Raw genomic sequence first — 57671 nt, 5'->3', positions numbered from 1 at the left:
ATGGTCCCTCCGGTGCCGACGCCGGCGACGAAGTGGGTGATCCTCCCCTCCGTCTGCTCCCACAGCTCGGGGCCGGTCGAGTGATAGTGCGACAGGGGATTGTTGGGGTTGGAGTACTGGTCCGGCTTCCAGGCGCCGGGAGTCTCACGGACGAGCCGGTCGGAGACGTTGTAGTAGGAGTCCGGGTGTTCGGGGGCCACCGCCGTGGGGCATACGACCACTTCGGCGCCGTATGCACGCAGCACGTTGATCTTGTCGGTGGAAACCTTGTCGGGGCAGACGAAGATGCACTTGTAGCCTTTCTCCTGGGCCACGATCGCGAGCCCCACACCCGTGTTCCCGCTGGTCGGCTCGACGATCGTGCCTCCCGGCTTCAGCTCGCCGCTCTGCTCGGCCGCCTCGATCATGCGCACGGCGATGCGGTCCTTCACGGAACCGCCGGGGTTGAAGTACTCGACCTTCGCGAGGACGGTCGCCTGGATGCCGGCGGTCACGCGGTTGAGCCTGACCAGCGGGGTGTTGCCGACCAGGTCGATCATCGAGTCGTGGAATCGCACCGTTGTCTCCGGTTGCTGCAAAAGATGTGGTCGTGATGATTCCGCCAGCGTAAGGGCTTCGGCGCCCGGGGCGGTCCGCGAACGCGGGCTACCCCGGACGTTCACGTCGCGTTGCGGTTGGACGACGGTGTGTACGGGGCAAGCAGTGGGTGAAGGGCTACGAGGAGGTGGCGGCGACGCATGTCGAGCTTGTCGAGGGCGAGGGTGGCCCGGCGCATCGCGGCGGGCGCGGCGTACGGCGGCGGTGGTATCGGCCTGGTCGGCGCGGCCGCCGCCGGTCTGCTGCTGGCCGAGGTGCAGCTGGCCAAGCGCCATGTGGGCAACGGGGACAGCCCGTACCCGCCGAGCCCGGAGGGCCTGTACGGGGGGCCCGACCGCTCGCACGCGGCCGGACCAGGGCACACCGCCCCCGACGGACCGCCGCTCCGGCTGACCATGCTCGGCGACTCCACCGCCGTGGGACAGGGCGTGCGCCGTTACCGTCAGACGCCGGGCGCGCTGCTGGCGTCGGGTCTGGCGGCGGTGGCGGAGCACCCGGTGGAGTTGCGTGTCGTGGCGCTCCCGGGAGCGCAGTCCGACGACCTGGACCGCCAGGTGGGCCTCGCTCTGGAGGACCAGGGCCGGATCCCCGACATCTGCGTGATCATGATCGGTGCGAACGACGTGACGCACCGCATGCCGCCGACGCGCTCGGTGCGCCACCTGTCCGCGGCGGTACGGCGCCTGCGCACGGCGGGCGCGGAAGTGGTGGTCGGCACCTGCCCCGACCTGGGCACGATCGAACCGGTTCAGCAGCCGCTGCGATGGCTGGCCCGCCGGGCATCCCGCCAACTGGCCGCGGCCCAGACCATCGGGGTCGTCGAGCAGGGCGGCCGCACGGTGTCACTGGGCGATCTGCTGGGCCCGGAGTTCGCGGCGAACCCGCGTGAACTCTTCGGACCGGACAACTACCACCCCTCCGCGGAGGGGTACGCCACCGCGGCGATGGCGGTGCTGCCGACGGTCTGCGCGACCCTGGGCCTGTGGCCTGCGGAAGAGGAGCGCCCGGACGTGTCCCGTCGCGAGGGCTTCCTCCCGGTGGCCCGCGCCGCGGCCGAGGCCGCGTCGGAGGCGGGCACGGAGGTCACGGCCGCCATGCCGACGGGTCCGCGGGGACCCTGGGCGCTCCTCAAGCGCCGGCGCCGCCGCCGTCTGCCCACCCCGGACGCGGAACCGTCCCCGGCCACGGAATCCACGGCCTGACCGGTGCCGGCCGAACGGCGGCACTGTTCGGGCACACCGTCGGGGCGGCACCGTTCGGGCCGGTGGGTGGACGGGCGGTGCGTACGGCGTTCATCTGCGACTACCTCGACCGACGCGGAGCTGCGGCGCGAGATCAACGACGGGCTCCAGGTCGTGGAGGACACGGGGCGGAACCGTCACGCTCCCGCCTGGCATGCGGCGAGTCAGCATGGCCACCGCAAAGGCACACATGGCGCGGCTACTCACCAGACTCGAAGCCCGCGACCGGGTCCAACTTGTCATCGCCGCCTACGAGATCGGCCTGGTGACGCCACCTCGCTGAATACCAGGGCCCCTGACGGACCCTCAGCAGCTCTCCCCGACCGGCCGGTCGGACGCGGACGACGTCGAACAGCACGCCTGTCCGAAGTGTGACGCGCAGCCCGGCTCACCGTGCCGCTCGCGCGGCGGCACGGTCACCTCCGCCTGCCGCACCCGCCGCTTCACCCAGGTGCCCCGCCTGAAGAAGGCACTGCGCATCCCGAGCCCGGCCGACCGCGGCCCGGGCCGACCGTGGCGGCCGGGCACCCCGCCCCCGGCGCCCATCGACCCGGACCTGCCGAGCGCGGACATCCGTATCGGCTACGCGAGACGCTCGTCCCTCGGGCAGGAACTCGACTCCCAGCTCGACGCACTCGCGGGGCACGGCATCCCGAGGGACAAGATCTTCAGCGAGAAGATCAGCACCCGCATCCGGGTCCGGCCCCGGTACGTAGCGCCTCCCGGGCGCCGACGGGCCTGACCCGAGAAAAAAGCAAGCGCTTAGAAAAGTGCGGTCCGAGTCACACCGCCACGCTCGTGACCTCCACGGTACGTACAGGTAACTTCCCTCACAGCCCTGCCTCCCCTCGTGCACTGGAGCCGTGATGCCCGAAGCCGTCATCGTCTCGACCGCCCGTTCCCCCATCGGCCGCGCCTTCAAGGGCTCCCTGAAGGACCTCCGTCCGGACGACCTCACCGCCACGATCATCCAGGCCGCCCTGGCCAAGGTCCCCGCGCTGGACCCGAAGGACATCGACGACCTGATGCTGGGCTGCGGCCTCCCCGGCGGCGAGCAGGGCCACAACCTCGGCCGCATCGTCGCCGTGCAGATGGGGATGGACCACCTGCCGGGCTGCACGATCACCCGCTACTGCTCCTCCTCCCTGCAGACCTCGCGCATGGCCCTGCACGCCATCAAGGCCGGTGAGGGCGACGTCTTCATCTCCGCGGGCGTCGAGATGGTCAGCCGCAGCGTCAAGGGCACCTCCGACGGCCTCCCGGACACCCACAACCCCCTCTTCGCCGAGGCCGAGGCCCGTACCGCCGCCGTCGCCGAGTCCGAGGGCGCCGACTGGCACGACCCCCGCGAGGACGGCCTCGTCCCCGACCCGTACATCGCGATGGGGCAGACCGCCGAGAACCTGGCCCGCCTCAAGGGCGTCACCCGCGAGGAGATGGACGAGTTCGGGGTCCGCTCGCAGAACCTCGCCGAGCAGGCCATCGCCAGGGGCTTCTGGGAGCGCGAGATCACCCCGGTGACCCTCCCGGACGGAACGGTCGTCAGCAAGGACGACGGACCGCGCGCCGGCGTCACCCTGGAGGCCGTGGCCGGGCTGAAGCCCGTCTTCCGCCCCGACGGCCGCGTCACGGCCGGCAACTGCTGCCCGCTCAACGACGGTGCCGCGGCGCTCGTCATCATGAGCGACACCAAGGCGCGTGAGCTGGGGCTCACGCCGCTGGCCCGGATCGTGTCCACCGGCGTGTCCGGGCTGTCCCCGGAGATCATGGGCTACGGACCGGTCGAAGCGAGCAAGCAGGCCCTCCAGCGGGCCGGCCTCACCATCGGCGACATCGACCTCGTCGAGATCAATGAGGCGTTCGCCGCCCAGGTGATCCCCTCCTACCGCGACCTGGACATCCCGCTCGACAAGCTGAACGTCAACGGCGGCGCCATCGCCGTCGGCCATCCCTTCGGCATGACCGGCGCCCGGATCACCGGCACGCTGATCAACTCCCTCCAGTGGCACGACAAGCAGTTCGGCCTGGAGACGATGTGCGTCGGCGGCGGCCAGGGCATGGCGATGATCATCGAGCGCCTCAGCTGACACGGGCTCGCACGTCCGGGACCTCGCGACGGCTCGCGCGGGTCCCGGCACCGGCCCGGAGCCCGTTCCCTCGGGGCTCCGGGCCGTTTTGTGATCCAATCTCACCCAGGATGTGACCTATCTCCCTCGGAGGGGTATTCACGCAGGTCAGAGCCCCTGCACAGGGAACCCCAGGACCACCCCGCTGTCCGTTTCGTGACGTTACGCACTGACAGCTGGATAGTCCGCCCTTCAAGCTGCTGTAGGAAGTCGGGGGTCTACCTTGAACCGGGAGTACGTCAAGTGAGCGCCATGCCGATTGCTCTGCTGCTCACCACGGCCGCCACAGCGGGCGTGGGCGTCGCCGTCCTGCGCAGCGTGCGGGCGCTGCACCGGCAGGTCGCGGCCCTGCGCACAGAGCTCCTGGAGAGGAGCGCCGGGCACGCCCGCGGGCTGGTACCGGGCGCCCGCTCCACCGCCGACACGGAGGAGATACGCGCGGCCGTGGCCGAGGCGCTCGCCGAGGAGCGGGAGCGCGAGCTGGCCGAGGCGCGGGCCTTCTGGGCCGCCCAGGAGGCACGTGACATCGCCGACGCAGCCCCCACCGTGCTCGGCCTGCCCGACGGGGAGCTGTACCTGCCCCGCCAGTCGGACTTCGCGGGCCTGGAGCACGACAGCCTGGAGCCGGTGGCCGAGCCGTCAGCCGACGAGAGCGAGTTCGCCGGGGGCACCTCCCAGGACGGAGCCCTGGCGGGAGACTCCCCGGAGCTGGCCGCCGCCCGCCGCCGCCACCCCTCGCACCCCGACTTCGTACCGGCCCCCTCGCCCGTCGTGAACGACCACGAACGCACGATCGCCTGCCTGGAGGAGCTGGCCGAGGCCCGCACCGAACTCGCCGACGTCCGCCCCGGTCCGCTCGGCACCCTGGACGTCTACGTCTTCGCGGACGGTACGACGCTGTGCATAACCCCCGGCCACCGCGAGACCACGGAGCGGCTGGCCGCGGCACTGAGCACCGACCGCTGCCCGGTCCTGCTCGGCGGTTCCGCCCTCTCGGGCGCCTACGCGCTGACGTTCGGGTGCGGCGAGGAGACTGTCTACGTCCTCGCGGACCGCGTCATCGCGTCCCTGTAGCCCTGCCGCGGCGGGTGTGGCGGCGCCACGACGGGGCGCCGGCAGACCGCGCCGACAAGACGGCATGAACGAGACGGCGCGAACAGGACGGCGCGAACAAGACGGTCCGGACCGGCCGCGGGAGCCAGTCCCTCACGCGCCGGCGCCCGCGCGTCAGACCCCGGCGCGTTTCTGTGCTTCGCGCACGAGCGCCACAGCCGCCGCGACATCCGCCTCGCTCTCCAGGACGAGCGCCAGATCGTGCCCGGCGACCGTGATCTGGTCGGCGGCCGCGAACATGCCCGCGTCGGGCATCTCCCGGGGCTGCGCCGAGGGATCCTCAAGGAGCTGGGCCCGCCGTGCCAACTCCCTGGCCAGTGCGAGTGCCTCGGCCGCCGCGCCCCGCTGGAGGCGGCTCTGCGGAGCGGCCCGCAACCGGTCGGCGAAGTGATCCACGGCCCGGGTCAAAGGCGTCGTATCAAGCACGCCGCGAGACTACGCGTCGCACCGGGACTGTTGCCAACAGGCGAACGCTCAGGCACCGTGACCTGAAGGACCGGCTTCATCGAGTGCGTCCGGAGGCGCCGATGTCCCAAGTCTTCTCCCAGGAGACCCATCGCAATCTGCTCGCCCGCATCCCTCACTGCACCGGTCGTGAAGTCTCCGACTGGCTGCGCACCGTCGACGAAGGCCCCGCTCTCTGCTTCGAGGAGAAGGTCAGCTGGCTCCGGCACGAGCACAATCTCGCGTACGGCCACGCCAAGGCGATCATTCACGAGTACGACCTGAGGAGGGCCGCGCGCAAACTGCTCTGAGCGCGCATCACCGCACCCCGTACGCCACCGAGCATCCGCACGACGAAGGGCCCGCGAACCCCGGCGGGGTGCGCGGGCCCTTCCCCTGCCGGGGACCGGCGGTCAGTCGTTGCTGCTGAAGATGGCGATCAGCCGCAGCATCTCGACATAGATCCACACGAGCGTCAGAGTCAGGCCGAACGCGGCCAGCCATGCCTCCTCGCGCGGCGCGCCGTAGGCGATGCCGTCCTCGATCTGCTTGAAGTCGAGGGTCAGGAAGAACGCGCCCAGCAGGATCGCGATGACGCCGACGATCACGCCCAGCGGACCCATGCTGCGCAGCCCGCCGTCGGGTGCGACACCAAAGGCGACCAGCAGCAGATTGACCGCCATGACCAGGACGAAGGCGATGGCGATGGCCATGCCGACCCGCGCGTACCGCGCGGTCACCCGGATCCAGCCCGCCTTGTAGACGAGCAGGGTCGCGCCGGAGACCGCCATGGTGCCGAGCACGGCCTGGAAGGGCGCGCCGCTCCACTGCGCGTTGTACATCTCGCTGATCACGCCGAGGAAGACGCCCTCGAAGGCGGCGTACCCGAGGATCAGCGCGGGCGAGGCGGTGCGCTTGAAGGACTGCACCATCGCCAGGACGAACGCGATGAGCGCGGAGCCGATCGCGAGGCCGAAGCTGGTGGACGAGACCGGCAGCAGCGCCCAGGCGAGGATCGCGCCGACGGCGACCGTGCCGAGCGTCGTCGCCGAACGCATGACGACGTCGTCCATCGTCATCCGGCCGGTGGTGGCCGGGGCCTGCGGCGGGGCTCCGTACTGGGTCTGCTGGGCGTAAGGGTTCTGCGCGTAGGGGTTACCGCCCGCGTACGGGTTCTGCGCGTACGGGTTGCCCTGCGTGCCGACGGCGGCTCCCCCGGCCTGCGGCGCGGTGTTGAAGCCCGCGTAGCCGTTGTCGCGGCTGAACCCCCGTCGCGAGAAGACCGGGTTGCTGCTCCTCATTTCACTCCTCCATGGCCACCCTGCGTGGCCTTGGCTCAAGAGTAATGGGTAGGCAAAGGATTGACCCTACTGCTTGGGGAGGATCTTTCCCTCGTGCTTGCGCGCAACACGCTACGCGACCCGCTGATTCCCGGCGAGGGACCAGCCCGTCCATGACCAACCTGGGACGCAGTCGAGACCGGCCACCGATCCGCGGACGCGTCCCCTCACTCCAACGGCCCACCCCGAGGGCTCACCCCGACGGCCCACCCCGAGGGCTCACTCCAACGGCCCACCCCGACGGCTCACTCCAGAGGGAAGCCCGTGTAGCCGTCGGCCAGGTCGGTCTCGGCGGCACGCGAGGTGGTCAGCCGCTCCAGCCGGGCCAGTTGGATGCGGTCGTCGAACGGCGTGGCGTCGGGGGCGCGGTGCAGCAGCATCGTCATCTCGTACGAGAACCGTTCGGCCTGCCAGACCCGGCGCAGACAGGTCCGCGAGTACGCGTCGAGGAGCTCGGCGGAGCCCGTCCGCCGCTGGTGCGTCAACGCCCGGGCGAAGGTGACGACGTCCCCGACGGCGAGATTGAGCCCCTTGGCACCGGTGGGCGGCACGATGTGGGCGGCGTCCCCGGCGAGGAAGAGCCGTCCGTGGCGCATGGGTTCGTGGACGTAACTGCGCATCGGCGTCACGGACTTGGCGGTGACGGGGCCGCGGGCGAGCGTCCAGCCGCCGGCGGTTTCGCAGCGCCGCTCCAGCTCGTCCCAGATCTCCTCGTCGGCCCACTCCCGTGCGTCCGTGCCCTCCGGCACCTGGAGGTAGAGGCGGGAGACGGACGGCGAGCGCATGCTCAGCAGGGCGAAGCCGCGTTCGTGGCGGGCGTAGACGAGTTCGTCCTGCGAGGGCGCGACGTCGGCGAGGATGCCGAGCCAGCCGAAGGGGTACGTACGTTCGAACGTGCGGGAGAGGCGGGCGGGCACGGCCTTGCGGGACACCCCCCAGAAGCCGTCGCACCCGACGACGTAGTCGCACTCCAGGACGCCCTCGCCGCCCTGGTGGCGGAAGCGGATCCGGGGCCGGTCCGTGGTCACACCCTCGACGGCGAGCGCCTCCGCCTCGAAGAGCAGCGGCCCGCCTTCCGTGAGCTGGAGCGCGATGAGGTCCTTGCAGACCTCGGTCTGTGCGTACACCATCACGGCGCCGCCGCCGGTGAGCGCGGGGAAGTCGACGCGGTGGCGGCGACGTGCGAAGCGCAGCTCGATCCCCTCGTGCCGCAGCCCCTCGCGGTCCATGCGCTCACCCGCCCCCGCGGCCCGCAGTACGTCGGCCACCCCCTGCTCCAGGACCCCGGCCCGCTGGCGCCGCTCCACGTAGGCCCGGTCACGGCTCTCCAGCACGACCGAGTCGACGCCGACGTTGCTCAGGAGCCGCGCCAGCAGCAGTCCAGCCGGGCCCGCTCCGATGATGCCGACGGTGGTACGCATCCCGACGCCCCTTCGCGCTTGATCCGATGCCGTTCGTTCACAGGTGAAGGTTCACAGTTCGCCATGCAGACGTTCGTCAGGTGAATTTTCTTTCGCGATATCCCGGCGGGTGAGTCTCCGACCACGGCGGCGCGCTGTCAACGGTGGGAACCGAACGCCTCCCCCACTCCTCCCCCGCGCCGCGCATCCCTTGCGCGCGGGCGAGGATGGAGGGACGGAGTCCTCACACGGCGGCAGGAAGTGCGCCCACCCCATGAACGCTCTGCTGGAGATCGACGGAGCCGCCTGCTCGGGATCGGGCATGATCGTTCGTCAGGCCGTGGCCTACGCGGCCGTGACGGGCACCCCGGTCCGTCTGCGGCGTGTCCGGGCGCACCGGCCGTCCCCAGGGCTGCGGCATCAGCATCTCCGCGCGGTCGAAGCCGTCCGCACCCTGGTCGGCGGAACGGTCGAGGGCGCGGCGCTCGGCTCGCAGGACGTCGTCTTCCACCCGGGGGGCGGGTCACCGCGGGGGCACTACGCGTTCGACGTAGGGACCGCGGGATCGGCCACCGCGCTGTCGCTCGCGCTGCTGCCCGTCCTCGCCACGGCCGCCGAGCCGGTCGGAGTCGACCTCACCGGTGGGCTGTTCCAGGACCGCGCGCCCTCCGCGTTCCATCTGCAGCATGTGCTCGCCCCGCTGCTCGGCCGGATGGGGCTTGCGGTCGAGATCACGCCTGTCCGGCCCGGCTACCTGCCGATGGGCGGCGGGGTGCTGCGGCTCGCGGTGCGCGGCCACGGCCCGCTCCTGCCCCTGGACGCGGAGTCGCCGGGGCCGGTGCGGTCGGTGTGGGGCATCGCCCTCGCCTCCCACCTGCGAGAACGCCAGGTGGCCCGGAGGATGGGGGACGGGGCCCGCGAGGTGCTGGCCCGGGCCGGCCACGACGCCCTCATCGACGAGCGCGACGACACCACCGCTCTCCAGCCGGGCGCCGGACTCGCCCTGTTCGCGGACCTGACGGACGGGTGGCGGCTCGGGGCGGACGGTGCAGGGGCCCCCGGGCGCCGGGCCGAGACGATCGGGGCGGCCACCGCGCGGCGCCTGCTGGAGGACCTGCGCACGGGAGCGGCGCTCGACCGCTTCGCCGCCGACCAGATCGTCGCCTTCACCGCGCTGGCCCGCGGCCGCAGCCGGATCCGACCGGCCGCGGTCGGCGACCATGTGCGCACCGCGGTGTGGCTGACGAACCTGTTCGGTCTGGCCCGCGCCGAGCTGACGGGAGGTCTCCTCGTGGTCGACGGGGGCGGACGGGCGGGGTGACGGGCGGGGTGACCGACGGGGTGACGGGCCGGGTGACGGGCGGAACGCTCCCCGCGACGGCGCCCGCCGGACGTCGCGTCACTCCGCGGTGATGCGCGTACCGAGGTCGCGCCCCTCGCAGATCGCCGCCATGGCGCCCGCCGCCGCGACGTCGAAGACATGCATGAGCAGGCCCTGTTCCCCGGCCAGTACGAACGCGGTGGCGTCCATCACCGTCAGCTTGCGCGCGATCGCCTCGCGGTAGGTGAGGTGTGCGTACCGTCTGGCGCCCGGATGCGTCCTCGGATCCCTGTCGTACACGCCGTCGACCCCGCGCTTGGCGACCAGCAGCGCGTCGGCCGACAGTTCCAGGGCCCGCTGCACCGCCGCGTAGTCGGCGGTGACGTACGGCTGCCCGGTGCCCCCGGCCAGCAGCACGATCCGGCCCGCCCTCAGGTGCCGGTCCGCACGCAGCCGGACGAACGGCTCGGCGATGCCCTGCATCGCGACGGCCGTCATCACCCGCACCTCCGCCGCGCCCCGTGAGGTCAGGGCGCCCCGCAGCATCAGGGCGTTCATCACCGTGCCGAGCATGCCGATCTCGTCCGCCTCGGCCCGCTCGATGCCCCAGCTCTCGGCCTGCCGTCCCCGGACGTAGTTGCCTCCCCCGACCACCACCGCGATCTGCGTGCCGAGGTGGTGCACCGCGGCGATCTCGTCCGCGAGCCACGCCGGACGCGCCGGATCGGTCCCCGCCCCGGACGCGCCGGCGAACGCCTCACCGCTGATCTTGGCCACGACACGCGCATAACGGCCCACAGCCCACAGGTCTCCCTTCCCGCTCGACACCACCATGCTCGGGCGGTTCCCGCGGCGGCGCACCCCACCCGGCGGGCAGGCCCGCCGCCTCACCCGCCCCGCTCCGGCCACCTGCCCGATTCGCCAGGCCGGGTGGAGGCGCGCAGCATGGAGATGACCCGAATGCCGCCGTTTCGCGGAGGTGAACCGCGATGACACTGCCCGTACATCACCGGCCCGGCCAACACCTGGAGTGGTTCCCCGAGCTGAGCTGGGGCGAGCCGATCACCGCCGAGGTGGAGAACCTCTTCGAGCGGATGAACCGCTTCCTGGAAGCCGCCGGTGTCGCGCCCTCCGCCGGGGCCTGGTCGCCGGCGGCCGACCTGCAGGAGCGGGACGACGCCTATCTGATCGAGGCGGAGCTGCCAGGGATCAAGCGCGAGGACATCGACGTCGAGATCAGCGAGCGGGAACTGTGCATCACCGGCGAGTACAAGGAACGCGAGCGTGAAGGCGTCCTCCGCCGCAGCACCCGGCGCACCGGACGCTTCGAGTACCGGGCGCTGCTGCCCGCCGATGTGAAGACGGAAGAGATCACGGCGACGCTGACGGACGGGGTACTGACCGTCACCATCCCCAAGGCCCAGACGGTCACGTCACGGCACATCGAGATCTCCCAGTCCTGAGGGGCGCGGCCTCTTCCCGCCGTGCGGGCGGGGCGGGGCGCCGAACGGAGGACCCCGAGCACCCCGAGCGCCCAGAGGACCGAGAAGACCGAGAACATCCCAGACAGGCACCTCGCCCTTGGAGAAGTCATGCTCCAGACTCGTGAACTCCTCGACAGCCTGGCCACCAAGGCCCCCCTGAACAACGAGATCCTCGCCACCACCATCGACACCCTCGCCACGTGCGAGGAGGCGGTCACCGCCTGCGCGGCGGGCATGGTCACCGGCCAGGACGGCGCGTCGATGGCCCTGGCCGTCGCCCTCGACCTGGACTGCGCCGACTCGGTGCTGGCCACGCGGCGGATCCTGACCCGGGCGACGGGACCCAACGGTGCCCTGCTGGCCGCGCAGTTGGAGGCGTGTCTGATCGCCTGCCAGCGCAGCCACGAGGAGTGCAGCCGCCACTCCGCCCACCATGAGCACTGCCGCCTGTGCGCGGACGCCACCCGGCAGGCCGCCGACGCCTGCCGTCAGGCCCTGGCGGCCCTGCGCGCCTGACCGGACACCACGACGACCCCGACCGGGTGACCGCGCTCTCCTCGACGCGGGGTCACCCGCCGTCGTACGCGGGCGCCGCGGTGATCCGCGCGCGGTGCGCAGGCGGCGGGCGGCGGGCGGTGCCTGCTTCCACGCCGGCGCCACCAGCGCCGTCGCGGACAGCGCCGTCGCGGACAGCGCCGTCGGCTACGCGGAGGCGATCGGAACCGTCCTGAAGTCCGGACGCACCTCACCGTCTGCCGGTGGGAGATGTTCGGCGTCCAGGGCGGCCGGCGGAAGCTCGTCGCCAACGGCCAGCAGACACCGATCCGCGTCAACAGGCCCCAGTAGTGAACGAACAGCCGCCGCTGCGCCGCCGAGTCCCCCTCGGTGGCATCCCGGATGAGCCGGTCGAGCCCGTACCTGGCCGCGGCGGCCGAACCGCCCCGACGGGCGGGCAGCCCCCCGGCGCGCGTGCACATGCTTGACGTCGGCACGCGCGGCCGAGGGGCTCAACCGCGGCTGCGCCGCAGGAGTTCCTGCGGTTCACCCCTGACCGCCCTATGGCGGCCCATACCTCTCGTCGGCGCTGTCCGGGGCGGGAAGCCGCCTTCAGTCATCGACCTCCTGCTCGTCGAACAGTGCGGGGTCGACGATCTCCTCCTCGTCGAACTGCATCGGGTCGACGATCTCCTCCTCGTCGAACTGCATCGGGTCGGCGACCTCCTGCTCGTCGAGCTGTACGTAGTCGGCGCTGGTCTGCAGTTCGCCTGCCTCTGCGAGGACCGGGGTGCTCAGGAGCATCACGCCGGCGGCGGCGATTGCCAGCGCACTGGTGATGCGGGTCGTCTTGGTCACGATGGTGCTCCTCTGTCGAACGGACCGGGGTCCTGTCGGCTTTCCTGATCAGGGCCACAGAAGCCGGAACGGGGGCCGGCTGGGCACCCGGGCACCCCTCGTCCGCCGCCGGGCCCTTCGCTCCCGGGTCTTTCCGCAGGCCGGCGACCTGCGGAACGGGATCTGCTCGCAGGCTATGCGGACATAAGCGACGCTCATACTCCGACACCACATACAATATGACGTTTAGTACAATATCCCCCGTTCATCCCATCCACTCCCTCTCGCCGACCGAGCCGGGACCTGAGCGCGACCGAGCGCGCCGTCCTGTTCTCGCGGGAACACGACGCGAGAACGCGCTGCGTCCGGAGCGAGTGCGGGACGGAAAGCAACGGGATTCCGAGGCAGCCGTCCCGTACGGGACGGACAGTTCCTCGCACCGTCCACGCCGGCTCCAAGTTCTCGGAGCCATGGTGTAGTCGGTGGCTGATCGCCCGGTCGGTGAACAGCGACGCGTGGCAGCGCCTGCAGGCATCCAGCGACGCCTCCTCACCGGTGACGCCGAGGAAGGTCTGCTGCCGGCCCGAAGTCTGCCGGCTCCTTGGTGGAGGGCGTCGATCTGCTCGCGGATGCGGGGAGACAGGTGGCCCGCGCCAAGAAGCGCCCGCTCTGCGCTGAACCCGGGCGGGCCTCCCCGCCACGGCAAGGGCCGCCGTCTGCGCCACCGCGCCCTTTGACGACGTGCCAAGGGGCGCAGCCGGTCCCCGGAGCCCCGGCCGGACGTCCGGACGGCAAGGCCCCTGACGCGCTGCGCGGTGCGGGCGGCGAAGGCGGCACCGGTTCACCCGGCGGCCCCAGGACGGTCATGGCGGTCGTCTGACGGTCGGCCTGGTGAAGTGGCGTTCCAGGGCACGAAGGCGGACCGGGTGTCGGTTCCGGTCGCGGCGGACCGACCTTTGCGGCCACGGAGGATGCTCCGCCGCCCGGACGCCCCGTTCACGCGGGCCCTCATCATGGCGTCACGGTTTGCGACGGACTCTGGTCGGCAGTTGACTGGGAGGACCACTGGTACGCGTTGACGGTTCCGGGGCGGATGTACACGGGTGGCCGACGGGACATGTGGTGGCTTCCGACGGTGTGCCACGTCGGCCGCATGGCCTCATGGGTGGGCGCGCACACGAACGCACCGGGACAACCCTGGCCCCGCGTCCGCCTTCCGTAGGAAGCCGCCGGACATTCCGTGTGATGGTCGTCCCCGGCTGCGGGCCCGCGATGCGGTCCGAGGCAGAGCCGGGCGAGTACGCGGTGAGGACGTGACCAACTGACTGATGAGGACCGACACGACGCGGCGGCGCGCCGCCGATGACGAACCGGCCTCCGGTGCAGGGCGACTGCGCCGATTGCGCGGCTTGGGGCAGCGATGAGCGACCAGCACCCGGGAAACAGGATGGGAGCGGACGACCGATCCCTACTGGCCCGAGTCCCTCGGCACGCTCGAACTCTCCGTCCGCTACCGGGAGCACCCGCTGGTCCTGCGCATCAGCGGACAACAGGTTCACGTCACCGCCGGCTGCGGCATGCATCGGCCGATCAAGGTCTCCTGCAGAGGCCGGACCGCCGTACTGCGCCCCGGATCCACCCTGGAATTCCCCTCCTGCGACAGCACGGTCCACCCCCCGTCGCCACACAACACGCCGACTGCCGCACCTCCGCGTGACTGACCGGCCCGCGCTCCCCGCGACCGGACCAGCCGCACCGCCTCCAGCCGCCGTCGGCGACACACCTCAACTCCCGGGGACGGCAACGGCCGACGAGGCCTGCTTCACCTCTCTCACCTGCACGGCGCGCAGATGCGCAAGCGGCCGCTGACCCCCGGCCTCGCCGATGTCGACGGGGCCGATCGAATCCGCGACGCGAAGACCACGGGTCCCGGCGACCGATTCCCCGGAGTGGGCCGCCGCGCGGGCATCGTCACCACCCCGAGATGACACCCGGGCCCTGTTCCTGGTTCCTTCATATGGTCCGGCCCCGCCAGGCGGACGAGGAGCTCAGCCAGGAGGCGACCCGGCTGATGTCGGAGGAGGTGACGATGCCGACAAGGCGGCTTCCGTCCAGTACGAGGGCTCGGTGGACGGGGCCGGCCTGCAGCTCGGGCACGATCCTGGCCAGCGGGTCATGGGGGTGGGGGGTCGGCAGGTCGTCGATCGGCACCATCACACGGGCGACGGCGGTGGATGCGCGCTCCGTCTCCCGGACCGCGTCGGCGCCCCTCAGGGTGACCAGGCCGACCGCGGTGTCCCCGTCGTCGACGACGGGGAAGGCCGAGTGCCGGTAGCGGTAGCGCGGGTCGGCGAGGAACTCGCTGATCGTGGCGGTGGCCCGGACCGTCACCGGATCAGGCGTCATCGCCTCGCTCACCGGGATCCCGCCCAGCAGTTCATGGAGCCGGGCCTGGCCACCTTCCGTCGTGGCCATCGCGATGACGAACCAGCCGATGACCACAAGCCAGATCCCGCTGAACACGGCCCCCACGAGGACGAGGTACAGGCCGAGACCGACCAGCAGCCATCCCATCACCCGTCCCGCACTCGTGGCCACCATGGTGGCCCGCAGCCGGTTTCCGGTCTTCCACCACACGACCGCGCGCAGCAGCCGCCCGCCGTCGAGCGGCGCGGCGGGCAGAGCGTTGAAGACGGCCAGCAGGATGTTGATCCCCGCCAGCCAGGCCAGCGCCTCCACCACGAGCCCGGCATCGGACAGCCTGTCCAGCAGCACGGCCGCCAGGACGAACAGTCCCCCGAGCAGCAGGCTGACCAGGGGCCCCACGCCGGCGATTCGCAGCTCCGCTCTCGGAGTGGACGCCTCGCTCTTGAGCCGGGCCACCCCGCCGAGCAACCACAGAGTGATGTCGTCGACAGACACACCGTTGCGGCGGGCCACCAGCGCATGGCTGATCTCATGGGCCAGCAACGACAGCAGGAACACCGCCGCGGTCACCGCTGAGGCGAACCAGTACTGCCATGCCGGGCGGTCCGGATGAGCCTCCCGGAAGCCACCGCGCGCCAGCCCTACCAGGATCACGAGAAAGATGACCAGGACGCTCCAGTGCACGCCCACCCGGATACCGGCCACACGGCCCAGTGAGAACGTCGCCCGCACAGCAGCCACCTCACTCGTCCGTCCCCTGGCTCGTCTCTGTACCCGGTGACGCCCGGTGACGTCGGCCATCGACGAGCCCAGGTCACGCCGTCTCATCAGCGCGGAACCCACGCCTGGTACGGACCGGCATATCCGTATCGGCGCCGGCACAGGCATCGGCACCGGCAGGCACCCCCGGGCAGACGGGGCAGTGGATGTCCTTGCCGTCTCCCGGGCCGAATCATCCCTCTCCCAGGTGGCCTTCCCGGCGCGGACGAAACCTCGACGGACGAGCGAAGCATCGCCCTTTGGCGCTCGGTGCCCCACCCGAAAGCGAGACGATCCGACACCCGGCGTGCCGGACTGCCACCCGCTCGGCCGGCCGCGCCCGGCCTGCGCCACCGCCGGCTCACCGCCGGTCGCGTTCCGGGAGACCACCTGCCTCGCGGGCCTCACCCGCCGGCGGTCGTGTCACTCCCGCATGAGGGCGGTGACGGCCTGTTTCAGTTCCTCGGGTGTGGCGGCCCCGACGGTCCGCACGATGCCGTGCTCGTCGACGAGCACGTTGGTCGGAACGCCCCGAATGCCGAGGGCTGCCGCGTAGGCTCCGGTTTCGTCGACCAGGACCGGACCCTGGATGTCCCACATGTCGGCGAAGATGCGGGCCTCGTCGCGCGCGGTGGCGCCTTCCCACACGTTGATCAGAATGACGTCCAGCCCGGACCGGGCGGTACGGCGGCGCAGTTCCTCCAGAACCGGCGCCTCCGCATTGCAGGGGCCTCACCAACTGGCGAAGAAGTTGATGACGTACTTCTTCTCGGCCCACTCACGGGACGTGCGGACGGCTCCGGTGCGCGCGTCGGGCAGCGCGAAGGCGGGAAGCGCGCGGCCTTCGGCCGGGTGAGCGGCAGGGGCCTCAGGTCCCGGCAGCCACGGGCTGTCCACCAGCGTCAAGGTGTCGCTTCCGGCGTTGGAGACCAGCAGTCTTCCGGTGACGGCATCGATCGCGCAGTCGCCCGGGCCGTTGCCCACCAGGATGCGGTGGGTCTCCAGCCCGCTGCCGGCCTCCAGGGCGCTGACCGTGCCGGCGCCGCGGTTGCACACATAGAGCCGGGAGCCGTCGGGTGAGCAGCAGATACCGACCGGGGCCTGTTCCACAGCGAGTTCGTCCAGGAGCTCCCCGGTCTCCAGGGACAGGCGAAGAACCTTGCTGTGCAGCGAACCGGCCACATAGAGGTGGTCGGTCACCGGGTTGACCACGGCCTTGCACGGGCCTTCGCCCACCGCGATCCGATCCAGCGGCCGCAGCGCCGCGGTGTCGAACACGGTCAGTGAACCGGCCAGGAAGTTCGCGCAGTAACCGCGGCCTCGTCGGCTGTCCACCGCGATGCTCCCCGCCCCGACCTCGGCGGGCACCGTACCGACCACGGTCAGCCGGTCGGCGTCGATGGCGGTGATCGTCCCGGCCGCCGTGTTCCCGCAGAACACCCGGCGGAGGACCGGATCATGTCCCAGCCCCGCCGGATAGGCTCCCTCTCCGACGTCGATCCGGGCCAGGCGCTCTCCGCTGCGGGCATCCAGCACGGTCACCGTGTCGGAGCGGGCGTCGGCGGTGAACAGCCGCCGGGCCGGCAGATCGAGGATGACGGGGATCGGCTCACGTCCGACGTCCGCCCGCCACAGCGTGGCACAACTGTCCAGATCCACCGCGACAACCGCGTTGGCGCGGGAGCATGCCACATACGCGCGGCGGGCCTTCGCGTCGACGGCCACCGCTTCCGGTCCCGTGCCGACCGCGACCTCGGCGACCACGCGGTGCGTCCTCTGCACCCGGCACGCCCCTCCCGACGGTTCCGGGGTGCGGCTGTCCATTCCGCCACCTCCTCCCGCGTATGACCGCCTGGCTTCACCCGCGACGGACGAACCCTTTCCACGCTTTCCACGGGGCCTTCGACTGGATGCCCCGGCAGCAGGAAGCCCGTCGGGCGGCGTACCGTTCAGGACGCCGGCAGACGCAGTTTCCCTCCGGCGTAGTCGACGGTGATGTGACCGAACCGGCTCAGCACGTCAGACCCCAGGAGCCCTTTCGCGCCGGTCCGCTTCCCGTTGCGGTCCAGGTCGACGACTGCGGGCGTGGATGCGCCGAGTTCCACGTCTCCCACTCGCCAGTCGGCCAGGCGGGCGAACGGCACCTTCTCGCTGCCCACGACCCCGCTGATGGTCTGCTTCTCGCCGGTGCGTGGAAGGCCGAGCGAGGACGCCACGTCGTCGTCGACCACGCTGGACGATGCGCCGGTGTCCAGAACGAAGACGTACGGACCGTGGCCTTGTATCGACACAGGGACCAGAGCAAGGGTCTGGCCTTCCCGCTGGATCACCTTCATGGGCACATCCCGCACGGCGGAGGAGCCGGGCGTCGGCCGTTGCCGTTCTCCCTCGCCACCCCAGCCCCCGCAACCTGCCGACAGCGCCGACAGACCCACCACCGCCACCACCAGCCTCCACACCGGCGGCATGGGGCGATGGCGTGCCGCGTGAGTCGCGGGGACGCGGACCGCGGGGACGCCTCTCCGTCCGGACGCCGACGATCGGGGAAGGGGCGTGGCCCGGCGGGGATCCTCATCCGAGGAGACCATCGCTTCTCCTTCACCGGTCGCCCCTTGCCCCGCTCGGACGCGATGTCGCGAGCTCGGCACGGCCACTCGACCACCGAGGCGTGTGCACGGCCAGATGTCGGCCTGGACGCCCGGACGGGCCCGTCTCAACCACCATCACCGCACCCGCCGCCCGGCGCAAGTTCACTCCCGAGCTGTCAGCCGACGCCGAGCCGGCGGTTTCACGTCCCGGTGAACAGGCTCAGGACATCGTCGGCTGTCGTCTCCTCGGGGTCGAACATGAGCCCCCGGACACCCTGGGAGAGCAGATCGAATGATCCAAGTGGCCTGCGTCCCGAGAACCGCGGACCCGGCAGACGACGGTGCGACGCCCCACGGAAAGTTGAGTCAACCACCCGAATAGGGGAAGTCGGATGAAAGGGGGGAAAGTCACCAAGTAAGGGGCGGTAGAGATGGCGTATCCACAGCACACCACCACCGGCATGACCACGCACCCCGACCTGACGGAGATGCGGGAACGGCTCGAGCGGACGGCGTCGAGCAGCGGGGCGATCGCCGTCGAGGGGCTGATCCTCCTGACGGGCGTGTACACCGCGATATCACCCTGGGCCGTGCAGTTCTCCAGTCAGACCAATATCACCGTCAGCAATCTGATCGCCGGCGTCACCACCGCCCTGATCGGACTCGGCCTGGCCCTTGCCCCGGAACGCATGTTCCGCCTGGCGTGGGCGATCGTGCCCCTCGGGTTCTGGCTCGTGGTCTCTCCATGGGTGGTCACCCCCACCCACGGCGCACGCCCCGGGATCGTCTGGAGCAATTGCCTGGCCGGCGGAGTCACGGCCCTTCTCGGACTGATCGCCATGGGTCTGACCGTCCGCGTCGCCCGGCAGTCCCCTCGGTGAGGCGCACACTCGGCGCGGTGGGTCGCCTGAAGTCCCGGGCGCTTGAGCGGCCGAGGAATCCCCGTGACCATCAGCCTCCCGACTGAGCCCACCCACGTGTTCCCGTGGGAACACACCGCGAGAACACGCACCGGCCCTGCGCCGGGGTGGCGAGGGCACACCCAGGGGCGGGTACAGCGCGTGTGCCAGGGCTGCCCCGGTGAGGCGCTCGGGCCTCTGCCGCGACGGCGGCGCGCACTGCTCATGCCGGGCAGTGCGCAACCGCCCCGGTGACCCACGATGCCGACGTGGCCGGAAAGGCGGCAGGCCGCCGGACAGCACTGCGCCCCGCCCTCGGAGGAGAGCGGGGCGCAGCGGCGACGGGGAAGATCAGGCGTTCGCGCAGATCGCGTACACCGAGATGCCCACACTGCTGTACGCGTTCTGACGTCCGAGGCCGATCCAGCCCCGCCCGTCGTCCGTCGGGAACGACCCGACCAGGATGGCGTCGTTGCCCTGCGCCTCCGCGCCGCCGCCGATGGCGACCTTGCCCGCCGGGCAGTACACCGTCCGCCGCTGGAAGTTCGGCACGTTCGCGTTCGGCAGCTTCACCACCTGGTACCCGGCCACACTCGCAGCCCGGGACACCTGCCCGCTCTTCAAAGCCGCCTGACTGTCCGACGCCTGCGCCGCCCAGCCCACGCCCGACACCAGCGCCACCGCCAGCGCGCCCGCCCCGAGAACCTTCAAGCCTCGCATCCTGCTCCTTCACGTCCGGCAAGGCCCCGACGACCGGGACCTCGTCCACGACCGCCACCCTGCCCGGGTCCACCCCCCAGAACACCATTTACGTGACTAAACGCCCGGATAGGGCGAACGAGGGGGCATGAACTCTCCCGACGCGCCCAGCGCCCGCCCCGGGCACCCCGGGCGGGCAGGCAGGCGGACGGGCCGGGACAGTGCGACTCCCCGCCCCATCACTGGCGTTGTTGCCGTGATGCCGTCAAGGCAAGGCCGGCCTCGGCGAGGCATCCGCCGATGAGGTTGCTGCGGCACTGAATCCGGCGGAGACGGTGCCGGAGCCGAGGTCAAGATCTGTGGATCGCCGATCAGAACCAGTTGATCGTGTCCTTCAGGAAGCGGGTGAACTTCGAGCGGATTGTCGCGTTCACCCGCAAGGAAGGGATACGGCCCCGACCGGCGTGTTGTCCTGGTCAGGCACCGAGTCGAGCGATGTGCCCGGAACCGGACTCGAACCGGTACGCCCGCGAAGGGCAGCGAGGTTTAAGCTCGCCGTGTCTGCATTCCACCATCCGGGCAGGCCATGGGCTCCGCATCAAGGCTCCGAGCCTATCGGGACGCATCGCCCCAACAGCGGGCGGGTGAGCCGATGTTGTCTTATTTTATTGATGTCTGAGGGAGCATCAGCAGCCGGTGCGGGCCATCCGCACTTGCCAATAGCCTTTCGGGCGGCCACGGCCCGTGTATACGGAATGACGGAATTTCACCGCCCTGAAGGAAGGCTCGCGGCGCGCTCCCCACCTGGCGAGCAACCGCTTTCTCCCCCGGGAACGTTCCGGCGGCGCCCCGGCAGGCTTCTCCGGGGCCACCGTCATCCCCAGGTATGACAACCGGCCGGGCCGGTCCGACCCGAGGCTGCCCCGGGAACCGGAACAGCGGCTGACTCCACGCGGCTGATCGGCCGGAACGATGGGACACGTCCCCTTGACCGTCGTCGTCCCGACAGGAGCACCCTCCCGTGACCAGCACCCCCCTCGCCGACCGGACCACCTCGGTGGCCGCCCGAGCCGCGGATCTGTCCAAGGTCTACGGTCAGGGCGAGACCCAGGTGGTCGCCCTGGACCGGGTCACCGTCGACTTCCAGCAGGCTCGGTTCACCGCCATCATGGGACCCTCGGGCTCCGGCAAGTCGACGCTGATGCACTGTGTCGCCGGCCTCGACTCCTTCTCGTCCGGTTCCGTACGCATCGGCGACGTCGAGCTGGGAGCGCTCAAGGACAAGCAGCTCACCAAGCTGCGCCGGGACAAGATCGGCTTCATCTTCCAGGCGTTCAACCTGCTGCCGACGCTGAGCGCGATCGAGAACATCACGCTGCCCATGGACATAGCGGGCCGCAAGCCGGACAAGGCGTGGCTGGACACCGTGATCCAGATGACCGGCCTGTCGGGGCGGCTGAGCCACCGCCCCTCCCAGCTGTCCGGTGGCCAGCAGCAGCGCGTCGCGGTGGCGCGGGCGCTGGCCTCCAAGCCGGACATCATCTTCGGCGACGAGCCCACCGGGAACCTGGACTCGCGGTCGGGCGCGGAGGTGCTGGGCTTTCTGCGCAACTCCGTGAGGGAGTTGGGACAGACGGTGGTGATGGTCACCCATGACCCGGTCGCGGCGGCCTACGCGGACCGGGTGATCTTCCTGGCGGACGGGCGGATCGTGGACGAGCTGTACGAGCCGAGCGCCGACACGGTGCTGGACCGGATGAAGCGGTTCGACGCGAAGGGCCGCACCAGCTGACACCGGCGGCAAGCCGGGCAACCCGCCCGGCGCGCAGAGGAGTTCGCCCACGATTCCCGGCCGGCCCGGTACCCGAGAGCGGCCATCGGCCGCGTCCCGCCCGCCTTTCGCCCCACCCGTCGCACAACCCAGCCCTGGACAGAGAGAAATGTTCCGAACCGCCCTGCGCACCGTGCTCGCGCACAAGGCCAGGCTGCTCATGACCGTCCTCGCCGTGATGCTCGGCGTGGCATTCGTGTCGGGCACCCTGGTCTTCACCAACACCATCTCGGACGCCTACCAGAAAAGCTCCGCCAAGGGCTTCGACCAGGTCGACGTCGCCATCCGCCCGGAAGGCCGCAAGGACACCGGCGACACGCTCGGCAAGGAGCCCGAGCTGACCCAGGCCCTCCTCGACAGGGCCGCAGCGGCGCGGGGCGCCGGCAGCGCCATCGGCGTCGTCAACGGCTTCACCGCCATCGCCGGCAAGGACGGCAAACTCATCGGCGGCGGCTTCCAGTCCCAGGGCGGCAACTACTGGGGCGCCAAGGACCCCCGGTATCCGATCGTGAGCGGGCACGCCCCCCAGGGGCAGAACGAGGTCCTCATCGACTCCGAGACCGCCGGGCGCGCCGGCTACGAGGTCGGCGACACCGTGCGCCTCTCCATCGACGGGCCCGTCCTGACCCCGAGGATCACCGGCATCTTCACCACCGACGACGGCAACGTCGCCGCCGGCGGCAGCCTCGCCCTGTTCGACACGGCCACCGCCCAGCGGCTGTTCCACAAGGGCGGGACGTACGACAAGATCGACGTGAAGGCCGCCCCCGGCACCGGCCAGATCGCCCTGCGCAACGCGCTGGACGAGATCGTCCCCAAGGACGTCGCCTCCACCGCCACCGGCCGGCAGCTCGCCGACGACCAGGCCCAGCAGATCGCCTCCGAGACCAGCAGCATGCGCACCGGGCTGCTGGTCTTCGCGGGGATCTCGCTGTTCGTCGGCACGTTCATCATCGCCAACACCTTCACGATGCTGGTCGCCCAGCGCACCAAGGAGCTGGCGCTGCTGCGCGCGGTCGGCGCCTCCCGCCGTCAGATCACCCGGTCCGTACTCGTCGAGGCGTTCGTGGTCGGGGCGGTCGCGGCCGTCAGCGGTCTGGTGGCGGGCGTCGGCATCGGCGCGGGGCTGCGGTCGCTGGTGGGCAAACTCGGCGGAACCGTTCCGGACGGCCCCCTCGTGATCACCCCGGGCACGGTCGTGACCGCCCTCGCCGTGGGCATCCTGATCACGATGCTGGCCGCCTGGCTGCCGGGCCGCCGCGCCGCGAAGATCCCGCCGGTCGCCGCGATGAGCAGTGTCCACGCGCAGGCGTCCATGAAGTCCCTGGTCGTCAGGAACACGATCGGCGCCCTGCTCTCCGCGGCCGGCGTCACCACCGTTCTGTACGCCACCACGCTGGACGGCGACGCCGGCCAGATGCCGATGGGCGCCGGTGCGGTGCTCCTCGTGATCGGGGTCTTCGTCCTCACACCGCTGCTGTCCCGCCCGCTGATCGCGGCCGCCGCGCCCCTCCTGCGCGCCTTCGGGGTCTCGGGGAAGCTGGCCCGGCAGAACGCGGTGCGCAACCCGCGCCGCACCGCGGCCACCGCTTCGGCCCTGATGATCGGCCTGACCCTGATCACCGGACTGACGGTGATGGCGGGCAGCCTGCAGACCGCGATCGACAAGATGGCCGCCTCGGCGCTCAAGGCGGACTACGTGGTGTCGATGGCGAACGGCAACACGCTCTCACCCGGCGTCGAGAAGACGCTGAAGTCGACCGACGGGGTCACCGTGACCAGCCCGCTGCGCAACGCGCCCTCGCGCATCGACGGCGAGACCGAGTACCTGACCGGCGTCAACGGCGCCACGATCGGCGAACTGACCGATCTGACGGTCCTGGACGGCGCCTTCAAGGTCGGCGGCACCGGGGTGGTCGTCGACGACGGCACGGCCGGGTCCCACCACTGGACGGTGGGCTCGCGGTTCACGGTCTCGTACGAGGACGGCAAGAAGCAGGTGCTGACGGTGGCCGGTGTCTACCGGAAGACCGAGATGATGCGCGGCATCATGCTGGACCTCGCCACCCTCTCCCCGCACCAGAGCGACCCGTCCGACATGCAGGTGATGGTCAGGACGTCGGGCGGCGCCACCGCGTCGGCCAAGAGCACGCTGGAGAAGGCGCTCGGCGACAACCCGGCCGTCCTGGTCCAGGACAAGAAGGACATCTCCCACCGCATCGCGCAGATCTTCACACTGATGCTGAACATGCTCTACGGCCTGCTGGCCATGGCGGTGCTCGTCGCCGTCCTCGGCGTCATCAACACGCTGGCCATGTCGGTCTTCGAGCGCTCCCAGGAGATCGGGATGCTGCGCGCGATCGGACTCGACCGCAGGGGAATCAAACGGATGGTCCGCCTTGAGTCCCTGGTGATCTCGCTCTTCGGCGGGGTACTCGGCCTCGGCCTGGGCGTGTTCTTCGGCTGGGCGGCCGGTGAACTGCTCGGCACGAAGATGGCGACCTACGAACTGGTCCTGCCCTGGGGCCGGATGGCTCTCTTCCTCCTGCTGGCCGCGGTGGTCGGCGTGCTGGCCGCCCTGTGGCCGGCCCGGCGGGCGGCCCGTCTGAACATGCTCACTGCGATCAAGTCGGAGTAGCGGCGACGACCGGCCGGGCCCCGTCCGTTCACCGTCCGGACGGGGCCCTTTCGTGGTGCGGGGCGGTGCGGGGAGGAACCCGGGGTCAGTTCCAGGTACGGGCGCGCAACGGCATCCCGGACGTGCCCGGCTCCGGCGTCCGCACGGCGAGGACCTGGTTGACGCCGATGCGGTTGCGCTCGAAGGCGAGGGCTGAGGCGGCCATGTAGAGGCGCCAGACGCGGGCGCGGCCCGCACTGGTGAGGCGCTGCGCCCGCCCCCACTGGCCCTCCAGGTTGGCGACCCAGCGGCGCAGGGTGAGGCCGTAGTGCTCGCGCAGGGACTCGACGTCGCGGACCTCGAACCCGGCGCGCTCCAGCTGGGTCACCGTGGTGCCGAGGGGGGCGAGTTCGCCGTCCGGGAAGACGTACGCGTCGATGAAAGCGTCGACGGAGTACGAGGATTCGTCCCGCTGGGGCCGCCGGGCGATCTGGTGGTTGAGCAGCCGCCCGCCCGGCTTCAGCTGGGCGTGCAGACCGCGGGCGTACTCCAGGTACCGCTCGGCGCCCACGTGTTCGGCCATGCCGATGGAGGAGATGGCGTCGAAGGGGCCGTCCGCGACGTCCCGGTAGTCCTGCACCCGGATCTCGACGCGATCGGTGAGCCCCTCGTCGGCGACCTGCTTGCGGGCGTACGCGGCCTGCTCCTCGGAGAGCGTGACACCGACGACGTCGACGCCGTGCTCGCGGGCGGCGTGCACGGCCAGGGAGCCCCAGCCGCAGCCGACGTCGAGAAGCCGCTGCCCCGGCTTCAGGCCCAGCTTGCGGCAGACCAGTTCCAGCTTGTCGCGCTGGGCGTCCTCCAGGGTGCCGTCCGGTGTGTCCCAGTAGGCGCACGAGTAGACCATGGAGGGCCCCAGGACGATTTCGTAGAAGTCGTTGCCGACGTCGTAGTGGTGGCTGATGGCCTGCTTGTCGCTGCGCCGGGTGTGGAGGTTGCCGCGGAACCGGCGGACCTCCTCGGGGGGCGGCGGGGGCGGCGGCAGCAGGCCCGCCATCCTGGCCAGCCCGCGGACGGCGGCGCGGACGTCCGGGTCGCGGACCGCCTCGGCGAGCCCGCGGGCGTCGTCCCCGCGCTCCCAGACGAGTCCGGCCATCAGCTCCAGGGCGGTGTACAGATCGCCGTCGACGCCCAGGTCCCCGGCGACCCACGCACGGACGAGGCCCAGTTCGCCGGGCTTCCACAGGACGCGGCGCAACGCGCGACGGTTGCGCACGAGGATGGCGGGTGCACCCGGCGGGCCGGCCTCCGAACCGTCCCAGGCCCGGATGCGCACCGGGAGCGGGGCTCCCAGCAACTGTTCGACGAGGCCCTTCAGCCGCCGCGCGGTATCAGCCATGGTGCACACCTCCGTGACAGGTCCCGGAATGTCCAACACCACGAAAACACCTGAGGGGCCAATTCGCAGTCCCCCATCGGCGTTACGGCTGTGCAAAATACCGGCGTCCGCCCGGTCGGCCCCCGCTCCGCCCGGCGGCCCGGCCCCGCCCGCCGGGCGGTCCGCACCCGTCGCCGTACACCGAAGGGGCCGCCCGCACCACGGATGGCGGGCGGCCCCTTCGGGGACTGCGGGTTGGCCGGAGGTCAGGAAGCCTTGGCCTTCTCCTCGGTCCTGGCCGCGACCGGGACCGGGACCGGCTTGGCGGCCTCGTAGAACTCGTCGCGCGGAGCGTGGATCGCGCCGAGCGCGACGACCTCGCGCTTGAGGAACAACGCCAGCGTCCACTCCGCGAAGATCCGGATCTTCCGGTTCCACGTCGGCATGGCAAGGCCGTGGTAGGTGCGGTGCATGTACCACGCCAGGCGGCCGCGCAGCTTGATCTTCACCTTGCCGACGACGATCATGGCGACGCCCTTGCGGAGGCCCAGCCCCGCGACCGCGCCCTTGTTGGCGTGGCTGTACTCCTTCTGCGGGAAGCCCCGCAGGCCGGCCACCACGTTGTCGCCGAGGGTCCTGGACTGGCGCAGCGCGTGCTGTGCGTTGGGCGGGCACCAGGCGTTCTCGTTGCCCGCCTTGCGGCCGATGAGGTCCGGCACCTGGGCGTTGTCGCCGGCGGCCCAGATGTAGTCCGTGCCCTTGACCTGGAGCGTGGGCTCGGTGTCCACGTGGCCGCGCGGTCCCAGCGGCAGGCCGAAGCGGGCCAGCGCCGGGTTGGGCTTGACGCCCGCGGTCCACACGATCGTGTTGGAGTCGACCTCGAGACCGTTCTTGAGCACCACGTGACCGCCGACGCAGGACTCCATGGACGTGGAGAGGTAGACCTCGACGCCGCGGCCCTCAAGGTGCTCCTTGCCGTACTGGCCGAGCTTGGGGCCGACCTCGGGGAGGATCTTGTCGGCGGCGTCGACGAGGATGAAGCGCATGTCGTCGCGGGACACGTTCTTGTAGTACTTGGCCGCGTCCCGGGCCATGTCCTCGACCTCGCCGATGGTCTCCGCGCCGGCGAAGCCACCGCCGACGAAGACGAAGGTGAGCGCCTTGCGGCGGACGTCCTCGTCGTTCGTGGAGTCGGCCTTGTCGAGCTGCTCGAGAACGTGGTTGCGCAGGCCGATGGCCTCCTCGATGCCCTTCATGCCGATGCCCTGCTCGGCGAGCCCGGGGATCGGGAAGGTGCGGGAGACGGCGCCCAGCGCGATGACGAGGTAGTCGAAGGGCAGCTCGTACGCCTCGCCGACCAGCGGGGCGATGCGCGCGACCTTGCGGTCCTGGTCGATGCTGGTGACCCGGCCGGTGAGGACCTCCGCCTTCGGCAGCACGCGCCGCAGCGGGACGACGACGTGCCGGGGGGAGATGCTGCCGGCGGCGGCTTCGGGGAGGAAGGGCTGGTAGGTCATGTACGAGCGCGGGTCGACGACGGTGACGGTCGCCTCGCCGTAGCGCATCTTCTTCAGAATGCGTCGAGCTGCGTACAGGCCTACGTACCCACCGCCTACTACGAGGATCCTGGGACGCTCCGTGGTGCTCATGGCATCGAGTATCCACCCGTCCGCGGGGGGAGGCTCGTGCGCCCCTTCACAAGCTTGGGCAGGGTATCTGTTATAGTGCGCGACCCCGGCAAGGCAGGCCACGACATCACAAGGGAACAAGCGTACGAGCCGACCCTGGCCAAGGCCACGTGAGCTGCACCGAACCCCTGAGGAAGATCCACACGGGCCCCGGACCGGGGTCCGCACGACCCCGTGCTCTCGCTCGTGCGAGCACCCGCAAGGGCCCACCGAGCCCCAGGAATGGGCCGTTCGGCCCATGGTGCCGCCCGACGGGGGCGATTTCCTTGTGAAGAACTTCACGAACTTTTCCGTGGGCGCCTCCCCGAGGAGACCCCGAGGGCCCCTCGGGCGCGCTCATACGGTACCTGACCTGCTCAGGAGAGGCTACCGGCGAGTAGAAACCCCGCCCCACCACGCGCCGGACAAGCGATCCGTCGAGGATCGTCCACGAGCGCAACCCACTCGCCGAACCGAGTTACGTGTACACGATAACGCGTACACTGCCCGCGTGGCTGAGAACACCGTGACCGTGAGGGAAGCCCGCGCGCACCTCGCGGACCACATCAACCGGGCCGAGGAAGGCGTTCCGACCGTCATCACGCGCAACGGCGCCCCGGTGGCGGCCGTGGTCCCGATCGCGGACTTCGAGGCGCTGGAGGAAGCGGCCGACGTGATGCTGGCGCGCGAAGCGGAAGCGGTCCTGGCCGAGGGCGGCCCCACCGTGACGATGGCGGAACTGCTGGCGGATCTGTTCACCGAGCATGACGGCGAGGCGACGTGAAGTACGCCTTCCGGTTCACCACGGCGGCACAGCGGCAGCTCCGGGCCATCAGCCGGCCCGACGCCATGCGCATCCTGACCGCGCTGACCGCGCTCGGCGAGGACCCGTACCGCGAGGACGCCGACGTCGAGAAGCTCACCGGCCCGTCGGGGCTCTACCGGCTCCGGGTCGAAAGCTACCGGGTCGCCTGCCAGATCAACGATGGTGAACTCGTCATCCTCGTCGTCAAGGCGGGCGACCGGCGGGACGTCTACCGCAACCTGTAGGCGGTCAGGCCAGAGACCACCCGATGCCGTCCAGGATGTCGTGCTCGCTGACCACGACCTCCGCGGCCCCGGTCCGCTCCATGACCGCGAGCAGTACGAGGGCGCCCGCGCCGATGACGTCCACGCGTCCCGGGTGCATGGAGGGGATGGCCGCGCGCTCGGCGTGCGTGGCCCTCAGGAGCCACTCGGTGATCTCCCGCACGCGGTCGTGGGAGAGGCGGGAGTGGTGGATCCTCGCCGAGTCGTACTCCGGCAGGTCCTGCGCGATCGCCGCGACCGTGGTCACCGAACCCGCGAGCCCGACCAGTGTGTGCGCCTCGCGCAGCGGCACCGACCGCTCCGCCAGGTCCAGCGCGGTCTCGACATCGGACCGTATGGCCGCGATCTGCTCCTCGGTGGGCGGGTCGGTCACGGCCCCGTCGCGCACGAGGTGGCGCTCGGTCATGCGGACGCAGCCGATGTCGACGGACCGGGCGCCGCGCACGTGGTCGTCGCCGACGACGAACTCCGTGGACCCGCCACCGATGTCCACGACGAGGAAAGGCCCCGCGAGGTCCTCCCGGCCGGCCAGCTCCTTGGTCGCGCCCGTGAAGGAGAACTCCGCCTCCTGGTCGCCGGAGATGACCTCGGGCTCGACACCGAGGATGTCCAGGACGCCACGCACGAACTCCTCCCGGTTCTCGGCGTCCCGGGAGGCGGAGGTGGCGACGAAGCGGATCCGCTCCACGCCGTGCTTCTCGATGATCTCGGCGTACTCGCGGCAGGCGGCGAAGGTCCGCCGGAGCGCCTCCGGCGCGAGCCGCCCGGTGCGGTCCACGCCCTGGCCGAGCCGGACGATGGTCATCCGCCGGTCCAGGTCGACGAGTTGACCGGTCGCCGGGTCCGCGTCCGCGACCAGCAGCCGGATGGAGTTCGTACCGCAGTCGACGGCGGCGACCCGGGTCACTGGTCGTCCTCCCCGGAATCGGCCGCGTCTGCGGCATCGGCGGCGGCGAGGGGCTTGAAAGCGAACCAGCCGGAGTCCGACTCCTGCACCTGCCACTCCTCGCCGGACGGCGGCTCCCCGGGCGTCACGCACGGCCCCTTGCGCCACCATTCGGGCAGCATCGCGATCGCCTCGTCACCGAGCGGGTTGACGCCCGGTCCCGCGGCCAGGGAGTGCGCCACGAGCACATGCAGGCACTTCACCCGGTCCGGCATGCCGCCCGCGCTCGGAAAGCCCTCCAGGACCTCCACGGCGTCTCGGCGGGCGATGTAGTCCTCGTGCGCGGCCCGGTAGGCGGCGGCCAGCTCCGGGTCGGTGGCCAGGCGGTCCGTCATCTCCTTCATGACGCCGTTCGCCTCCAGGGTGCCGATGGCGGAGGCGGCGCGCGGGCACGTCAGGTAGTACGTCGTCGGGAACGGTGTCCCGTCGGGGAGCCGCGGCGCCGTCTCCACGACGTCCGGCTGCCCGCACGGGCACCGGTGCGCGATCGCGCGCAGCCCGCGCGGCGGGCGCCCGAGCTGCTGCGTGACGGACTGGACGTCCGCGTCCGTGGGCTCGGTGCGCGGGGTGGGCGGCGGAGGGATTTCCATGGCTGCTTTCAGGCTGTCTTTCTCGGTATCACTTGCCGGACGACGCGTCGGACTTGTCGACGCCGAACCAGATGTTGGCGTACCAGGGGCGCAGGGACCTCGTCCGGTCCGTGTGCGACCGCTCGGCCGGGTGCGGGTCGATCACGACGTACCCGGTCTCCCCCGGCATCACATAGTGCAGCCGCTGCCGGATCTGCTGCTCCGCGTACGCGTCGTCCTGCCAGCGGGCCTTGAGGTCGCGCAGTTGCTCGACCCGCCGGCGGGCCTGCTCCTGCTGCCGCTCCAGATCGGCGATGTCCGCACGCTGGGAGACGTACTGCCGCATCGGGTAGGCGAGCGCCACGATCAGCGAGCACAGGACGAGTGCGAGCAGGGCGGCCCGGCCGGTGAGCCGGGAGCGGCGGGCCTGCCGTCTGCTCTGGGAGCGGTAGACCCGGGCCGCCGTCTGCTCGCCGAGCAGCCTCAGCCTGGTCGCTGTGGAGAACCGGTCGCGGTCCTTCACGGCCATCTCTCCCGCCTCCCCTTCACACGTGCGTACGTCCCCGCACACGGTACGGGACCGAGTACGGGGACGTACGGACGACTGGCTAAGGCGTTGCCCTGGTCGCTCAGCCCTTGAAGCGCGGGAAGGCGCTGCGGCCGGCGTAGACCGCGGCGTCGTCGAGGATCTCCTCGATGCGCAGCAGCTGGTTGTACTTGGCCACGCGCTCGGAGCGGGCCGGGGCACCGGTCTTGATCTGGCCGCAGTTGGTGGCGACGGCCAGGTCGGCGATGGTGACGTCCTCGGTCTCGCCGGAGCGGTGGGACATCATGCACTTGAAGCCGTTGCGCTGGGCCAGCTCGACGGCGTCCAGGGTCTCGGTCAGCGAGCCGATCTGGTTGACCTTGACGAGCAGCGCGTTGGCGGTGCCCTCCTCGATCCCGCGGGCCAGGCGCTCCGGGTTGGTGACGAACAGGTCGTCGCCGACGAGCTGGACCTTGTCGCCGATCCTGTCGGTGATGACCTTCCAGCCGGCCCAGTCGTCCTCGAACAGCGGATCCTCGATGGAGACCAGCGGGTAGGCCGCGACGAGCTCCTCGTAGTACTCCGTCATCTCGGCGGCGGAGCGCTCCTTGCCCTCGAAGAGGTACTTGCCGTCCTTGTGGAACTCGGAGGCGGCGACGTCGAGGGCGAGGGCGATCTGCTGGCCGGGGGCGTAGCCCGCCTCCTTGATCGCCTCCAGGATGAGGTCGAGGGCCTCGCGGTTGGAGCCGAGGTTCGGGGCGAAGCCGCCCTCGTCGCCCAGGCCGGTGGACAGGCCCTTGTTCTTCAGCACCTTCTTGAGGGTGTGGTAGACCTCGGCGCCCCAGCGCAGGGCCTCGGAGAAGGACTCCGCGCCGATCGGGGCGATCATGAACTCCTGGATGTCCACGTTGGAGTCGGCGTGCGAGCCACCGTTGAGGATGTTCATCATCGGCACCGGCAGCAGGTGCGCGTTCGGGCCGCCCAGGTAGCGGAACAGCGGCAGGTCGCTGGCCTCGGAGGCGGCGTGCGCGACGGCGAGGGAGACGCCGAGGATGGCGTTGGCGCCGAGGGAACCCTTGTTGTCGGTGGCGTCCAGGTCGAACATGGCCTGGTCGATCAGGCGCTGCTCGGTGGCGTCGTAGCCGACCAGCTCCGGGCCGATCTGCTCGATGACCGCGAGAACGGCCTTCTCGACGCCCTTGCCCTGGTACCGGTTCGGGTCGCCGTCGCGCAGCTCGATGGCCTCGAAGGCGCCGGTGGAGGCGCCGGACGGAACGGCGGCACGACCCGTGCTGCCGTCGTCGAGGCCGACCTCGACCTCGACCGTGGGGTTGCCTCGGGAGTCCAGGATTTCCCGGGCTACGACGACGTCGATGGACGGCACGAGCATCTCCTTCGTGGATGTGACGCTGAGAGTGCGGGGCACCTTGCGACTAGAGACTAACCGTCCCCGGGATGCCGGAAGCCGACCGACCGTCCCGTGGACAGAGTGACGGTACACATTGTTTCCGCACGGAACAAAGGGCCTGGGAGGAGAGGCGGCGAACGTCACGGGCACACGGGCAAAAAACCCCGCTCCGGTGCGTTCGGGGGAAAACGCACCGGAGCGGGGAGCCTGTGGGGCGGGGCGGTCCTCACGCGACCTCCGCTGTGGGGGCCGCGCCTGCGGGGGCCTGCGCTCCGGCTGCCGGACGGCCGTCACTTCAGGTGCAGCCGCTGGCCCGGGTAGATGAGGTCGGCATCCTTGACGACGCCCTTGTTCAGCTGGAACAGCTTCGGCCAGCCGCCCTTGATGTGATGCTCGGCGGCGATGCCGCTGAGGGTGTCACCCTTGACCACCGTGTACTCGCCGTTGCCCTTCTCGACCTTCGGGGCGGCCGGGGTGGTGGCGGCCTTCGGAGCGGCCGGGCGCGCGGCCGACCGGGAGGACTGCTGCGTGGCCGGGCGGGTGGCGGGCTTGGCGGCGCTCGACGAGCCGCCGCTCACGGCGCCGCTGTAGGGGGTGCTGGACAGGCCCTTGCCGCAGACCGGCCAGGCGCCCTTGCCCTGGCCCGCGAGGACCTTCTCGGCGATGGCTATCTGCTGCGCCTTGGTGGCCAGGTCGGCGCGCGGGGCGTAGGCGGTGCCGCCGAACGCGGCCCACGTGGAGTTGGTGAACTGCAGGCCACCGTAGAAACCGTTGCCGGTGTTGATGGACCAGTTGCCGCCGGACTCGCACCGGGCGACGGCGTCCCACTCGGCGGCGGTGGCGGCCGAGGCGTTGCCGGCCGCGAGCAGCGGGGCGGCGACGGCGGCGCCGGTGACGCCGGCGAGCGCGATGACACGGGCGGTTTTGGACGGGCGGCGGTGCTTGCCGTTGCCGGAACACAGCATGGTTCGTTCCCCTCACCGACGCCTGCGAGGTGAGCTGTCGGGTTCGGGCCGGTTGAGTTGCCCGGCCGCGCTCGTCAGGGCGCGCGGCTTCACCCCAAGCCGTTCCCGGTCAACGTCCGGGCACGGCACTTACCTTGGGTCCCCCGCTCCTGCCTACGGCGCTTGACGCGACGACTGTTTCCGTACGGCCGCCGGCAGGATTCGGCGTGGCGGCCATGGGAGCCCGCTGGAGCGAGCGGCAAGACCGTAAGCAGTCGATCCACCGAATTTCAAAGCCGATCAGGGCGAGTGAGACCCATCTCTCACTTTCACCAAACGGGACATACCGCGTGAAGTGGGATGTGAACCACCATCTCCGCTACGGCAGTTCAGGACTGCCCGCCGCCCCGTCGACATCGAGCGCAAGGCTCTGACCGGGGAGGATGAGGTCGGGATCGGTACCGACCGTCTGCTTGTTCGCGTCATACAGCGCCGTCCACCCGCCGGTGAGGTCAAGGGAGTCGGCGATGCCCGACAGGCTGTCCCCGGGACGGACGGTGTACGAGCCGCCGTCGGCGGACAGCGGCACGGACGAGTCGCGCGAGGCATGACGGCCGGCCACGTCACCGGTCCGGCCGTCCGGGGCACTCCCCTCGGTACTGCCACCGCGATGGCGGCCCGCACCGGAGTCCCCGGACTCCCCGGCACCCGAAGAGGCCCCATTCCGATCGGACTTGTCCGAGTCATCACCGTTCGCCGCACCGGCCGCCGAGTCACCGGAATCGACGCGATCGCCGGATTCACTCGCATTCGCCTTGCTCTTACCGGAATCGGCGGTCGAAGCCGCGGAAGGGGACGAAGAGGGAGAAGGGGAGGAAGATACCGAAGAGCCACCCGATATGGGCGACTCGGACAGGCCGGAGTCGGCACCGGAGCCCGAGGCCGAACCGCCGCCGGACGCGTCGCCGGCGACCCCCGTGTCGACCCGGGCGGCGGCCGGGTCCTTGTCCAGGCCTGAGAGCAGGCCGCAGCCCGGCCACACGGAGACGCCCCGGTCGGCGAGGATCTTCTCGGCGACGGCGATCTGCTGCGAGCGGCTGGCCTGGTCGGGGCGCGGGGCGTAGTCCAGGCCGCCGTGGGCGTCCCAGTCGTCCTGCGACATCTGAAGTCCGCCGAAGCGGCCGTTGCCGGTGTCGGCGCTCCAGGATCCGCCGCTCTCGCACTCCGCGACCCGGTCCCAGGTCGTGCCGCTGGCCGCGCTCGCACCGGTGGCGCCGAGGAGCGGGATCGCGATCGCTGATCCGGTCACTCCCGCCGCGACGAGGAGAGCCGGAGCCTGACGGGGGCGACGGTGACGACCGGTCCCGGAGAGCATGCGGTTGCCTTTCACGTGACAGCAGCGACCAACGCGGCGGCCGTGGTGCACCGCCGTGTTGCGCGTGAACGTATCGGGACTCGAACGCCTGTCACAAGTCAATGCAGCGCAGATCACGTGGACATCACAGAGTTGAGGAGCAGTCAGCTTCCCAGTGGCCGTCGGCGTGTTCGCCACGTCATGAGGAGCGGCCTTCGCGGCTGCCGTGGCCTGTGTCGGGCTGCGGGGTGAACTCCACGGGCAGCGTGCGCAGTCCGCGCATGATGAGCCCGCCCCGCCAGCGCAGATCCGCGGGATCCGCGGCGAGTCGCAGGTCCGGGAGGCGGGTGAGGAGCGTCGCAAGCGCGGTCTGTCCCTCCAGTCGCGCGAGGGGGGCGCCGAGACAGTAGTGGATGCCGTGCCCGTATCCGAGGTGCTGGTTGTCGCGGCGGGAGAGGTCGAGGGCGTCGGGGTCGGCGAACCGCTCCGGATCCCGGTCGGCGGCGGCGAGGACGACGAGGACGGGGTCGCCGGGGGCGATGTGCTGCCCCCCGATGGTGACCGGCCGCGTGGCGAACCGCCAGGTCGCCAGCTCCACCGGACCGTCGTAGCGCAGGAGTTCCTCGACACCCGTGGCGAGCAGGTCCCGTTCGTGACGGGCCAGGGACGCCTGGAGGCGGGCCCGCTGTGCGGGATGGGTGAGGAGGGCGTACGTCCCGTTGCCGATGAGGTTGACGGTGGTCTCGAACCCGGCGAACAGCAGGATGAACGCCATGGCGGCGGCCTCGTTCTCGGTGAGGTGCTCGCCGTGGTCAAAGGCGCGGATGAGCCCGGAGATGAGGTCCTCACCAGGGTCCGGCGTGACGGGGAGGGCCTGGCGCTTGCGGTGGATGAGGTCCGCGAGGTAGCCGCGCATCTTCTTGACGGAGCGTGCGACCCCGCCCCGAGGCCCTCTTCCGTGACGGATCATCATCGCCGCCCAGTCCCGGAAGTCGTCCTGGTCCTCGCGGGGGACGCCGAGCATGTCGCAGATGGCGTAGATGGGGAGCGGGAAGGCGAAGTCGTGGATGAGGTCGGCGCGTCCGCGGCCCGCGAAGCCGTCGATGAGCCGGTCGGTCAGTTCCTGCACGCGGGGCGCGAACTCGGCGACGCGACGGGGGGTGAACGCCTTGGAGACGAGCCGGCGCAGCCGGGTGTGGTCCGGCGGGTCGATATTGAGCAGATGCGTCATCAACTCGGCCTTGCGCTCGCCGGGGATGCCGGTCCTGCCCTTGGCGTGCGCGGGCTCGTCGTGGTGCACCGGGTTCTTGCTGAGCCGCTGGTCGGCGAGGGCCTGCCGGGCATCGGCGTAACGGGTGACCAGCCATGCCTCCACACCGCTCGGCAGCCTGGTCCGGTACACGGGGGCGTGCTCGCGGAGCCAGGCGTAGGCGGGGTACGGGTCGGCGGCGAACTCCCAGGTGAAGAGTCCGGGGTCAGGACCGGGGCCGGCGGCGGGTGGCTGGGGCTGGGTGGTCACTCCCCGACGGTATCCGGCGGGTCGGACCGCCCGGCGAGGGGCCGGGCCACGGCCCCGGGTCACACCGCCCCTGCCCCCTGCCCGGGGCCCGGGCCCCGGGCCCCGGCGTCACTCAGCCCCGCTCTCCACCGCCCGGATCGCGTCCCGGTACGCCCGCCCCGCCGCCCGCAGAGCCGCCTCCGGGTCCACACCCTCCGTCTCCGCGCGCACCGCCAGGGCGAGCAGTTCGTAGCCGATCCCCTCGCCCCGGGGCAGCGGGACGTCGAGGCCCGCCGTCCGCACCCGTGAGGCGAGCTTCGCCGCCAGGGCGAGGCCCGGCTGTCCCAGGGGGATGCCCTCCGTCACCGATGTGCGCTGCTTCTCGACCGCCTTGGTGCGCAGCCAGTGCTCCTTGACCTCTTCCGGCGTCGTCGCGGTCTCGTCGCCGAACACGTGCGGGTGGCGGTGGATCAGCTTGGTGACGATGCCACCCGCCACGTCGTCGACGGAGAAGGGGGCGTCCGGGTCCTCCTCGGCTATCCGGGCGTGGAAGACGACCTGGAGCAGGACGTCTCCGAGCTCCTCGCGCAGCTCGTCGCGGTCGCCCGCCTCGATGGCCTCGACCAGCTCGTACGCCTCCTCGATGCCGTACTTGGCCAGGCCCTCGTGGGTCTGCCGGGAGGACCAGGGGCACTCGGCGCGGATGCGGTCCATGACCTGCACCAGGTCGAGGAGGCGGGCGCCGGGCAGGTCGTAGGACGCGGGGAGCAGCTCCAGCTCCGGCATCCGGACCCTGCCCGAGCCCGCCAGCCCGGCCAGGCCGTCGGTGAGTCGGGGCTCGCCCTCACCGGTCGCGACCACGACCACCGTGCGGCCGCCGTCGCAGGCGTCGACCAGCTCCCGCGCGGTCGGGGCGGCCTCCTCGACGGTGATGCCCGCCTCACGCAGATAGGGCAGCTGCGGGTGCGCGCCGTCCGCGCACAGGACCCGGTCGGCGCCGTGCAGCGCCTGCCAGGCGGGCCAGGACAGCAGGCCGGGCGCGACCCGGTGGCTGGTGGTGAGCAGGACGATACGGCCGGGGGCCGCGGCGGCCGCGCCGGACGCGGGGACCGCGGAAGCGGCGGTTCCGTACGAACCGTCGCCGCGAGGGCTGGTTGCGTTCACCCTTCGAACGTAACCCACGTCACCGACAGCCCCGGAGTTGTCCACAGGCCCGGCTGGACGGCCGGGCCCGGGTCACGCCGTCTGCAGCGGCGTCGCCGCCCCCGAGACCTGCTTGACCCACGGCATCTTCACATCCACGCGGGTGCTCTTCTCCACGTCCCACGTGCCGTAGCGCGGGTTCAGTTCGATCCGCAGCTCCTTCGACGCCTTGGACATCGCCTTCCAGAAGGAGGCCTTGCCGTCGGTCGTGCTCATGTCGGCGCCGAGCGCGGCGGCGAGTTTCTGCGCCTCGACCTCGGTGCGCAGGCTGTCGTCGATGCGCTCGGGAGCCACCCCGTACTGCTGCAGCCAGGCCGACTGCAGCGCCTTCGCGCCGCCCGCCTGCTGCTCCAGGCTCGTCCGCATCCGCTCCACGTCCTGGGCACTGGCGTGCACGCCCGCGTTCCTGGCGGCACGGTCCAGCACCCGGTCGAGGACCAGGCTGTGCAGCGTGTCACGGGTGAGGGTGCCGGTCCGGCCGAGAATCTGCTGGTACTGGGCGTCGTCCGGGGCAGCGGCGCGCTGGGCCGCACGTACCTCGTTCACCCGGCTCTCCAACTGTGTGACCGTGATCCGCTCTCCCCCGACGACGGCCGCGGCGCCCGGATGCGGTGAACCACCGCAGGCGCTGAGGAGGGGGACCGCGGCCAGAGCGGCGCTGAGGGCGATCGCGGTGCGACGGCGGTACAAGGTGGCCTCCTGAAGAGATTGTGCGACGGTGCACAAAGTCTTGCGATGATCGATGGTAGGCAGTGGTCGCGCTCTGGCCAACCCATTCGGCCAACGATTCGCCTGGACCTCGGGCACCGTCCGCGCCCGCCCCGGCGTCAGCCGGTGATGGCCACCGGCCCGTCCCACGCGTCGCGGTCCACGGTGATCGTGTGACCGTTGCGCGTCTCCTTGCTGTTGACCATGTACTGATGGCCGCGGCTGTGGTTGGTGTACTGCGTGGTGGCCCATGGCCAGTCCTTGGTCGTCGTGTACTTCTTGTCCCACAGCGCGTACCAGAGGTTGCCCGGCAGGCCGGTCCGGTTCTTCGCGGTGGCGACGGCCTTGGCACTGGAGCTGGTGAAGCCGTAGAAGCCGGCGCGGTACGTCTTGGCGTGCAGGCCCTTGTCGAAGGCGCGCACGTATGTCAGCACGGCGTCGTTGCACGACGTGTCGGTGATGTCGTACGGCTCCATGTCGAGGTAGATCGCGCTGCCGGCCTTCATGCCGAGCGCCGACGCCTTGGCCACCGCGTCCGCGGCGTCCTTCGTCCCCAGGGAGGCGGCGGTGGAGGCGGTGAGCTTCTCGGGGTTGGAGCTCTTCCGGCACGGCGGCTGCGCGCCGACGTAGATCGGGATGAGCTTCCAGCCGATCGAGCTGACCGACTTCACCCAGGAGGCGGTGAGGTTGGGCTGGCTGCAGCCGCGGTTCCTACCGCCGACATAGACGGCGGCGGCGCCGTAGAAACCGGTGTGCCAGGCCTTCATCGCGGCCAGCGACGGAGCGGTGCAGGTGTCGAAGGCGTGGCCGGTGAAGGTGCGCTGGGCGGGCCAGGTCGTGGCCGCCATCGAGGTCTGCGCGGCGATCCCGGCCCCGGCGACCACGGCGGCCCCGGTCACGGCCCACGCGATGTATCTGCGCTTCTTGGACAGCCGATGGTTCGACATGAAAGGCCCCACCCCTGGTCGCGCGATGCCGGTGCATGATTCAAACGAATGCAACGTAATGGACGTCAGGTCCGCGCCTGGAAAAGGTAATCCCTCCGGACGCACAAGGTTCCTTCAGGGCACCGCAAAACGCCGATGCCTCGTGCGCCTCTCAGCCGCGCACCTGTCCCAGCCACTGCAGGGTCCGGCGGATGTCCCCGGCCAGCGGATGGCCGGGCCCGCGCAGACGTTCCACGTCGTGCAGGAGCCGTACGAGGGTGTCGTGGGCGGCCGCGCGGTCGCCGAGGGCGAGGAGCAGGTGCCCGATGCGGCGGCGTACCTCGTGCGCCGGTTCGGGATCACCCGCGACGTACTGGTTCTCGTAGTACGGCAGCAGCGAGCGGTACTCGGCGAGCGCCGCCGCGGGTTCGCCGAGCTGCTCCAGGCACTGCGCGGCGTCGTAGCGGAAGCGCAGGACCTGGGGGTCGGCCTGGCCCGCGTCGGTGGCGCGTTCGTCGGCGAGGCGGCGCAGTTCGGGCAGGGCGCGCCGGTACTGGCCGTCGTCCATGAGCGTGGCCGCGTACTGCTTGCGCAGGGAGCGGACGACCGGCGAGTGCTCGCCGTGCTGGGCCGCGGCGGCCGGGAGGATCGCACCGAGGATGTCGACGGCCTGGGTGATGCGGCCCTGGCCGAGCAGTCGCTTGACCTCCTCAACGGCGCCCGCGACATCGGGTTTCTCGACCGCGGGCGCCGGCTGCGGCTGGGGCGCCGGGGTGCGCGCACGGTCCGGCCAGGGAGCGTGCGGGCGGAGGAAGGGGCGCGTGGGGTCGAGCGGAGCACCCGTGGGCATGCCGCGCGCCGGGAGGAGCGGGAGCAGGTGCTCGTACGTCTCCTGCGCGGAGGCCGGGCGGTGCTGCGGGTCCTTGGCGAGCAGGCTCAGGACGAGTGATTCGAGCACCTCGGGCACTTCAGGGCGCAGTCGGCGGACGGGGACCGGGGGCTCGTAGAGGTGGCGGTGCAGCACGCCGAGCGCGGTGGAGCCGCTGAACGGCACGTCGCCGCTGAGGAGTTCGTGTATGAGGACGCCGAGCGCGTACAGGTCCGTGTACGGGCCGACCGCGCCGCCCATCGCCTGCTCGGGCGCCATGTAGGCGGGCGAGCCGATGGGGGAGCCGGTGTGGGTGAGACGGGTCGTGTCCGAGTCCATCACCGAGGCCACGCCGAGGTCGAGGACGGTGACCGTGCCGTCCTGCTTGACCATCACGTTCCGGGGCTTCAGGTCACGGTGGATGATCGGCACGGCGTGCACGGCGGAGAGCACGGCGCACAGTTGCGCCGCCACGGCCACGACCCACTGCCAGGGGTACGGATCGTGCTCGGCCAGATGGTCGGCGAGGTCGGCCCCGTCGACGTACTGCATGACGAGATACAGCTCCTCGCCCTCGCTGCCCGCGTCGTGCACGGTCACCAGGCCGGGGTGGTCGACCTGCGCGGTGACCCGGCACTCGCGCATGAAACGGCGGCGCAGTTCGTCCGCCTCCTGGCCCGCGACCTTGTCGGGGCGCAGCAGTTTGACGGCCACGCGCCGGTCCAGGCGACGGTCGTACGCAGTCCAGACCTGGCCCATACCGCCCTGACCGATGAGCGTGGACAGTTCGTAGCGGCCGGCGACGATCCGTCCGGTCGCCACGCTCACCTGCCGTCCTCGTGCTTGCGCAGGTAGTCGCTGAGTTCGTCGAGTTCGGCCCTCACCTGGTCGATGCGCGCGGGTGCGGGACTCTGCGGCTGCGGGGGCGGCGGCGCGGGCGTGTACGGGAACGGCTGGGTCTGCGGGGGCGTGACGCCGTACGGCGCGGCGGGCGGATAGCCGTAGCCCGGCTGGTAGCCCATGGTGTGCGGCAGCGGGCCGACGGGCGGCAGGGCACGGTGGTGGCGTATGTCGAAGACCACGAACCACGCGCTGCTGAGCGCGCCGAGGAGGAGGATGACGGACAGCGCCACATCGCCCCGGTGGTCGTTCTCCGGGACGGAGCCGATCACGGCGAAGCACACGATGACCACGGGCAGACTGGCCCAGGCCAGGAGCCAGTCTCCCCATTTGCCGCGCAGCACGGCGATCCGGAACAGCGGGACGCAGGCGAGCAGTCCGCAGGTCAGGAACCCGGCGAGGGCGAACAGCACGCGCAGGGTGATGACCGTGCCCGTACTGCGGGTGCGCGGCGCCGCGCCGTGGCCGTACATGGCTGCTCCTGGAACCGGGTGAGGACGGACGGACGAGTGTCGGAGTCCGAGGGTATAGCCCGGCTCGGACACACGGTCCCGGGGTGTGCCGAACCGTTGCCGTTCCGAACCGGAGGCACCGGACGGCGTCGCGGACGGTGAACGCGGGTGGGGCGAGCGTGAGTGCGGTGCGGCGCGGGTCGGTGTGGGAGTGCGGCGCGGCGGCCAGTGTGCCCGGCTCCCGTCAGTCCGGTGGGACCGTCCCGTCCGTCAGACCGTCGTGCAGCCCGCGCACGAGTTGTTCGCCGAGGCGCCCCGCCAGTCGCAGCGCGTCCTCGAAGGCGGCCAGCGCCCGGAAGCGCTCACCGTAGCGGCGTTGCTGTTCGAGCGGCAGCCGCGGCAACTGGAGGCGGCGCACGTCGAGGCGGGTCGCGGTGGAGGCGTAGCTGGTGGCCTGGCGGTTGTTGGCGGTGCCGCGCAGGAAGCCGGTGAGGAACCAGGGGTCGAGTGCGGCCGGGTCGGGGCGCAGCAGCACGAGGTTGCGCCCGAGGGCGGCCCCGGCGGTGGCCCGGTCGATCACCCGCGCGACGGCGCCACCGCCGAGGACGGGCACCACCACGTCGCCCTCCTCGACGAGGACCGGTTCCTCCCCGGTCTCGGGCAGTGTGCCGGAAGGCGCGGTGCCGGAGAGGACGTCGTGGTCGGTGAGCACGCGCGCGTGGGGGCCGTTGCCGCCGGTGCGCATCACCAGGGCGCCGCCGCGCACGAGTTCGCCGACCGTGGTCAGCGGCCAGCGGGCCGGGCCCCCGGCATCGCCCGCGGGCGGGGCGAGGTCGGCGGTGAGGCGGAAGGTCTCGTCGAGGCGGGCGCGCAGGGCGGTGAGCTCCTCGGCGCCGCCGCCCGCCGTGGGCGGCGGGACATGGCGGGCCGGTGCCAGGTCGACGTCGTCGTCGAGGAGTTCGATGACGGGCACGGACCGGCTCACGCCCGGCACTTCTGGTGCGGTGCCGGCCCGGACGAACGAGCGCCAGGCGTCGAGGACCGCGCTGCGCACGCTCTGCCAGTCCGGCCCGCCGCGGCCCTCGGGGGCGAGCGCGCCCGCGTCCGTGAGCAGCACCTCGGGCTGCAGGGGCGCCTGCCCTGGGCGGCGCAGCACCCACAGGTGCAAGGGAATGTTGTACGGGGGCGCCGCGCCCACCGGCAGCGCGATCACGGCGCGCAGGGCACCGCGGCGCAGCAGGTCGGCGCGGATGCGGCGGCCGGAGCGCCGGGAGGCGGCGGCGGGCGGCATCAGCAGGACGGCGGTGCCGCCGTCCCGGAGACGGGCCAGAGCGTGCTGCACCCAGGCGAGTTCGGACTCCGTGCGGGCCGGGAAGCCGTACTCCCAGCGCGGGTCGTAGGCGAGTTCGTCATGGCCCCAGTTGCGCTCGTTGAACGGCGGATGGCACAGCACGGCATCGGCCCTGACGCCGTCGAACGCGTCCGCCCTGAGGCTGTCGCCGGCGGCGGTGCGCACGGCGGCCCTGGTGTGCAACGCGAGGCGCAGCGCGCTGAGCGCGGCGAGACCGGGGTCGCTGTCCTGGCCGTACAGCTCCTGGTCGGTGGCGGGGGCGACGGCACGCAGCAGAGCGCCGGTGCCGCAGGCCGGGTCGAGGACGGTGCGGGCGGGCCCGGCCAGGTCGGCCATCAGGCCGGCCAGATCGCCCGGAGTGAGCGTGTACTGGCGCGGGTTGGCGTCGAGGTGCCGGCCGAGCAGGAACTCGTAGGCGTCGCGGGCGCCCAGGTCCGCGGCGAGATCGGCGGCGCCTCGCAGGAGAGGCGCCGACTGCAGGAGCTGCGCCGGGGCCGGGACGGGCACTGCGGGCCTGCGGAGTGCGCCGAAGCGGGGGGTGAGCACCTGCTCCAGGGCGGTGGGCAGCAGTTGGGCGAGGAGTTCGTCGGACCCGGAGCTCGCCTCCTTCCAGACCGTCGGGCGGTCGCGGACGAGCACGAGGACGCAGCCCGCGTGGACGAGGGCCGTGACCGGGCCCGCGGGATGGCCGGCGAGCTGCTGCCAGACCCGCTCCCGCAGCGGCACCTCGGCGAGTTTGCCCTGGCGGCGCAGCCAGTCCTCGACCTCGGCGAGCGCGAAGGAGGGGCTGGTCTCGGTGCCGCCGACCGGTCTGGGGAAGTCGGCGTGACGACGGCGCCAGTTGCTGACGGCGGCACGGCCGACACCCGCGAGCCGGGCGATCCCGGCGGCGGTCACCTCTGTCCCCTTGTCCTGCACCGGCCGGCTCCCCTCTGCCCTGTGCGGCGCCTGCGTTGCGGGCGCTTTGGTCTGCGGCGCCCCTCGCCGTGTGGCGTCGAGCATACCGATGTGCGCTGGATTCACCCTTTCACGCACGTGTACGCAACTCAACACGTGAACCGTGTTGACTCGGTTCACAAGCTCTGCTGTCATTGACCCAGCGAACGAGCGATCCGCCGAGCAGCGGATCCCGTCGACAGGGGAGGGGACTTGCCATGGGCATGAAGGGAAAGATCGCGCTGGGAGCCGTCGTCGGCGTCGTCGTCATCGGCGTCGTGTCCGCGAACGCGGGCAATGAGGGGGCCAAGGACCGCGGCAAGGGGGCGTCCGCATCCGCGGGCCGGAAGCCCGGGTCCACGGCCGGCGGCGCCTCGGGCCACAACGGGGGCAACGCGGGCAACGGCGTCGAGAAGGACCAGGCCGCCCGGCCGGCGTTCAGCGGCGACGGCAGCTACCAGGTCGGCAAGGACATCAAGCCCGGCACCTACCGGACCACCGGCAACACCGACGGCATGTGCTACTGGGAGCGGGCCAAGGACGCCTCGGGCGAGATCGACTCCCTGCTCGCCAACGACAACGTCACCGGCACCAGTTACGTGACCGTCAAGGCCACCGACAAGCTCTTCAAGTCCAGGGACTGCGAGGACTGGGAGGCCGTCGGCACGAAGACGGCGGGCTCGCCCTCCGGCTCGCGCGTCAAGGGCGACGGCGGGATGTACCGGGTCGGCGTCGACATCGCCCCCGGCACGTACAAGTCCACCGGCAACAAGGACGACTCGTGCTACTGGGAGCGCGAGAAGGACGCCCTGCACTCCATCGACTCCATCGCGGCGAACGACAACGTGACCGGAACCGCCGTCGTCACGGTCAGCGCGAAGGACGCCTACTTCAAGACCACGGGCTGCCAGGACTGGACGAGAACGTCCTGACCCTCCCCGCCCTCCGGCCCAGGCGGACGCCGCGCCGCCGACGCCGCCCCTCCACTCCACCTCAGTGCACCGCTCCACCTCAGTGCACCGCACGTCTCTCACCTCAAGGAACTGCCATGCGTCGCACCGCACTCGTCGCCCTCTGCCTCGCCGCCGCGGCCACCGCGGGACTCACCGGCTGCCTGCCCGGCCAGAACACCGCCTCCGACAAGCCCAAGGGCCCGTTTCCCGGCATGACCGGCGGCGAGATCGCCGACCGGGCCGTGAAGGCCACCACCGCCGCCGGCTCGCTGCGTATGACGGGCGACGTCCCCGACGACGAGAGCAAGGGCACGATCCACATCGACATGGCCCTCAACAAGAAGGGCGAGTGCGCCGGGACGCTCGGCATGGGCGGGCAGGGCAAAGCCGATCTGATCAAGACCGGCGACACCATCTACATGAAGTACGACGAAGCGTTCCTGCGCGAGCAGGGCAAGGGCGACTCCAAGGCCGACACGGACGCGGTCGTGGCCATGATGGCCGGGAAGTGGACCAAGATGTCGGCGACGGGCAAGGACGCCAAGGACATCGCGAGCTTCTGCGACCTGGGCACGGTGCTGGCCGGCGCCGAGGACGTGAACTCCGACGCGACCCGCGGCGCGACCGGCACGGTCGACGGCACCCCGGCGATCGTCCTGCACGAGAAGGACGGCAAGGACCGCTACACGCTGTACGTCGCCACCCAGGGCAAGCCCTACCTCCTGAAGGTCATCGGCACCTCCGCGAAGGACCCGGGCACCATCACGTTCACCGACTACGAGAAGCCGGTCCCGGCCGACGCGCCCAAGGGCAAGGTCCTCGACCTGGACAAGCTGGGCGGCTGAGGCGAGCCAGGCGGCACGGCACCGCCCGCCCGCCGGCGCACACGGCCCGCGCGCTTCCCGCCAGCCGGCGAGGAATCGCGCGGGCGCCCCTCATCCGCCGCACTGCCCCAGCATCGCCGCCTTGTCCGCGGCGGTGACGGGAAGGCCGTACTTCAGCGACACCTGGGCGAAGCGCACCGCGTAGGAGCAGCGGATCCGCCGGTTGGGAGGCAGCCAGGCGGCCGGGCCGGAGTCGCCCTTGGCGCCGTTGGCGGGGCCGTCCACCGGGATCAGGTTGAGCGGGTCGTTGGCGATGTCCTCGCGCTTGCCCTTCGACCAGCGCGAGGCGCCCATCTGCCAGTCGTACGAGAGCGGCATCACATGGTCGATCTGCACCTTCGCGGCACGGGACTTCGTCCACTCGATCGTCCTGCCGGTGTAGGGATCGTGCAGCGTCATGGAGATGACGACGCAGTCCGAACCGGCCCGGAAGCGGACCTTCTCCCCGTCGCGCTTCAGGAGGTCGTTGCGCGAGTCGCACCCGTTGTGTGAGAAGGGGATGCCGCCGGGGGCCGAATCCATCCAGGCGTAGCCGAACTCGTCCCGGTCATAGCCGGTCTTGGGGCCGCGTCCCTTCGTGGCCACCTTCTCGATGAGGGCGCGCGCCTTCGCCCTGTCCGCCGCCGAGGCGATCGCCGCCAGACCCGGCTTCGTGCCGTCCGGGTTGTCCAGCGGGCTCACCGCCCGCCCGTCGTCCACCGGTACACCGGAGCCGGACGGGGAGCCGGTGCCGGACGGGGAGCCGGAGCCGGGAAGGCCGGAACCGTCGCAGCCGGTGAGCAGCAGCCCCGTACCGAGCAGCGCGGCGCACGCCACGAGAACGCGCCGCACCCCCTCGCGGTGACGGGTGCGCCGTTCAGTCCGCATGACCCACCGCCCCCGCGACGAGCCTCGAGAACCCGGTGACCCCGCCCTCGAACACACCACGCCACGCCTCCCCTTGCCCGTACCGCTCGATCGAGTCGCCCTCCGCAAGGGCGTTCCGGTCCCACGGTAGCCGCCGGGAGGTCATGTCCATACCATCGCCCGGCGGGCAGCGGGTGCGCGCCGGGCCGGTTCCCGGATGGTGCGGCGCCAAAGCCGCGCGCCCGCGACCGGGCCGTGCGCCTACGACCCGAGGACCGACGTCAGGAACTCCCCGACCCACCCCAGCAACTCCCGCCCCACCAAAGGCTTTCCGCCCACCTTCGCGGTCTTGGGGCGCGGCACCAGCACCTGACGCACCGCCGGCTTGATGACGGTCCCCGGATACAGCCGCTTGACCCGCAGTTCCTGCGACTCCCTCAACTCCACCGGAGCGAAGCGGACGGTGGTGCCCTGCAGGACGATCTCGCCGACGCCGCAAGCCCGGGCGAGCATGCGCAGGCCCGCCACGAGGAGGAGGTTCTCGACCGGCTCGGGAAGCTTGCCGTAGCGGTCGACGAGTTCCTCGCGCACCGAGGTGATGTCCTCCTGAGTGGTGATGGAGGCGATCGCCCGGTACGCCTGCAGGCGCAGTCGCTCGCCGGGCGCGTAGTCGTGCGGGACGTGCGCGTCGACCGGGAGCTCGATCTTGACCTCCAGGGGCGGCTCCTCCTCCACGCCGCCCTCCAGAGACGCCCGGTAGTCCGCGACCGCCTCGCCGACCATCCGCACATACAGGTCGAAGCCCACGCCCGCGATGTGGCCGGACTGTTCACCGCCGAGCAGGTTGCCCGCGCCGCGGATCTCCAGGTCCTTCATCGCGACGTACATGCCCGCGCCCATCTCCGTGTGCTGGGCGATGGTCGCCAGGCGCTCGTGGGCGGTCTCCGTGAGCGGCTTCTCCGGCGGGTACAGGAAGTAGGCGTAGCCCCGCTCGCGGCCGCGGCCGACTCGTCCGCGGAGCTGGTGCAGCTGGGACAGGCCGAAGTTGTCGCCGCGCTCCACGATGAGGGTGTTGGCGTTCGAGATGTCGATGCCCGACTCCACGATCGTGGTGGAGACCAGGACGTCGTACTTCTTCTCCCAGAAGTCGACCACCACCTGTTCCAGCGTCTGCTCCGACATCTGGCCGTGGGCCGTGGCGATACGGGCCTCCGGGACGATCTGGCGCAGCCGCGCCGCGGCCCGGTCGATGGACTCCACCCGGTTGTGGATGTAGAAGACCTGGCCCTCGCGCAGCAGTTCACGGCGGATGGCGGCGCCGATCTGCTTCTCCTCGTACGGTCCGACGAAGGTGAGCACCGGGTGGCGCTCCTCCGGCGGCGTGGTGATCGTGGACATCTCGCGGATGCCGGTCACGGCCATTTCGAGGGTTCTGGGGATCGGGGTCGCGGACATCGTCAGGACGTCGACGTTCGCGCGCAGCTTCTTCAGCTGTTCCTTGTGCTCGACACCGAAACGCTGCTCCTCGTCGACGATGACCAGGCCGAGGTCCTTGAACTTCGTCTCCGCCGAGAACAGCCGGTGGGTGCCGATGACGACGTCCACCGAGCCGTCCCGCAGGCCCTCCAGAACCGCCTTGGCCTCCGTGTCCGTCTGGAAGCGCGACAGCGCCCGCACGTTCACCGGGAACTGGGCGTAGCGCTCGCCGAACGTGCTGAAGTGCTGCTGCACCAGCAGAGTGGTGGGGACGAGGACCGCGACCTGTTTGCCGTCCTGGACCGCCTTGAAGGCGGCCCGCACCGCGATCTCCGTCTTGCCGTAGCCCACGTCGCCGCAGATCAGGCGGTCCATCGGGACCGACTTCTCCATGTCGTCCTTGACCTCGGCGATCGTGGTGAGCTGGTCGGGCGTCTCCGCGTACGGGAACGCGTCCTCCAGTTCGCGCTGCCACGGTGTGTCCGGGCCGAAGGCGTGGCCGGGGGCCGCCATGCGCGCCGAGTAGAGCTTGATGAGGTCGGCGGCGATCTCCTTGACCGCCTTCTTCGCGCGCGCCTTCGTCTTCGTCCAGTCGGCGCCGCCCAGGCGGTGCAGGGTCGGGGCCTCACCGCCGACGTACTTGGTGATCTGCTCCAACTGGTCCGTCGGGATGTAGAGCCGGTCGCCGGGCTGGCCGCGCTTGGCCGGGGCGTACTCCACCACCAGGTACTCGCGGGTCGCCCCCTGGACCGTGCGCTGCACCATCTCGATGTAACGGCCCACGCCGTGCTGCTCGTGCACGATGTAGTCGCCCGGCTCCAGGGTCAGCGGGTCGATCGTCTTGCGGCGGCGGGCCGGCATACGGGCGCCGTCGCGTCCGGCCGCCTTCTGGCCGGACAGGTCGGTCTCCGTGAGGACCGCGAGCTTGAGGGCCGGATCCACGAAGCCGTACTCGATCGAACCGCACGCCACGTGCACCACCGACGGGGACAGCCGGCGGAGGTCGACGTCGAGCCGGGCCGCGATGCCCTCGCCGCCCAGCACCTCGACCGTGCGGGACGCCGGGCCGTGGCCCTCCGTCACGAACACCGCGCGCCAGCCGTCGGCGAGCCAGCCCTTGGTGTCGGCGAGCGCCTTGGCGGTGTCGCCGCGGTAGGTCTCCGGGGCGTGCATACCGAGCTTGAGGGTGTCCCCGTCCAGCGCGGCCAGGTCGTCGCCGGCCGCGAACGGCGACACCGACCACCACATCATGCCCAGCTCGCGCGCCCGGTCCCGGACGTCCGCGAGGGACCACAGGGAGGCCGCGCCGACGTCGATCGGCGCGTCGCCCCCGCCCGCCCGTCGCCCACCGCCGCCCTCAACGGAGCGGGCTTCGCCCGCGCGCCACGATTCTGCCGTGGCCGCCCAGGACGCCCGCAGGAACTCCTGCGACGTCGCCACCAGGTCCGCCGCACGGGTGCGGACGCGCTCGGGGTCGCACACGACCGCCATGGCGCCCGCGGGCAGCACGTCGAGGAGCAGCTCCATGTCGTCGACCAGCACCGGCGCCAGTGACTCCATGCCCTCGACGGCGATCCCCTCGGCGATCTTCCCCAGCAGCTCGCCCAGCTCGGGGTGGAGCTCGGCGAGCGCGGCGGCCCGGCGGCGCACATCGTCCGTGAGCAGCAGCTCACGGCACGGCGGCGCCCACAGGCCGTGCTCGGCGACCTCCAGGGAGCGCTGGTCGGCGACCTTGAAGTAGCGGATCTCCTCGACGTCGTCGCCCCAGAACTCGATGCGCAGGGGGTGTTCCTCGGTGGGCGGGAAGACGTCCAGGATGCCGCCGCGCACCGCGAACTCGCCGCGCTTCTCGACCAGCTCCACCCGCGCGTACGCCGCGGCGGCCAGGGCGTCCACGACCTCGTCCAGATCCGCCTGCACGCCCGTGCGCAGGGCGACGGGCTCCAGGTCGCCGAGGCCCTTGACCTGGGGCTGGAGCACCGAGCGGACCGGGGCGACGACGACGGAGACCCGGCCGGTCTCCGAGTCGTCCGGGGTCGGGTGGGCGAGGCGCCTGAGCACGGCGAGGCGGCGGCCGACGGTGTCACTGCGCGGGCTCAGACGCTCGTGCGGGAGGGTCTCCCACGACGGGTACTCCACGACCGCGTCCGGCGGCAGCAGGGACCGCAGCGCGCCGGCGAGGTCCTCGGCCTCGCGTCCCGTCGCGGTCACCGCGAGGACGGGCCGGTCCGCGTCGCGGGCCAGCGCGGCCACGGCGAACGGGCGCGCCGCCGGGGGGCCGACCAGGTCGACGTGCATCCGGTTGCCGTCGGTGGCGGCCTTCACCGCTTCCGCGAGTGCGGCGTCCTTGACGACGGCGTCGAGCAGACCGTGCAGGCTCATGAAGGGGCATCCCGTCCCGGGTGGGCAACACGAACACCCGGCCGCGAGGGGTTCGGGGGCCGGGGTTGTCCAGCGTACGACGCCGTGCCTGCGTGTGGCGGGGCCGTGGGCAACGCCCGCGTGGGCGGGACCTGGGTGGGGTGACCGCCATGGAGGCTTCGCCCCAGCCCCCGCATCGGTCTGAACGCCCTCGTCCTCAAGCGCCGGACCGGCTGACAGTGCCTCCGTCCGACCGGGCGGTGCCCGGGTTTCGCCGACGGGCAAAGCATGCCGGTGCCCGGCGGCGCAGTGCCAGAGCCCGGCAGCGCCAGAGCCCGGCAGCGCCAGAGCCCAGCGGCGCCAGAGCCCAGCAGCGCCAGAGCCCAGCAGCGGAAGCTGGTGCTTCCTGCCGCCGGGCCGTCCGCCGTGTCACCGTGCTCCGCGCCCGGGTGATCCGGCGGTCATTCGGTCGCGATCGCGTTCAGGACGTTCATCCGGCCCGCCCGGAACGCCGGGATCAGGGCGGCGAGCAGGCCCACGAAGGCGGAGCCGATGAAGACCGCGGTGATCGTGCCCCAGGGGATCTCCAGGACCTTCAGGCCCTGCAGGGCCAGGAGCTTCTGGGCCGTCGCACCCCAGCCCATGCCCAGACCGAGGCCCACGAGGGCGCCGAAGAGGGCGATCACCACCGACTCCAGGCGGATCATGCGGCGCAGCTGGCGGCGCGAGAGGCCGATCGCCCTCATCAGGCCGATCTCCCGCGTGCGCTCCACCACGGACAGGGCCAGGGTGTTCACCACGCCGAGGATCGCGACGATGATCGCCAGGGCCAGCAGACCGTAGATCATGTTCAGCAGCTGGCCGATCTGGTCCTTCAGCGCCTGCTTGTAGTCGGTCTGGTCGCGGACGGTGTACTGCGGGTAGTCGTGCAGCGCCGACTTCAGCGCCTTGTACGCCGGGGTCTGCTGCCCGTCCTCGGCGGTGGCGAAGACCAGCTGGTCGAGCGGCATCTTGTCGGCGGGCACATACCTGGCGAGCGTCGAGATCGACGTGTACATCGCGCCCTTGTCGATCACGACGTCGTCACTGGTGATCGCGCGCACCGTCAGCTCCGCCCGGGAGCCGTCCTTGAAGGCGACGGCGATCCGGGAGCCGAGGTGGATGCGGTGGTCCTTGGCGAACTTCTCGTGGACGGACATCGAGTCGGGCCTGTAGGCGTCCGCGAGCTTCCCCGCGACCGTCTTCGTGCGCAGATCGGTCGCGTAGGTGGGGTCGGCCGCGGTGATCGCGGTGTCCTTGAGCGTCTTGCCGTCGGGCGTGGTGAAGTCGGCCCGGGTCCACTTGTACTCCGTGACCCGTTCGAGGCCCGGCGTCGACTTCACGGCCTTGACCGCCTGCGGTGTGACCAGCTGCCCGTTGTCGCTCTGGATGATGAAGTCCGTGCCGACGGTCTTGTCGAGCTGGTCGGTCGCGGAGGCCACCATGGAGGAGCCGACCACCGACAGGCATGCCACCAGCGCGAGGCCGATCATCAGGGCGGCGCCGGTCGCGCCGGTACGGCGGGGGTTGCGCAGGGCGTTGCGCTCGGCCATCCGCCCGACCGGGCCGAAGATCCGCAGGACGACCGCGCCGAGCGCCCGGACCAGGCCGGAGGCGAGCAGCGGGCCGATCACCACGAAACCGATGAGGGTCAGCACCACGCCCGCGCCGAGCCACAGCGAGCCCTGGGCGGCCTTGCCCGCATTCGCGGCGAGGTAGAGGCCGCAGCCGCCGGCGGCGGTGAGGACCAGGCCCGCCACGGTCCGTATCCGGCCCGCCTTCGCGTCGGCCGGGGCACCTGCGTCGCGCAGTGCGGCCATCGGGGAGACCTTGCCCGCACGCCGGGCCGGCAGGTACGCGGACAGGACCGTGACGACCACGCCCAGGGTGAGCCCGACCACCGGGGTCGTCCAGGCGACCGTCAGGTCGTCGGTCGACAGGTGCATGCCCATCGAGCCCATGAGCTTCATCAGTCCGACGGCGATGCCGACGCCCGCGCCGACGCCGAGCACGGACCCGAACACGCCGAGCAGCAGCGCTTCGGCGAGCACCGACCGGTTGACCTGCCCGCGGGAGGAGCCGATCGCCCGCATCAGGCCGATCTCCCGGGTCCGCTGGGCGACCAGCATCGAGAAGGTGTTGATGATGAGGAAGATGCCGACGAGGAAGGCGATCCCGGCGAACCCGAGCATCGCGTACTTCATCACGCTCAGGAAGCTCTCGACGTCCTTCTGGTTGGCGTCCGCGGTCTCCTTGGCGGTCTGCACCTTGTAGGCGCCGCCGAGCTCGGCCACCACGTTCTTCTTCAGCTGCGCGTCGCTGACGCCCTGGTCCGCCGTGACGTTGACGTTCGTGTAGACGCCGGTGTGCCCGACGAGGATCTCCTGGGCGGTCGCGGTGTCCACGTAGAAGATCGCGGCACCGGGGTTGGTGACGGTGAAGTCGGCGATCCCGGAGACCTTCGCCCGGTGCGTGCCGACGGCACTGATCACACCGATCTCGTCCCCGAGCTTCAGGTGGTGCTTCTTGGCGGTGTCCGCGTCGACCATGATCTGGTCCGGGCCCTCGGGCGCCGCACCGGAGCTGATCTTCATGGTGCGGGCGTCGTTGCCGTTCCAGCTGCCGACGATGGTCGGGGCGCCGCTCTTGGGGGACAGGTTGTTCTTGCCGGCGTCGACGACGGTCACGGACGTGGAGAACACCGTCCCCTCGGCCGACCGCACGCCCTGTGCCCGGCGGACCTCGCCGAGCACGGTGGCCGGCATCACCGGCGGCCTGCCGTTGCCGGAGGTCGTCTCACCGCTGTTGGAGGCGCCCTTCGCGCTGACGGTGACGTCCGACGACGTCGCCGCGAACAGCTTGTCGAACGTCGTGTTCATGGTGTCGGTGAACACCAGCGTGCCGCATACGAAGGCCACCGACAGCAGCACCGCGATCGCCGACAGGGCCATGCGTCCCTTGTGCGCGAAGAAGTTGCGCATCGAGGTCTTCAGGACGGTCATGACGTGCGCCCCCGGGCGTCGAAGTCCTTCATACGGTCCAGGACCTGGTCCGCGGTGGGCTGGCGCATCTCGTCGACGATCCGGCCGTCGGCCAGATACAGCACGCGGTCGGCGTACGAGGCGGCGACCGGGTCGTGCGTGACCATCACGATGGTCTGACCCAGGTCGTCGACGGAGCGGCGCAGGAAGCCCAATACCTCGGCACCGGCCCGCGAGTCGAGGTTTCCGGTCGGCTCGTCACCGAAGATGATCTCGGGGCGGGCTGCCAGCGCCCGGGCCACCGCCACGCGCTGCTGCTGACCGCCGGAGAGCTGGTTGGGACGATGCTTGAGCCGCTCGGCCAGGCCGACGGTCTCCACGACCTGCTCCAGCCAGGCGCGGTCCGGCTTGCGTCCCGCTATATCCATGGGCAGCGTGATGTTCTCGATCGCGTTCAGCGTCGGCAGCAGGTTGAACGCCTGGAAGATAAAACCGATCCGGTCCCGGCGCAGCTGTGTGAGTTTCTTGTCCTTCAGTCCGGTGATCTCGGTCTCGTCCAGGAAGATCTGACCGCTCGTCACGGTGTCGAGCCCGGCCAGGCAGTGCATCAGGGTGGACTTGCCGGACCCAGAGGGGCCCATGATGGCGGTGAACTGGCCGCGGGCGATGTCCACGTCGACGTGGTCGAGGGCGACGACGCGGGTTTCCCCCACCCCGTACGCCTTGACGACCTGGCGCGCCCGCGCGGCAACGGCCGTACGCCCTCCAGTGCCCCCGTGCCTGGGAATGGTCACGGCCGATGTCATGGTAAGTCTCCTATGTCGGTTCGGTGATGAAGCGTGGTGAGCGGTCTGCGGCTGACGGCCGCCCCGTGCGGCCGGACCGCAGCGGCGTCCCGCTCCATGAGTCTCGGGCCGGCGAGGGGTCCTGCGCGCTGGTGCCCGGCCCCGTCTTCCGCTGGGGTAAACCCCACCCCCTCCGCTCCGGCCGGCACGACCCCCGTGCGTCCCGGCCGCTCCCCAGCGGCGTAAAGCCAGGCTAAGGAACGGGTCCGGCCCCTCTCGTCCTCCCCCGGGACGAACCCTCCCCGACACCTCGTACGGAGACACCCCTAGGGGCCGTCCACCGGAGGGTGGAGCGGCTCTCAGGGTTCGCTCCACCCTCCGGCGCACTCAGCCTCCACCCTCCCGTCGCGTCAGGGTCAAGTGCGAAACTTGCGTGCGACGGGCACATGTGAGGGAGGGCACCGGTGGGTGGCACGAGACCTGCGATACGCACGCCGGCGCAGCACACCGATGCCGACAGGCGCGGTGCCGTCGTCGCGGCGCTGATGCTCGCGATGGCGTTGGCCGCGCTCGACTCGACCATCGTGTCGACCGCCGTACCGCAGATCGTCGGCGACCTCGGCGGCTTCTCCGTCTTCTCGTGGCTGTTCTCGGGCTATCTGCTGGCGGTGACGGTGACCTTGCCCGTCTACGGCAAGCTCTCCGACACCCTGGGCCGCAAGCCGGTGCTGATCGCGGGCGCGGCCCTCTTCCTGCTCGGCTCACTGCTGTGCGCCCTCGCCTGGGACATGGGCGCACTGATCGCGTTCCGCATCGTGCAGGGCCTGGGCGGCGGAGCGCTCCAGGGCACGGTCCAGACGCTGGCCGCCGACCTCTATCCGCTGAAGGAACGCCCGAAGATCCAGTCCAAGCTGTCGACCGTGTGGGCGGTGTCCGCGATCGCCGGCCCGGCGCTGGGCGGAGTGCTCGCGGCGTACGCAGACTGGCGGTGGATCTTCCTCATCAACCTCCCGATCGGTGCGGTCGCACTCTGGCTCATCACCCGCCATCTGCACGAGCCGCAGCGCCTCGCGCACCCCCGTCCCCGTGTCGACTGGGCGGGCGCGCTCGCGGTGTTCGTCTGCGGGGGCGTCCTGCTGACGGCGCTGGTGCAGGGCGGCGTGGCCTGGCCCTGGCTCTCGGCGCCCTCCATGGCGCTGTTCGGAACGGGACTCGCGCTGGTCGCCGTGGTGGTGGCGGTCGAGCGCCGGGCGGCGGAGCCGGTCATCCCCGGCTGGGTGTGGCGGCGCCGTACGATCGCCGCGGTCAACCTGGCCCTCGGGGCGCTGGGACTGCTGATGGTGGCCCCGTCGGTCTTCCTGCCGACATACGCCCAGGCGGTCCTCGGTCTCGCCCCGGTCGCCGCCGGGTTCGTGCTCTCCGTGTGGACGCTGAGCTGGCCGGTGTCGGCGGCGCTCAGCCAGCACGTGTACCGGCGCATCGGCTTCCGCTCCACCGCGATGCTCGGCATCGGCACCGCGGCGCTGATCCTGCTGGCGTTCCCGTTCCTGCCCTACCCGGGGCAGGCATGGCAGCCGACCCTCCTGATGCTGCTGCTCGGCGGCGCGCTGGGCCTCTTCCAGCTCCCGCTGATCGTGGGCGTGCAGTCGACGGTCGGCTGGGCGGAGCGCGGCACGACGACGGCGTCCGTGCTGTTCTGCCGTCAGACGGGCCAGACCGTCGGGGCGTCGGTGTTCGGCGCGGTCGCCAACGGCGTCCTGGCGTCCCGGCTGGGCGGCGCGGGCGACCTGGACGCGGTGACGCGGGCGCTGGACCAGGGCACCGCCCCCGAGACGACCCGCCGGGCGATCGCGTCCGCCGTCCACGCGGTCTACCTGGGCGCGTCCTGCGCGGCGGCCCTCGCGTTCCTGGTCCTGCTGGTCGTGGCGCCGCGCCGCTTCCCGGTGCTCAAGGAGTAGGGGCACGGCGCCGAGGAGGTGCGCCCTCACGCGCAGGCAGGGTGCGCTGGCGGTACGCAGGAGCGGCTGACCCGGAGCGCGCCCGGGCCGCGGCCTACTCGGCGGCGGCCCGGCCCGTCAGCATGGCGAGACTGCTGCGCACATGGTCCATCTGGGCCTGTACGCAGTCCCATTCCTCGCCGTGCTCGCGCAGCACCCGCTCCGTCTCCCGGGCGATCCGGTCCTCCCGCACCCGCGCCTCAGCGATCAGCTCGGCGGCGCGCGCCTGCGCGTCGAGCTCGATCTGCCCGGCCGACTGCTCCGCCGCGGCGAACGCGCGCTCGGCATCCGCCAGGGCGGCCTCCGCGCGCGCCGCCCGGTCCGCGCTCAACGCGTCGCTCTCCGCGGCCCGTTCGGCCTCGGCACGCTCCTCGCCCTCCCAGCACTCGGCGTACTCCCGCTCCTGCTCGGCGAGCAGCGCCTCGGTGCGCTGCCGCATCTCACGCAGCGCCGCCAGCGCCTCGCCGCGCCCCTCCTTCACCTCGCGCCGCGCCGTGACCCGCAGATCGTCCGCCTCGGCCCGGGCCGCCAGCAGGCGGGTACGGACCCGCTCCTCGGCCTCGCCGCGCACCTCGTCCGCATACTCCTGCGCGGCCTCCAGCAGGCGCCGTCCCTCGTCCTCCGCCTCGGTGACGAGGCGCTGCGCCTCCTCGCGTGCCCCTTCCCGGACGGCGGTGGCCTCCTCCTGCGCGAGGTCGAACAGCCGACGGGCACCGTCTCCGAGGGTCTCGTACGTCTGCGGGCCCAGCTGCCCCACTGTCTCGCGCAGCCGCGCCAGGTCGCCCTCCATCTCCTTCGCCAGGACGGTCAGCCGCGCGGCCCTCTCCCAGGCGGCGTCACGGTCCCGCGAGAGGGCCGCGGTGTACGCCTCGACCTGGTCGGGACGGTAGCCGCGGCGCACGGTCACGAAGCCGTACGACGGCTCCGATGCGCTGCTCATCGTGGAACCCCTCTCCACCTGACCCACACGAACCAATGATTTCGCGCACATCTTGATGGATCAGACGGAAGCGTTTATAACGCGACACTCCGCACATAAGCAACGGATCTTGCCGGACACCACCTGAAAAGGGGGCAGGGCCCGGTCGTACGAAGCCGTACGACCGGGCCCTGCCCCGTGAGGAACCGTCAGGAACGACGTGTCACAGCAACCCGTCCCACATCTGCTCCAGCAGCACCGACCACCAGCTCTCCGGGGAGCCGAGCGCCGCCGGGTCCAGGGAGGCCAGCTGGGCCTGGAAGTCGACGGTCCAGCGGCCCGCCTGCTCCTGGTTGAGCCCGTACCGCAGCCGCCACATCCGGCCGAGCAGCGCCAGACAGCGCGCGAACTCGGGCAGCCCCGTGTTCACGAACTGCGGCGGCACCGGAGCACCGCCCGGGCCGGCCTCCACGGGCACCGCGACGATGTGCGCAGTGCCGTACTGCACACAGATCGCCTTGCCGAAGTCGCTGCCCATGACCAGGTACGAGCCCGCGTCCACGGCCGGCTGCAACCCCCGCTCCTGCGCCAGCTCGGCCAGCGTCGGCACCGGACGGCCCGGCTGTGCCTGCGCCCAGAAGAACGGGCCCATGTCGAGGGGCAGACCGGCCACCACCAGGGTGTGCGCCACGATCGGCGGCACGCCCTGCCGGGAGACCGCGGCCCGGTCGAAACGGAAGACACCCGGCCCGAAGGCGGCCGCCAGCTCCTGGGCGACGGCCTCCGGCGGCACCGGAGGCACCGGCTGCACCGGCTGCAGCGGCGCACGCACCGGCCCCGGCCGCGCCGGACCATCCGCCACCTGGTGCAACTCTCCCTGATGCGCGAGCAGTTGCTGCATGCCCTGCTGGCGCGAGGCATGGTCGGTGCCGTACGGGGCGATGCTGGTGATCCGCGCCTGCGCCCAGTTCTCCCGGATCATCCGCGCACAGTACGCGCCCGGCAGTTCGCACGACTCCAGCTCCGTGTGCAGCTCCAGCACCTGATCCGGCGGAACGTTCATCGCGCGCAGCTCGTGGAAAATCTGCCACTCCGGGTGCGGGGTGCCCGGCGCCGAACGCCGGATGAGCTGCTGCTCCGAACCGTCCTGCGCACGGTAGCGCAGCACGGCCTGGTAGCCCGGGCCGACCGTCGGCCGGCCCTGCGGCGGATAGCCGTACGACGGCTGCTGACCGGGCACCGGCTGTCCCGGCACCGGCTGCGGGGCACCGGGCGGCATGCCCGGAGCGCTCGGCGGCGGGGGCGTGCCCGGGCCGCCGGGCGCAGGCCCGGCCAGCATGGTCTCGGCGTGGTGCACGGCACCGGGGCCGGCGGGAGCGCCCGGGGCACCGGGAGTGCCCGCAGCGCCCGGCGGCTGCGGCGCACCCGGACCCGCCTGACCCGGGGAACCGGGAACACCAGGAGGCCCCGGCGGCTGCTGCGCACCCGG

Annotated in this window: 49 protein-coding genes, 1 tRNA gene, 2 pseudogenes and 1 riboswitch (1 of these 53 running past the window's edge); of the genes and pseudogenes, 18 read left to right on the top strand and 34 right to left on the bottom strand. The window is 71.5% G+C overall.

Features of this window, described 5'->3' with window-relative positions; translation table 11 throughout:
• Positions 1-557 carry the start of a cystathionine beta-synthase gene (locus ACFSL4_RS08120; protein WP_381080054.1) on the bottom strand. It extends 835 nt beyond the left edge of the window, so only the first 557 of its 1392 coding nucleotides appear in the window; it begins with the start codon at positions 555-557; the stop codon falls past the left edge of the window.
• A gap of 180 nt (positions 558-737) precedes the next feature.
• On the opposite strand from ACFSL4_RS08120, the gene ACFSL4_RS08115 reads away from it, so the two are divergent.
• The 5 genes from ACFSL4_RS08115 to ACFSL4_RS08095 all read left to right on the top strand — a co-directional run bounded on the left by ACFSL4_RS08115 (position 738) and on the right by ACFSL4_RS08095 (position 5038).
• The gene (locus ACFSL4_RS08115; RefSeq protein WP_381080052.1) at positions 738-1799 is read left to right on the top strand and encodes an SGNH/GDSL hydrolase family protein; all 1062 of its coding nucleotides are present in this window, start codon (positions 738-740) and stop codon (positions 1797-1799) included.
• A gap of 193 nt (positions 1800-1992) precedes the next feature.
• Positions 1993-2121, top strand: coding sequence for a helix-turn-helix domain-containing protein (locus ACFSL4_RS08110; RefSeq protein WP_381080050.1), 129 nt, complete (start codon positions 1993-1995; stop codon positions 2119-2121).
• Positions 2122-2580 (top strand): zinc finger domain-containing protein, encoded by a 459-nt coding sequence (locus tag ACFSL4_RS37680; RefSeq protein WP_465269753.1) that lies wholly within the window; start codon positions 2122-2124, stop codon positions 2578-2580.
• A 124-nt stretch (positions 2581-2704) separates the two neighbouring features.
• Positions 2705-3925: an acetyl-CoA C-acetyltransferase gene (locus ACFSL4_RS08100; RefSeq protein ID WP_381080046.1), complete on the top strand. Its 1221-nt coding sequence runs from the start codon at positions 2705-2707 to the stop codon at positions 3923-3925.
• 291 nt (positions 3926-4216) lie between these two features.
• The gene (locus ACFSL4_RS08095) at positions 4217-5038 is read left to right on the top strand and encodes a hypothetical protein (RefSeq protein ID WP_381080044.1); all 822 of its coding nucleotides are present in this window, start codon (positions 4217-4219) and stop codon (positions 5036-5038) included.
• Between the two features lie 153 nt (positions 5039-5191).
• Here the strand turns inward: ACFSL4_RS08095 and ACFSL4_RS08090 are convergent, their stop codons facing one another.
• The gene (locus tag ACFSL4_RS08090; RefSeq protein WP_381080042.1) at positions 5192-5503 is read right to left on the bottom strand and encodes a hypothetical protein; all 312 of its coding nucleotides are present in this window, start codon (positions 5501-5503) and stop codon (positions 5192-5194) included.
• 101 nt (positions 5504-5604) lie between these two features.
• Between ACFSL4_RS08090 and ACFSL4_RS08085 the strand changes: the two genes are divergently transcribed.
• The gene (locus tag ACFSL4_RS08085; protein WP_381080040.1) at positions 5605-5832 is read left to right on the top strand and encodes a DUF4287 domain-containing protein; all 228 of its coding nucleotides are present in this window, start codon (positions 5605-5607) and stop codon (positions 5830-5832) included.
• A gap of 102 nt (positions 5833-5934) precedes the next feature.
• Here ACFSL4_RS08085 and ACFSL4_RS08080 read toward each other — a convergent pair whose 3' ends face one another.
• Together ACFSL4_RS08080 and ACFSL4_RS08075 are read right to left on the bottom strand one after the other, a co-directional pair.
• Positions 5935-6822 carry a Bax inhibitor-1/YccA family protein gene (locus tag ACFSL4_RS08080; RefSeq protein ID WP_381080038.1) on the bottom strand — a complete coding sequence of 296 codons (888 nt, stop codon included), beginning with the start codon at positions 6820-6822 and terminating at the stop codon, positions 5935-5937.
• 284 nt (positions 6823-7106) lie between these two features.
• Complete coding sequence (locus ACFSL4_RS08075; RefSeq protein WP_381080036.1) at positions 7107-8282, bottom strand: 4-hydroxybenzoate 3-monooxygenase; 1176 nt, start codon at positions 8280-8282, stop codon at positions 7107-7109.
• 253 nt (positions 8283-8535) lie between these two features.
• Here ACFSL4_RS08075 and rtcA point away from each other — a divergent pair, with 253 nt between their 5' ends.
• Entirely contained in the window at positions 8536-9582 is a 1047-nt protein-coding gene (gene rtcA, locus ACFSL4_RS08070) for an RNA 3'-terminal phosphate cyclase (protein ID WP_381080034.1), read from the top strand.
• Between the two features lie 78 nt (positions 9583-9660).
• On the opposite strand, the gene pyrH is transcribed toward rtcA, so the two are convergent.
• Positions 9661-10359, bottom strand: a complete 699-nt coding sequence (pyrH, locus tag ACFSL4_RS08065) for a UMP kinase (RefSeq protein WP_381080032.1) — start codon at positions 10357-10359, stop codon at positions 9661-9663.
• Between the two features lie 212 nt (positions 10360-10571).
• On the opposite strand from pyrH, the gene ACFSL4_RS08060 reads away from it, so the two are divergent.
• Together ACFSL4_RS08060 and ACFSL4_RS08055 are read left to right on the top strand one after the other, a co-directional pair.
• Entirely contained in the window at positions 10572-11045 is a 474-nt protein-coding gene (locus ACFSL4_RS08060) for an Hsp20/alpha crystallin family protein (RefSeq protein ID WP_381080030.1), read from the top strand.
• A 129-nt stretch (positions 11046-11174) separates the two neighbouring features.
• The gene (locus tag ACFSL4_RS08055) at positions 11175-11582 is read left to right on the top strand and encodes a four-helix bundle copper-binding protein (RefSeq protein ID WP_381080028.1); all 408 of its coding nucleotides are present in this window, start codon (positions 11175-11177) and stop codon (positions 11580-11582) included.
• A gap of 591 nt (positions 11583-12173) precedes the next feature.
• On the opposite strand, the gene ACFSL4_RS08050 is transcribed toward ACFSL4_RS08055, so the two are convergent.
• Positions 12174-12419: a hypothetical protein gene (locus ACFSL4_RS08050; protein ID WP_381080026.1), complete on the bottom strand. Its 246-nt coding sequence runs from the start codon at positions 12417-12419 to the stop codon at positions 12174-12176.
• 194 nt (positions 12420-12613) lie between these two features.
• Entirely contained in the window at positions 12614-13099 is a 486-nt protein-coding gene (locus tag ACFSL4_RS08045; protein ID WP_381080142.1) for a PEP/pyruvate-binding domain-containing protein, read from the bottom strand.
• A 774-nt stretch (positions 13100-13873) separates the two neighbouring features.
• Between ACFSL4_RS08045 and ACFSL4_RS08040 the strand changes: the two are divergent.
• Positions 13874-14119, top strand: a pseudogene (locus ACFSL4_RS08040) (glycosyl hydrolase family 65 domain-containing protein); the annotation flags it as partial.
• Positions 14120-14411: 292 nt separating this feature from the next.
• Here the strand turns inward: ACFSL4_RS08040 and ACFSL4_RS08035 are convergent.
• The 4 genes and pseudogenes from ACFSL4_RS08035 to ACFSL4_RS08020 all read right to left on the bottom strand — a co-directional run bounded on the left by ACFSL4_RS08035 (position 14412) and on the right by ACFSL4_RS08020 (position 18052).
• On the bottom strand, positions 14412-15566 hold the full coding sequence (locus ACFSL4_RS08035; RefSeq protein WP_381080024.1) for a site-2 protease family protein: 1155 nt from the start codon (positions 15564-15566) through the stop codon (positions 14412-14414).
• A gap of 441 nt (positions 15567-16007) precedes the next feature.
• Positions 16008-16304, bottom strand: a pseudogene (locus ACFSL4_RS08030) (TlpA family protein disulfide reductase); the annotation flags it as partial.
• Positions 16305-16316: 12 nt separating this feature from the next.
• On the bottom strand, positions 16317-17408 hold the full coding sequence (locus tag ACFSL4_RS08025) for a YVTN family beta-propeller repeat protein (RefSeq protein ID WP_381080022.1): 1092 nt from the start codon (positions 17406-17408) through the stop codon (positions 16317-16319).
• Between the two features lie 125 nt (positions 17409-17533).
• Positions 17534-18052 carry an aspartyl protease family protein gene (locus ACFSL4_RS08020; RefSeq protein ID WP_381080020.1) on the bottom strand — a complete coding sequence of 173 codons (519 nt, stop codon included), beginning with the start codon at positions 18050-18052 and terminating at the stop codon, positions 17534-17536.
• 551 nt (positions 18053-18603) lie between these two features.
• Here ACFSL4_RS08020 and ACFSL4_RS08015 point away from each other — a divergent pair.
• Positions 18604-19053, top strand: a complete 450-nt coding sequence (locus ACFSL4_RS08015; protein WP_381080018.1) for an SPW repeat protein — start codon at positions 18604-18606, stop codon at positions 19051-19053.
• A 369-nt stretch (positions 19054-19422) separates the two neighbouring features.
• On the opposite strand, the gene ACFSL4_RS08010 is transcribed toward ACFSL4_RS08015, so the two are convergent.
• Positions 19423-19791: a hypothetical protein gene (locus ACFSL4_RS08010; protein ID WP_381080016.1), complete on the bottom strand. Its 369-nt coding sequence runs from the start codon at positions 19789-19791 to the stop codon at positions 19423-19425.
• Between the two features lie 477 nt (positions 19792-20268).
• Positions 20269-20351, bottom strand: a tRNA-Leu gene (locus ACFSL4_RS08005).
• Between the two features lie 440 nt (positions 20352-20791).
• Here ACFSL4_RS08005 and ACFSL4_RS08000 point away from each other — a divergent pair.
• A complete protein-coding gene (locus ACFSL4_RS08000) occupies positions 20792-21562 on the top strand; it encodes an ABC transporter ATP-binding protein (RefSeq protein WP_381080014.1) in 771 nt (256 codons plus the stop codon).
• Positions 21563-21710: 148 nt separating this feature from the next.
• Positions 21711-24239, top strand: a complete 2529-nt coding sequence (locus ACFSL4_RS07995; protein WP_381080012.1) for an ABC transporter permease — start codon at positions 21711-21713, stop codon at positions 24237-24239.
• An 85-nt stretch (positions 24240-24324) separates the two neighbouring features.
• Here the strand turns inward: ACFSL4_RS07995 and ACFSL4_RS07990 are convergent, their stop codons facing one another.
• On the bottom strand, positions 24325-25617 hold the full coding sequence (locus ACFSL4_RS07990) for a class I SAM-dependent methyltransferase (protein WP_381080010.1): 1293 nt from the start codon (positions 25615-25617) through the stop codon (positions 24325-24327).
• Between the two features lie 245 nt (positions 25618-25862).
• On the bottom strand, positions 25863-27245 hold the full coding sequence (locus ACFSL4_RS07985) for an NAD(P)/FAD-dependent oxidoreductase (protein ID WP_381080008.1): 1383 nt from the start codon (positions 27243-27245) through the stop codon (positions 25863-25865).
• Between the two features lie 529 nt (positions 27246-27774).
• On the opposite strand from ACFSL4_RS07985, the gene ACFSL4_RS07980 reads away from it, so the two are divergent.
• Both ACFSL4_RS07980 and ACFSL4_RS07975 read left to right on the top strand, forming a co-directional pair.
• Entirely contained in the window at positions 27775-28047 is a 273-nt protein-coding gene (locus tag ACFSL4_RS07980; RefSeq protein ID WP_381080006.1) for a type II toxin-antitoxin system Phd/YefM family antitoxin, read from the top strand.
• Positions 28044-28313 (top strand): type II toxin-antitoxin system RelE family toxin, encoded by a 270-nt coding sequence (locus ACFSL4_RS07975; RefSeq protein ID WP_381080004.1) that lies wholly within the window; start codon positions 28044-28046, stop codon positions 28311-28313. The genes ACFSL4_RS07980 and ACFSL4_RS07975 overlap by 4 nt, the downstream gene beginning before the upstream one ends.
• Before the next feature lie 4 nt (positions 28314-28317).
• Here the strand turns inward: ACFSL4_RS07975 and ACFSL4_RS07970 are convergent, their stop codons facing one another.
• From ACFSL4_RS07970 to ACFSL4_RS07910, 13 genes are all read right to left on the bottom strand, one after another.
• Positions 28318-29259, bottom strand: coding sequence for a Ppx/GppA phosphatase family protein (locus ACFSL4_RS07970; protein WP_381080002.1), 942 nt, complete (start codon positions 29257-29259; stop codon positions 28318-28320).
• Positions 29256-29888, bottom strand: coding sequence for a DUF501 domain-containing protein (locus ACFSL4_RS07965; RefSeq protein ID WP_381080000.1), 633 nt, complete (start codon positions 29886-29888; stop codon positions 29256-29258). The genes ACFSL4_RS07970 and ACFSL4_RS07965 overlap by 4 nt, the downstream gene beginning before the upstream one ends.
• A 28-nt stretch (positions 29889-29916) precedes the next feature.
• Positions 29917-30396 carry an FtsB family cell division protein gene (locus tag ACFSL4_RS07960; protein ID WP_381079998.1) on the bottom strand — a complete coding sequence of 160 codons (480 nt, stop codon included), beginning with the start codon at positions 30394-30396 and terminating at the stop codon, positions 29917-29919.
• Between the two features lie 100 nt (positions 30397-30496).
• Complete coding sequence (gene eno / locus ACFSL4_RS07955) at positions 30497-31777, bottom strand: phosphopyruvate hydratase (RefSeq protein WP_417820335.1); 1281 nt, start codon at positions 31775-31777, stop codon at positions 30497-30499.
• Positions 31778-32091: 314 nt separating this feature from the next.
• Positions 32092-32766, bottom strand: coding sequence for a transglycosylase family protein (locus ACFSL4_RS07950; RefSeq protein ID WP_381079996.1), 675 nt, complete (start codon positions 32764-32766; stop codon positions 32092-32094).
• A 4-nt stretch (positions 32767-32770) separates the two neighbouring features.
• A riboswitch (cyclic di-AMP (ydaO/yuaA leader) is annotated at positions 32771-32937 on the bottom strand.
• Between the two features lie 187 nt (positions 32938-33124).
• Positions 33125-34054, bottom strand: coding sequence for a transglycosylase family protein (locus tag ACFSL4_RS07945; protein ID WP_381079994.1), 930 nt, complete (start codon positions 34052-34054; stop codon positions 33125-33127).
• 244 nt (positions 34055-34298) lie between these two features.
• Positions 34299-35618, bottom strand: coding sequence for a cytochrome P450 family protein (locus tag ACFSL4_RS07940; RefSeq protein ID WP_381079992.1), 1320 nt, complete (start codon positions 35616-35618; stop codon positions 34299-34301).
• A 108-nt stretch (positions 35619-35726) separates the two neighbouring features.
• On the bottom strand, positions 35727-36761 hold the full coding sequence (locus ACFSL4_RS07935) for a nucleoside triphosphate pyrophosphohydrolase (RefSeq protein WP_381079990.1): 1035 nt from the start codon (positions 36759-36761) through the stop codon (positions 35727-35729).
• A 72-nt stretch (positions 36762-36833) separates the two neighbouring features.
• Entirely contained in the window at positions 36834-37490 is a 657-nt protein-coding gene (locus ACFSL4_RS07930; RefSeq protein ID WP_381079988.1) for a SurA N-terminal domain-containing protein, read from the bottom strand.
• A 137-nt stretch (positions 37491-37627) separates the two neighbouring features.
• Positions 37628-38455 (bottom strand): glycoside hydrolase domain-containing protein, encoded by an 828-nt coding sequence (locus ACFSL4_RS07925; RefSeq protein WP_381079986.1) that lies wholly within the window; start codon positions 38453-38455, stop codon positions 37628-37630.
• A 151-nt stretch (positions 38456-38606) separates the two neighbouring features.
• Complete coding sequence (locus tag ACFSL4_RS07920) at positions 38607-40088, bottom strand: serine/threonine-protein kinase (RefSeq protein WP_381080138.1); 1482 nt, start codon at positions 40086-40088, stop codon at positions 38607-38609.
• A 38-nt stretch (positions 40089-40126) separates the two neighbouring features.
• On the bottom strand, positions 40127-40675 hold the full coding sequence (locus tag ACFSL4_RS07915) for a hypothetical protein (RefSeq protein WP_381079984.1): 549 nt from the start codon (positions 40673-40675) through the stop codon (positions 40127-40129).
• Positions 40676-40898: 223 nt separating this feature from the next.
• A complete protein-coding gene (locus tag ACFSL4_RS07910; protein ID WP_381079982.1) occupies positions 40899-42923 on the bottom strand; it encodes an N-6 DNA methylase in 2025 nt (674 codons plus the stop codon).
• Positions 42924-43159: 236 nt separating this feature from the next.
• Here ACFSL4_RS07910 and ACFSL4_RS07905 point away from each other — a divergent pair, with 236 nt between their 5' ends.
• Both ACFSL4_RS07905 and ACFSL4_RS07900 read left to right on the top strand, forming a co-directional pair.
• Positions 43160-43873, top strand: a complete 714-nt coding sequence (locus ACFSL4_RS07905) for a hypothetical protein (protein ID WP_381079980.1) — start codon at positions 43160-43162, stop codon at positions 43871-43873.
• A gap of 116 nt (positions 43874-43989) precedes the next feature.
• Entirely contained in the window at positions 43990-44739 is a 750-nt protein-coding gene (locus ACFSL4_RS07900; protein WP_381079978.1) for a hypothetical protein, read from the top strand.
• Between the two features lie 90 nt (positions 44740-44829).
• On the opposite strand, the gene ACFSL4_RS07895 is transcribed toward ACFSL4_RS07900, so the two are convergent.
• The 4 genes from ACFSL4_RS07895 to ACFSL4_RS07880 all read right to left on the bottom strand — a co-directional run bounded on the left by ACFSL4_RS07895 (position 44830) and on the right by ACFSL4_RS07880 (position 53287).
• Complete coding sequence (locus ACFSL4_RS07895; protein ID WP_381079976.1) at positions 44830-45645, bottom strand: HNH endonuclease family protein; 816 nt, start codon at positions 45643-45645, stop codon at positions 44830-44832.
• 240 nt (positions 45646-45885) lie between these two features.
• Positions 45886-49482: a transcription-repair coupling factor gene (mfd, locus tag ACFSL4_RS07890; protein ID WP_381079974.1), complete on the bottom strand. Its 3597-nt coding sequence runs from the start codon at positions 49480-49482 to the stop codon at positions 45886-45888.
• 440 nt (positions 49483-49922) lie between these two features.
• Complete coding sequence (locus tag ACFSL4_RS07885; protein WP_381079972.1) at positions 49923-52502, bottom strand: ABC transporter permease; 2580 nt, start codon at positions 52500-52502, stop codon at positions 49923-49925.
• On the bottom strand, positions 52499-53287 hold the full coding sequence (locus ACFSL4_RS07880; RefSeq protein ID WP_381079970.1) for an ABC transporter ATP-binding protein: 789 nt from the start codon (positions 53285-53287) through the stop codon (positions 52499-52501). Before ACFSL4_RS07880 ends, ACFSL4_RS07885 begins: the two co-directional genes overlap by 4 nt.
• 443 nt (positions 53288-53730) lie before the next feature.
• On the opposite strand from ACFSL4_RS07880, the gene ACFSL4_RS07875 reads away from it, so the two are divergent.
• Positions 53731-55224, top strand: coding sequence for an MFS transporter (locus ACFSL4_RS07875; protein ID WP_381079968.1), 1494 nt, complete (start codon positions 53731-53733; stop codon positions 55222-55224).
• A 94-nt stretch (positions 55225-55318) separates the two neighbouring features.
• Here the strand turns inward: ACFSL4_RS07875 and ACFSL4_RS07870 are convergent, their stop codons facing one another.
• Both ACFSL4_RS07870 and ACFSL4_RS07865 read right to left on the bottom strand, forming a co-directional pair.
• On the bottom strand, positions 55319-56203 hold the full coding sequence (locus tag ACFSL4_RS07870) for a DivIVA domain-containing protein (protein ID WP_381079966.1): 885 nt from the start codon (positions 56201-56203) through the stop codon (positions 55319-55321).
• A gap of 202 nt (positions 56204-56405) precedes the next feature.
• On the bottom strand, positions 56406-57671 hold a 1266-nt coding region (locus tag ACFSL4_RS07865), incomplete at its 5' end, for an SUKH-4 family immunity protein (protein ID WP_381079964.1).

This window comes from Streptomyces caeni (assembly GCF_042678285.1).
Classification (GTDB): domain Bacteria; phylum Actinomycetota; class Actinomycetes; order Streptomycetales; family Streptomycetaceae; genus Streptomyces; species Streptomyces caeni.
The sequence above is the reverse complement of the archived record's forward strand: the minus strand, read 5'-3'. Positions and strand labels throughout refer to the sequence as shown.

What these genes read in the sequence shown, in the direction of transcription:
- ACFSL4_RS08115 (WP_381080052.1), top strand. Translation starts at nt 738, where the DNA reads ATGTCGAGCTTGTCGAGGGCGAGGGTGGCCCGGCGCATCGCGGCGGGC.
- ACFSL4_RS08110 (WP_381080050.1), top strand. Translation starts at nt 1,993, where the DNA reads ATGCGGCGAGTCAGCATGGCCACCGCAAAGGCACACATGGCGCGGCTA.
- ACFSL4_RS08100 (WP_381080046.1), top strand. Translation starts at nt 2,705, where the DNA reads ATGCCCGAAGCCGTCATCGTCTCGACCGCCCGTTCCCCCATCGGCCGC.
- ACFSL4_RS08095 (WP_381080044.1), top strand. Translation starts at nt 4,217, where the DNA reads ATGCCGATTGCTCTGCTGCTCACCACGGCCGCCACAGCGGGCGTGGGC.
- ACFSL4_RS08085 (WP_381080040.1), top strand. Translation starts at nt 5,605, where the DNA reads ATGTCCCAAGTCTTCTCCCAGGAGACCCATCGCAATCTGCTCGCCCGC.
- ACFSL4_RS08080 (WP_381080038.1), bottom strand. Translation starts at nt 6,822, where the DNA reads ATGAGGAGCAGCAACCCGGTCTTCTCGCGACGGGGGTTCAGCCGCGAC.
- ACFSL4_RS08075 (WP_381080036.1), bottom strand. Translation starts at nt 8,282, where the DNA reads ATGCGTACCACCGTCGGCATCATCGGAGCGGGCCCGGCTGGACTGCTG.
- rtcA (WP_381080034.1), top strand. Translation starts at nt 8,536, where the DNA reads ATGAACGCTCTGCTGGAGATCGACGGAGCCGCCTGCTCGGGATCGGGC.
- ACFSL4_RS08060 (WP_381080030.1), top strand. Translation starts at nt 10,572, where the DNA reads ATGACACTGCCCGTACATCACCGGCCCGGCCAACACCTGGAGTGGTTC.
- ACFSL4_RS08055 (WP_381080028.1), top strand. Translation starts at nt 11,175, where the DNA reads ATGCTCCAGACTCGTGAACTCCTCGACAGCCTGGCCACCAAGGCCCCC.
- ACFSL4_RS08025 (WP_381080022.1), bottom strand. Translation starts at nt 17,408, where the DNA reads ATGGACAGCCGCACCCCGGAACCGTCGGGAGGGGCGTGCCGGGTGCAG.
- ACFSL4_RS08020 (WP_381080020.1), bottom strand. Translation starts at nt 18,052, where the DNA reads ATGCCGCCGGTGTGGAGGCTGGTGGTGGCGGTGGTGGGTCTGTCGGCG.
- ACFSL4_RS08015 (WP_381080018.1), top strand. Translation starts at nt 18,604, where the DNA reads ATGGCGTATCCACAGCACACCACCACCGGCATGACCACGCACCCCGAC.
- ACFSL4_RS08010 (WP_381080016.1), bottom strand. Translation starts at nt 19,791, where the DNA reads ATGCGAGGCTTGAAGGTTCTCGGGGCGGGCGCGCTGGCGGTGGCGCTG.
- ACFSL4_RS07995 (WP_381080012.1), top strand. Translation starts at nt 21,711, where the DNA reads ATGTTCCGAACCGCCCTGCGCACCGTGCTCGCGCACAAGGCCAGGCTG.
- ACFSL4_RS07990 (WP_381080010.1), bottom strand. Translation starts at nt 25,617, where the DNA reads ATGGCTGATACCGCGCGGCGGCTGAAGGGCCTCGTCGAACAGTTGCTG.
- ACFSL4_RS07985 (WP_381080008.1), bottom strand. Translation starts at nt 27,245, where the DNA reads ATGAGCACCACGGAGCGTCCCAGGATCCTCGTAGTAGGCGGTGGGTAC.
- ACFSL4_RS07965 (WP_381080000.1), bottom strand. Translation starts at nt 29,888, where the DNA reads ATGGAAATCCCTCCGCCGCCCACCCCGCGCACCGAGCCCACGGACGCG.
- ACFSL4_RS07960 (WP_381079998.1), bottom strand. Translation starts at nt 30,396, where the DNA reads ATGGCCGTGAAGGACCGCGACCGGTTCTCCACAGCGACCAGGCTGAGG.
- ACFSL4_RS07950 (WP_381079996.1), bottom strand. Translation starts at nt 32,766, where the DNA reads ATGCTGTGTTCCGGCAACGGCAAGCACCGCCGCCCGTCCAAAACCGCC.
- ACFSL4_RS07925 (WP_381079986.1), bottom strand. Translation starts at nt 38,455, where the DNA reads ATGTCGAACCATCGGCTGTCCAAGAAGCGCAGATACATCGCGTGGGCC.
- ACFSL4_RS07915 (WP_381079984.1), bottom strand. Translation starts at nt 40,675, where the DNA reads ATGTACGGCCACGGCGCGGCGCCGCGCACCCGCAGTACGGGCACGGTC.
- ACFSL4_RS07905 (WP_381079980.1), top strand. Translation starts at nt 43,160, where the DNA reads ATGGGCATGAAGGGAAAGATCGCGCTGGGAGCCGTCGTCGGCGTCGTC.
- ACFSL4_RS07900 (WP_381079978.1), top strand. Translation starts at nt 43,990, where the DNA reads ATGCGTCGCACCGCACTCGTCGCCCTCTGCCTCGCCGCCGCGGCCACC.
- ACFSL4_RS07895 (WP_381079976.1), bottom strand. Translation starts at nt 45,645, where the DNA reads ATGCGGACTGAACGGCGCACCCGTCACCGCGAGGGGGTGCGGCGCGTT.
- mfd (WP_381079974.1), bottom strand. Translation starts at nt 49,482, where the DNA reads ATGAGCCTGCACGGTCTGCTCGACGCCGTCGTCAAGGACGCCGCACTC.
- ACFSL4_RS07885 (WP_381079972.1), bottom strand. Translation starts at nt 52,502, where the DNA reads ATGACCGTCCTGAAGACCTCGATGCGCAACTTCTTCGCGCACAAGGGA.
- ACFSL4_RS07880 (WP_381079970.1), bottom strand. Translation starts at nt 53,287, where the DNA reads ATGACATCGGCCGTGACCATTCCCAGGCACGGGGGCACTGGAGGGCGT.
- ACFSL4_RS07870 (WP_381079966.1), bottom strand. Translation starts at nt 56,203, where the DNA reads ATGAGCAGCGCATCGGAGCCGTCGTACGGCTTCGTGACCGTGCGCCGC.